52 protein-coding genes and 2 riboswitches (1 of these 54 cut by a window edge) are annotated in these 57,671 nt (G+C 48.9%); of the genes, 10 read left to right on the top strand and 42 right to left on the bottom strand.

Going from position 1 to position 57,671, the window contains the following annotated elements; genetic code table 11:
* Nucleotides 1-49 precede the first annotated feature (49 nt).
* The 5 genes from ACSR9A_RS29760 to ACSR9A_RS29780 form a co-directional block, all read right to left on the bottom strand.
* Complete coding sequence (locus ACSR9A_RS29760) at nt 50-940, bottom strand: transglutaminase family protein (RefSeq protein WP_473762066.1); 891 nt, start codon at nt 938-940, stop codon at nt 50-52.
* Nucleotides 937-1,941, bottom strand: coding sequence for an alpha-E domain-containing protein (locus tag ACSR9A_RS29765; protein WP_341281614.1), 1,005 nt, complete (start codon nt 1,939-1,941; stop codon nt 937-939). The genes ACSR9A_RS29760 and ACSR9A_RS29765 overlap by 4 nt, the downstream gene beginning before the upstream one ends.
* Nucleotides 1,942-2,038: 97 nt before the next feature.
* Nucleotides 2,039-3,496: a circularly permuted type 2 ATP-grasp protein gene (locus tag ACSR9A_RS29770; protein ID WP_341281613.1), complete on the bottom strand. Its 1,458-nt coding sequence runs from the start codon at nt 3,494-3,496 to the stop codon at nt 2,039-2,041.
* 248 nt (nt 3,497-3,744) lie between these two features.
* Nucleotides 3,745-4,755 carry a protoglobin domain-containing protein gene (locus tag ACSR9A_RS29775; protein WP_473762069.1) on the bottom strand — a complete coding sequence of 337 codons (1,011 nt, stop codon included), beginning with the start codon at nt 4,753-4,755 and terminating at the stop codon, nt 3,745-3,747.
* A 270-nt stretch (nt 4,756-5,025) separates the two neighbouring features.
* Nucleotides 5,026-6,921, bottom strand: coding sequence for a PrkA family serine protein kinase (locus ACSR9A_RS29780; RefSeq protein WP_473762071.1), 1,896 nt, complete (start codon nt 6,919-6,921; stop codon nt 5,026-5,028).
* 374 nt (nt 6,922-7,295) lie between these two features.
* On the opposite strand from ACSR9A_RS29780, the gene ACSR9A_RS29785 reads away from it, so the two are divergent.
* Nucleotides 7,296-8,039 carry a DUF2161 family putative PD-(D/E)XK-type phosphodiesterase gene (locus tag ACSR9A_RS29785; RefSeq protein ID WP_473762074.1) on the top strand — a complete coding sequence of 248 codons (744 nt, stop codon included), beginning with the start codon at nt 7,296-7,298 and terminating at the stop codon, nt 8,037-8,039.
* Here the strand turns inward: ACSR9A_RS29785 and ACSR9A_RS29790 are convergent.
* The 3 genes from ACSR9A_RS29790 to trmL all read right to left on the bottom strand — a co-directional run bounded on the left by ACSR9A_RS29790 (nt 8,023) and on the right by trmL (nt 10,494).
* Nucleotides 8,023-9,222 (bottom strand): aminotransferase-like domain-containing protein, encoded by a 1,200-nt coding sequence (locus tag ACSR9A_RS29790; protein WP_473762076.1) that lies wholly within the window; start codon nt 9,220-9,222, stop codon nt 8,023-8,025. The genes ACSR9A_RS29785 and ACSR9A_RS29790 overlap by 17 nt on opposite strands.
* A gap of 355 nt (nt 9,223-9,577) precedes the next feature.
* On the bottom strand, nt 9,578-9,826 hold the full coding sequence (locus ACSR9A_RS29795) for an AbrB/MazE/SpoVT family DNA-binding domain-containing protein (protein WP_046228684.1): 249 nt from the start codon (nt 9,824-9,826) through the stop codon (nt 9,578-9,580).
* Between the two features lie 203 nt (nt 9,827-10,029).
* A complete protein-coding gene (gene trmL, locus ACSR9A_RS29800; RefSeq protein WP_338555108.1) occupies nt 10,030-10,494 on the bottom strand; it encodes a tRNA (uridine(34)/cytosine(34)/5-carboxymethylaminomethyluridine(34)-2'-O)-methyltransferase TrmL in 465 nt (154 codons plus the stop codon).
* A 177-nt stretch (nt 10,495-10,671) separates the two neighbouring features.
* On the opposite strand from trmL, the gene ACSR9A_RS29805 reads away from it, so the two are divergent.
* Entirely contained in the window at nt 10,672-11,391 is a 720-nt protein-coding gene (locus ACSR9A_RS29805) for a response regulator (RefSeq protein ID WP_338555107.1), read from the top strand.
* A gap of 81 nt (nt 11,392-11,472) precedes the next feature.
* Here ACSR9A_RS29805 and serC read toward each other — a convergent pair whose 3' ends face one another.
* From serC to liaF, 11 genes are all read right to left on the bottom strand, one after another.
* Nucleotides 11,473-12,558 (bottom strand): 3-phosphoserine/phosphohydroxythreonine transaminase, encoded by a 1,086-nt coding sequence (gene serC, locus ACSR9A_RS29810; RefSeq protein WP_341281608.1) that lies wholly within the window; start codon nt 12,556-12,558, stop codon nt 11,473-11,475.
* Nucleotides 12,559-12,829: 271 nt separating this feature from the next.
* Entirely contained in the window at nt 12,830-14,254 is a 1,425-nt protein-coding gene (glnA, locus tag ACSR9A_RS29815; RefSeq protein WP_473762079.1) for a type I glutamate--ammonia ligase, read from the bottom strand.
* 246 nt (nt 14,255-14,500) lie between these two features.
* A complete protein-coding gene (gene aroF / locus ACSR9A_RS29820; protein WP_341281606.1) occupies nt 14,501-15,562 on the bottom strand; it encodes a 3-deoxy-7-phosphoheptulonate synthase in 1,062 nt (353 codons plus the stop codon).
* A 139-nt stretch (nt 15,563-15,701) separates the two neighbouring features.
* Nucleotides 15,702-16,679, bottom strand: a complete 978-nt coding sequence (locus ACSR9A_RS29825) for a 4-hydroxy-3-methylbut-2-enyl diphosphate reductase (protein ID WP_473762082.1) — start codon at nt 16,677-16,679, stop codon at nt 15,702-15,704.
* 31 nt (nt 16,680-16,710) lie between these two features.
* The gene (locus ACSR9A_RS29830) at nt 16,711-18,234 is read right to left on the bottom strand and encodes a sensor histidine kinase (protein WP_473762084.1); all 1,524 of its coding nucleotides are present in this window, start codon (nt 18,232-18,234) and stop codon (nt 16,711-16,713) included.
* A 6-nt stretch (nt 18,235-18,240) separates the two neighbouring features.
* Nucleotides 18,241-18,930: a response regulator transcription factor gene (locus ACSR9A_RS29835; protein ID WP_341281603.1), complete on the bottom strand. Its 690-nt coding sequence runs from the start codon at nt 18,928-18,930 to the stop codon at nt 18,241-18,243.
* 111 nt (nt 18,931-19,041) lie between these two features.
* Nucleotides 19,042-20,667, bottom strand: a complete 1,626-nt coding sequence (locus ACSR9A_RS29840; protein ID WP_473762087.1) for a S1C family serine protease — start codon at nt 20,665-20,667, stop codon at nt 19,042-19,044.
* Nucleotides 20,668-20,868: 201 nt separating this feature from the next.
* Nucleotides 20,869-21,279: a YugN family protein gene (locus ACSR9A_RS29845; RefSeq protein WP_341281601.1), complete on the bottom strand. Its 411-nt coding sequence runs from the start codon at nt 21,277-21,279 to the stop codon at nt 20,869-20,871.
* A gap of 126 nt (nt 21,280-21,405) precedes the next feature.
* Entirely contained in the window at nt 21,406-22,071 is a 666-nt protein-coding gene (locus ACSR9A_RS29850) for a response regulator (RefSeq protein WP_473762089.1), read from the bottom strand.
* Nucleotides 22,068-23,102: a sensor histidine kinase gene (locus ACSR9A_RS29855; RefSeq protein ID WP_473762091.1), complete on the bottom strand. Its 1,035-nt coding sequence runs from the start codon at nt 23,100-23,102 to the stop codon at nt 22,068-22,070. The genes ACSR9A_RS29850 and ACSR9A_RS29855 overlap by 4 nt, the downstream gene beginning before the upstream one ends.
* 6 nt (nt 23,103-23,108) lie before the next feature.
* Nucleotides 23,109-24,203 (bottom strand): cell wall-active antibiotics response protein LiaF, encoded by a 1,095-nt coding sequence (liaF, locus tag ACSR9A_RS29860; protein WP_473762093.1) that lies wholly within the window; start codon nt 24,201-24,203, stop codon nt 23,109-23,111.
* A gap of 267 nt (nt 24,204-24,470) precedes the next feature.
* On the opposite strand from liaF, the gene ACSR9A_RS29865 reads away from it, so the two are divergent.
* Nucleotides 24,471-25,766 carry an ammonium transporter gene (locus ACSR9A_RS29865; RefSeq protein ID WP_473762095.1) on the top strand — a complete coding sequence of 432 codons (1,296 nt, stop codon included), beginning with the start codon at nt 24,471-24,473 and terminating at the stop codon, nt 25,764-25,766.
* Between the two features lie 117 nt (nt 25,767-25,883).
* Here ACSR9A_RS29865 and ACSR9A_RS29870 read toward each other — a convergent pair whose 3' ends face one another.
* The 12 genes from ACSR9A_RS29870 to ACSR9A_RS29925 all read right to left on the bottom strand — a co-directional run bounded on the left by ACSR9A_RS29870 (nt 25,884) and on the right by ACSR9A_RS29925 (nt 39,606).
* Nucleotides 25,884-26,261, bottom strand: coding sequence for a hypothetical protein (locus ACSR9A_RS29870; protein WP_341281596.1), 378 nt, complete (start codon nt 26,259-26,261; stop codon nt 25,884-25,886).
* 168 nt (nt 26,262-26,429) lie between these two features.
* The gene (locus ACSR9A_RS29875; RefSeq protein ID WP_341281595.1) at nt 26,430-26,561 is read right to left on the bottom strand and encodes a hypothetical protein; all 132 of its coding nucleotides are present in this window, start codon (nt 26,559-26,561) and stop codon (nt 26,430-26,432) included.
* A gap of 65 nt (nt 26,562-26,626) precedes the next feature.
* Nucleotides 26,627-27,232: a 3D domain-containing protein gene (locus ACSR9A_RS29880; protein ID WP_473762097.1), complete on the bottom strand. Its 606-nt coding sequence runs from the start codon at nt 27,230-27,232 to the stop codon at nt 26,627-26,629.
* 75 nt (nt 27,233-27,307) lie between these two features.
* Nucleotides 27,308-29,245, bottom strand: coding sequence for a threonine--tRNA ligase (gene thrS, locus ACSR9A_RS29885; RefSeq protein ID WP_341282895.1), 1,938 nt, complete (start codon nt 29,243-29,245; stop codon nt 27,308-27,310).
* A gap of 435 nt (nt 29,246-29,680) precedes the next feature.
* Nucleotides 29,681-29,884 carry a hypothetical protein gene (locus tag ACSR9A_RS29890; protein WP_473762099.1) on the bottom strand — a complete coding sequence of 68 codons (204 nt, stop codon included), beginning with the start codon at nt 29,882-29,884 and terminating at the stop codon, nt 29,681-29,683.
* Between the two features lie 19 nt (nt 29,885-29,903).
* Nucleotides 29,904-33,128 (bottom strand): efflux RND transporter permease subunit, encoded by a 3,225-nt coding sequence (locus ACSR9A_RS29895; RefSeq protein ID WP_473762101.1) that lies wholly within the window; start codon nt 33,126-33,128, stop codon nt 29,904-29,906.
* 77 nt (nt 33,129-33,205) lie between these two features.
* Nucleotides 33,206-34,588: a sensor histidine kinase gene (locus ACSR9A_RS29900; protein WP_473762103.1), complete on the bottom strand. Its 1,383-nt coding sequence runs from the start codon at nt 34,586-34,588 to the stop codon at nt 33,206-33,208.
* Nucleotides 34,581-35,264, bottom strand: a complete 684-nt coding sequence (locus tag ACSR9A_RS29905; protein WP_473762106.1) for a response regulator transcription factor — start codon at nt 35,262-35,264, stop codon at nt 34,581-34,583. Before ACSR9A_RS29905 ends, ACSR9A_RS29900 begins: the two co-directional genes overlap by 8 nt.
* Before the next feature lie 170 nt (nt 35,265-35,434).
* Nucleotides 35,435-36,376 carry a putative sporulation protein YtxC gene (locus ACSR9A_RS29910; RefSeq protein ID WP_473762108.1) on the bottom strand — a complete coding sequence of 314 codons (942 nt, stop codon included), beginning with the start codon at nt 36,374-36,376 and terminating at the stop codon, nt 35,435-35,437.
* Nucleotides 36,377-36,480: 104 nt separating this feature from the next.
* On the bottom strand, nt 36,481-37,470 hold the full coding sequence (locus tag ACSR9A_RS29915) for a DMT family transporter (RefSeq protein WP_473762110.1): 990 nt from the start codon (nt 37,468-37,470) through the stop codon (nt 36,481-36,483).
* A gap of 131 nt (nt 37,471-37,601) precedes the next feature.
* Nucleotides 37,602-37,750: riboswitch (FMN riboswitch) on the bottom strand.
* A gap of 146 nt (nt 37,751-37,896) precedes the next feature.
* Nucleotides 37,897-38,052: a hypothetical protein gene (locus ACSR9A_RS29920; RefSeq protein WP_473762113.1), complete on the bottom strand. Its 156-nt coding sequence runs from the start codon at nt 38,050-38,052 to the stop codon at nt 37,897-37,899.
* Nucleotides 38,053-38,106: 54 nt separating this feature from the next.
* On the bottom strand, nt 38,107-39,606 hold the full coding sequence (locus tag ACSR9A_RS29925; protein WP_473762115.1) for an MFS transporter: 1,500 nt from the start codon (nt 39,604-39,606) through the stop codon (nt 38,107-38,109).
* A 131-nt stretch (nt 39,607-39,737) separates the two neighbouring features.
* Here ACSR9A_RS29925 and ACSR9A_RS29930 point away from each other — a divergent pair, with 131 nt between their 5' ends.
* The gene (locus ACSR9A_RS29930; protein ID WP_473762117.1) at nt 39,738-40,562 is read left to right on the top strand and encodes a MerR family transcriptional regulator; all 825 of its coding nucleotides are present in this window, start codon (nt 39,738-39,740) and stop codon (nt 40,560-40,562) included.
* 128 nt (nt 40,563-40,690) lie between these two features.
* Here the strand turns inward: ACSR9A_RS29930 and mqnC are convergent, their stop codons facing one another.
* The 4 genes from mqnC to metA form a co-directional block, all read right to left on the bottom strand.
* Complete coding sequence (gene mqnC, locus ACSR9A_RS29935; RefSeq protein WP_473762119.1) at nt 40,691-41,827, bottom strand: cyclic dehypoxanthinyl futalosine synthase; 1,137 nt, start codon at nt 41,825-41,827, stop codon at nt 40,691-40,693.
* 194 nt (nt 41,828-42,021) lie between these two features.
* Nucleotides 42,022-43,194: a trans-sulfuration enzyme family protein gene (locus ACSR9A_RS29940; protein ID WP_473762121.1), complete on the bottom strand. Its 1,173-nt coding sequence runs from the start codon at nt 43,192-43,194 to the stop codon at nt 42,022-42,024.
* A 4-nt stretch (nt 43,195-43,198) separates the two neighbouring features.
* Nucleotides 43,199-44,362, bottom strand: coding sequence for an aminotransferase class I/II-fold pyridoxal phosphate-dependent enzyme (locus tag ACSR9A_RS29945; protein ID WP_473762123.1), 1,164 nt, complete (start codon nt 44,360-44,362; stop codon nt 43,199-43,201).
* Between the two features lie 26 nt (nt 44,363-44,388).
* Nucleotides 44,389-45,306 (bottom strand): homoserine O-acetyltransferase MetA, encoded by a 918-nt coding sequence (metA, locus tag ACSR9A_RS29950; RefSeq protein WP_473762127.1) that lies wholly within the window; start codon nt 45,304-45,306, stop codon nt 44,389-44,391.
* Between the two features lie 101 nt (nt 45,307-45,407).
* Nucleotides 45,408-45,514, bottom strand: a riboswitch (SAM riboswitch).
* A gap of 387 nt (nt 45,515-45,901) precedes the next feature.
* Here metA and corA point away from each other — a divergent pair.
* The gene (gene corA, locus ACSR9A_RS29955; protein WP_341281584.1) at nt 45,902-46,837 is read left to right on the top strand and encodes a magnesium/cobalt transporter CorA; all 936 of its coding nucleotides are present in this window, start codon (nt 45,902-45,904) and stop codon (nt 46,835-46,837) included.
* Between the two features lie 171 nt (nt 46,838-47,008).
* Here the strand turns inward: corA and ACSR9A_RS29960 are convergent, their stop codons facing one another.
* The 3 genes from ACSR9A_RS29960 to ACSR9A_RS29970 form a co-directional block, all read right to left on the bottom strand.
* Complete coding sequence (locus ACSR9A_RS29960) at nt 47,009-47,407, bottom strand: hypothetical protein (RefSeq protein WP_473762129.1); 399 nt, start codon at nt 47,405-47,407, stop codon at nt 47,009-47,011.
* A 297-nt stretch (nt 47,408-47,704) separates the two neighbouring features.
* On the bottom strand, nt 47,705-48,958 hold the full coding sequence (locus ACSR9A_RS29965; RefSeq protein ID WP_473762132.1) for an MFS transporter: 1,254 nt from the start codon (nt 48,956-48,958) through the stop codon (nt 47,705-47,707).
* A 96-nt stretch (nt 48,959-49,054) separates the two neighbouring features.
* Nucleotides 49,055-49,222: a hypothetical protein gene (locus ACSR9A_RS29970; protein ID WP_473762134.1), complete on the bottom strand. Its 168-nt coding sequence runs from the start codon at nt 49,220-49,222 to the stop codon at nt 49,055-49,057.
* Here ACSR9A_RS29970 and ACSR9A_RS29975 point away from each other — a divergent pair.
* From ACSR9A_RS29975 to ACSR9A_RS29985, 3 genes are all read left to right on the top strand, one after another.
* Nucleotides 49,208-50,110 carry a LysR family transcriptional regulator gene (locus ACSR9A_RS29975; RefSeq protein WP_099516592.1) on the top strand — a complete coding sequence of 301 codons (903 nt, stop codon included), beginning with the start codon at nt 49,208-49,210 and terminating at the stop codon, nt 50,108-50,110. The two genes, ACSR9A_RS29970 and ACSR9A_RS29975, sit on opposite strands and share 15 nt — an antisense overlap.
* Before the next feature lie 37 nt (nt 50,111-50,147).
* Nucleotides 50,148-50,957 carry a histidinol-phosphatase gene (locus ACSR9A_RS29980; RefSeq protein ID WP_473762137.1) on the top strand — a complete coding sequence of 270 codons (810 nt, stop codon included), beginning with the start codon at nt 50,148-50,150 and terminating at the stop codon, nt 50,955-50,957.
* Between the two features lie 272 nt (nt 50,958-51,229).
* Complete coding sequence (locus tag ACSR9A_RS29985; protein ID WP_473762140.1) at nt 51,230-52,084, top strand: EamA family transporter; 855 nt, start codon at nt 51,230-51,232, stop codon at nt 52,082-52,084.
* Between the two features lie 143 nt (nt 52,085-52,227).
* Here ACSR9A_RS29985 and ACSR9A_RS29990 read toward each other — a convergent pair whose 3' ends face one another.
* Nucleotides 52,228-52,626, bottom strand: a complete 399-nt coding sequence (locus tag ACSR9A_RS29990) for a DoxX family protein (protein ID WP_341281579.1) — start codon at nt 52,624-52,626, stop codon at nt 52,228-52,230.
* Nucleotides 52,627-52,829: 203 nt separating this feature from the next.
* Here ACSR9A_RS29990 and ACSR9A_RS29995 point away from each other — a divergent pair, with 203 nt between their 5' ends.
* Nucleotides 52,830-53,138 carry a winged helix-turn-helix transcriptional regulator gene (locus ACSR9A_RS29995; RefSeq protein WP_056040108.1) on the top strand — a complete coding sequence of 103 codons (309 nt, stop codon included), beginning with the start codon at nt 52,830-52,832 and terminating at the stop codon, nt 53,136-53,138.
* A gap of 304 nt (nt 53,139-53,442) precedes the next feature.
* Here the strand turns inward: ACSR9A_RS29995 and sdhB are convergent, their stop codons facing one another.
* Genes sdhB through ACSR9A_RS30010 form a run of 3 tightly spaced genes read right to left on the bottom strand, consistent with a single transcriptional unit; the run spans nt 53,443 to nt 56,663 of the window.
* The gene (gene sdhB, locus ACSR9A_RS30000; RefSeq protein ID WP_430154860.1) at nt 53,443-54,207 is read right to left on the bottom strand and encodes a succinate dehydrogenase iron-sulfur subunit; all 765 of its coding nucleotides are present in this window, start codon (nt 54,205-54,207) and stop codon (nt 53,443-53,445) included.
* 2 nt (nt 54,208-54,209) lie between these two features.
* Nucleotides 54,210-55,967, bottom strand: a complete 1,758-nt coding sequence (gene sdhA / locus ACSR9A_RS30005) for a succinate dehydrogenase flavoprotein subunit (protein WP_341281577.1) — start codon at nt 55,965-55,967, stop codon at nt 54,210-54,212.
* 24 nt (nt 55,968-55,991) lie between these two features.
* Nucleotides 55,992-56,663, bottom strand: coding sequence for a succinate dehydrogenase cytochrome b558 subunit (locus ACSR9A_RS30010; RefSeq protein ID WP_473762143.1), 672 nt, complete (start codon nt 56,661-56,663; stop codon nt 55,992-55,994).
* Nucleotides 56,664-56,880: 217 nt separating this feature from the next.
* On the opposite strand from ACSR9A_RS30010, the gene ACSR9A_RS30015 reads away from it, so the two are divergent.
* Nucleotides 56,881-57,671, top strand: partial view of a LysR family transcriptional regulator gene (locus ACSR9A_RS30015; protein ID WP_473762146.1) — the 5' portion only. Its footprint extends 100 nt past the window's final position; the window shows 791 of its 891 coding nt (coding positions 1-791); the start codon lies at nt 56,881-56,883; its stop codon lies beyond the right edge, outside the window.

Genomic DNA, 57,671 nt, shown 5'->3' on the forward strand with positions numbered 1-57,671 from the left:
AAGCAGCAACAGCCATGCGCCCATAGGGCTTTTCTCAAATTTCCCCGCTTCATTCCTCTACATTGCGCACATCCACCGTCACCTTAAGCATCTGCTGCCCGCTTCCGCGATAAACGCCTTTTACCGGAACGATATCTTTATAATCGCGTCCATGGCCCAGCTTTACGTAACGCTCGCCAACAGGAGCTTCATTCGTCGGATCGAAGCTGCACCAGCCGAGCGACGGTACATATGCTTCCACCCATGCATGGGATGCCTGCTCGAAATCTGCTGTTCCGCCTTGCAAATCGCCAACGAAATGATAGCCGCTCACATAGCGGGCGGGAACCTGTTGAGAGCGGGAGCAGGCAATCATCAGATGGGCAAAATCCTGGCATACGCCCCTCCTGCGTTCAAACATGTCGCTCGCCTTCGTCTCCACAGTAGTAGCATCTGAATCATAGACGAACTCGGCGTGAATTTTTTGGGAGAGCGCCAGCAGCCAGCCATATACGCTCAGCCCATTATTTTTCCGATCCTCTACGCCCACTGCATACATCTCGACTTCCGGACTCAGCGCTGTATAGGCGGTAGGCAGCAGAAACTCCACGAAACGATTGCCCGCATCCTCTGACTGCAGCCACTCCCAAGCGACTTCGGCTGCTCCGCCGCCGTTCAGAGCTGCGGCCTGCTGCTCCGGTGTAAGTGCCTCCTTCGTCACAACGGTCATTTGCGAGCGAATCGTCAGCTTGCGGTGCGAGCCGTTCACCGAAAACGAATGAACCCGATTGCCGAAAAAATCCTCATAGCTGAACAGCGGCGCATTCGGCTCAATCGCAATGGACTGCTGATAGCAAGACTGGCGTTCATCCGTGCTCGGCGTCAGCCGAATTTCATTGACACTGTCCGTAACCGGCGTGCCATAATCGTATTGCGTCACATGCGAAATATTCAGCTTCATGCACTGGCCTCCCCCATGCGAAAAAAGGTTTTGGCGAAGGTGCCGCCCAGCGTCTGGCAAGCATCCAGCAAATGGCCGACGATTGCCCCGTCACGGTCCAGCGCAACATCTTCCCGATCCAGGCAGGCCAGATCCGCCTTCACCTTGCTTACCTGACGAATAACCTTGTCATGCGCCGAACGCAGCTGCATATCCTGAAAACGTATATCCCGCATATGCTCATCCAGCGTATGCAGCGCAAAATGCACCGACCTCGGGAACACTTCATTCAAGATGACAAAATCGACTATCGATTCCACCGACATGCCATCGGCATAATAACGCCGGAACACCTGATAGCCGCTCAGCGATCGCAGCATGGCCTGCAAGTATGAATATGCGCCTGTCGCATTGCTCCAGCTCTCTCCGCTCGCCATGACCGTATTATAAGCTGCTTTAATAATGCGCAGCGTGTTTTCAGCCCGCTCCAGATAGCGGCCGCATTCGATAAAATGCCACTCATTCTCACGTGGCATGACAGACTGGCTGATGCCTTGGAACAACGCCGTCCATTCCTTGATTTTGCCGAAAAATAAATGCGGCGATTCTGAAATTAAATCCTCTGGCTGCTTCTCCCTCAGCCACAAATAAAAGCCGTTGACCGCATCCCACATCTCGCTCGGCACCTTCTCGCGCAGCGTACGCAGATTGCCCCGGGCATGGCTGACGCAGGACACAAGTGAATTCGAATTGTCGCGGTCAAGTGTCATATACCGCAGCACATCCTGCTCGCTGTAGCTGCCGTATTGCTGGACATAGGACTCCCTGCTGCCCAGCGCATCCACGATGCGCGACCATTTGCAGGTCGGAGCAGCAGCTCCCTGCCCTTGAACCACCGCCTCCGAATCTGCACCATCCTCTGCCTGCAAATGATAGTGGACATCGATTAAACGCGCATGGTTTTCCGCCCGTTCCATGTAGCGTCCAATCCAAAATAATGCCTCAGCATTCCGATTAAGCATAGCCATCCCTCCGATTATTGGGCTTCCCGCCTCATTGTTCCCTGCCGGCTCACCGGCTTAGCAGCATTACCGCTTCGAGGTTTCGAAGTATTCAGGCTTAGCGGCTGAGTACCCATGTATCCTTAACCCCGCCGCCTTGCGATGAATTGACGACGAGCGAGCCTTCCGTCATTGCGACACGTGTCAGCCCGCCAGGTATGACATGCGTTTCCTCGCCCATTAGCGCAAAAGCTCTTAAATCAATATGGCGCGGTGCCATGACGCCATCCATCATTACCGGCGCTCGCGAAAGCTTCATCGTCGTCTGGGCGATATACCGCTCTGGATCGAGCTTAATCGCTTCAGCAAATGCTTTGATTTCAGCTGCTGTCGCGCTTGGGCCAATTAGCATGCCATAGCCGCCGGAAAGCGAGGTTTCCTTGACGACCAGCTCCGAGAGATGATCCAGCACATATTCCCGCTCTTCCTTGCGCGACAAAATATAGGTTGGCACATTATGCAAAATCGGCTCTTCGCCCAAATAATAGCGAATCATATCCGGCACATACGCATACACAGCCTTATCGTCGGCAACCCCAGTGCCTGGAGCGTTGGCAATCGCCACATTGCCTGCACGATACGCATTCATCAGCCCAGGAACGCCTAGCAGCGAATCCGGTTGAAAAGCAAGCGGATCTATAAACTCATCATCGATCCGCCGATAAATAACATCCACCTTGCGAAGCCCGCGCAAATCCCGCAAATAAATGTTGTGATCCTTATAAACGAGATCACGACCCTCCACAAGATGAATGCCAAGCTGCTGAGCGAGGAAAGTATGCTCATAATAGGCCGAGTTGTAGGAGCCCGGCGTAAGCAGCACAATAAGCGGATCGCGCTTGCCGCTCGGGGCAAGCGCGCGAAGCGAGCTGAGGAAGCAGTTGAGGCTGCGCTCGATGCTCTGGACAGACGAGGACAAATACAGGTCATGAAACAGCTCGCTCATCAGCGTTCTGCCTTTGAACAAGTAAGAGAAGCCGGAAGGAGAACGCAAATTGTCCTCCAGCACGAAATAACGTCCCTTCTCATCTCGGATCAAATCGATGCCCGAGGCTGTAATGTACACGCCTGACGGCACATCCAGTCCAACCATTTCCGGGCGGAAATAAGTATTGGACACGATCATTTTGCGGGGGATAACGCCATCTTTTACAATGTGCTGCTGATGGTAGATGTCATGGGTGAAGGCGTTAAGCGCGCGAATGCGCTGACGCACGCCGCGGTCAATATTGTCCCACTCATGCCGGGGAATGACACGGGGAATATAGTCGAACGGAATCGTCCGCTCCAGAGGCTCATTTTGATTGCTGCTGTACAGCGTGAAGGTAATGCCTTCCTCCATCATTCGCTGATTAAGGGCATGCTGACGAATGTTCAGCTCAGAAGGCTTAATTTTCCCGAACAAGCGATGAACACTTTCATAGTGGGGACGAACCGAAAAATCCTTCTCAAACATTTCGTCATAAAATGATTGTGAATCATAATAATGCGACTGCGACTGTCTGGCCGTCGACATGCCAACCGCCTCCTCCAAGATGGCTCAACCTTACATCTAAATCCTGTAACAATAATGATCGTTTTTGATTCAACGGCATATCAATGTTAGTTTTTATGACGTTAAATTTCATAAAACCGTCCATTTCTGTAGCTCAATCATACTAAAACCGAATATTCATGTCAACTTATATGTCATATAAAAAAGCCGAAAACCTCGTGCTTGAGGATTTCGGCTTTTTTATAAGGTTATCTTCTACAAAATACGGTCTATTCGGATGCTGCATTAAGCTTGCTCAAATCTTTGGCGACGTCATCGACCATTTTCACAAAAGCAGCAAGCTCCTGCGATTTTGCCGCTTGATTACGCGCTTCTGCCGACGTCTGATCGGACTCCTTGCGGACCGAATTCACCTTTTTCTCAATTTCACTAAGCTTGTTTTGAATCGTTTCCTGGGCTCCGCGTGACGACGCGGCCAGCTTGCGCACCTCATTGGCAACAACCTCGAAGCCTCGGCCATGATCCCCGGCTCTTGCCGCTTCAATGGCGGCATTTAGCCCCAGCAAATGCGTCTGATCGGCTATTTCCCGAATCATCGTCCCCATCTCCGTAATGCCGTCCAGCTCACCCTGCAGCTCGCCAAGCAAAGAATGCGCTTTCTCTTGTGAATCCGAAGTAGACAGCGCTGTTGCAGCAATCGACTGGGCGCCCTCTTCCAGCTCGACCATGAGGCCTGCGAGCTGCTGCACCGCTTCCGTTACCGTTGTCAGCATAATTGCACGCTCATCCGCAAGCTCCTGCACCTTCGTCTGCTCTGCGCGGTTATAGGCTTCAAGCACGAATTGCGAGTCCAGATTAAACATCTTGGACAGCGAGTGAATAACCGGCTTCCATCCATCTGGCAGCACACGTTCAAATACATCCGTTGCAATGTTCAAGTAAGTCATATATGTACCTAGATACCAGTCGGTTGTCAGGCCGATTCGAGAATGCACGAGCCCGATTTTAATTCGGTTTTCTATAAACGCTTCATCAATTACACCGTCTGCAAGGGACAGCCAGTATTCACGCTGCGTTCCTTTCAAACGATCCACATTGCTGAATTTCTTCATTAAAGCTACCATTTCGGGATAGAGTCCCACATTATCGTAAAAGCGATCAACAACCTCATTGACTACCTGCTTAAAAATAGGCTTGCACTCGGAAAGTAGCTGTAAATCCTGTTCCTTGATTCCTGTATAATCCAGCTGTCGCTTACGTTCTACTGTGACATTAATCATTGAAAAACCCCCTGTCTCTAAATAAATAACAACTGCTATATTAAGTATATCGGCATTCAGCTTCATATAGGTAGACATTTCTTTAATAATTCAAGAGAATTTGTCTAGATCTCTACAAAAATCGAATAAAAAGCTGAATCTATAGTCCCATTTTTCCAGTCCTATCAACCTATTATAGCTCATTCACAACGATTCCTCATCTAGGCAACGCCAAGAAGTTCGGTGGGCAGCTGCTCCACCGAACTTCCTGATACACTCCTATTGGGTTCGTTAGCGATTAAGCAGACTGCCTACATAACGCAGCAGCTCATTGGCGCATACCGGGCAATAGCCGTGCTCATCTATTAACCGCTTCGTCACTTCATTAATCCGCTTGAGCTGGATTTCATCCGGCGTCTTCGTGGAGGTCGTAATTTTCACGATGTCCTTCAGATCGGTGAACAGCTTCTTCTCCACCGCTTCACGCAGCCGCTCGTGGCTGGTGAAATCGAATTTTTTCCCTTTGCGGGAATAAGAAGAGATGCGAATCAAAATTTCTTCGCGGAACGCTTTTTTCGCATTTTCAGAAACGCCGATCTGCTCCTCAATAGAACGCATCAGGCGCTCATCCGGATCAAGCTCCTCGCCAGTGAGCGGGTCTTTGATTTTAGCCCAGTTGCAATAAGCCTCGATGTTGTCGAGGTAGTTTTCAAACAGCGTGCGCGCCGACTCCTCATAGGAATAAACGAAGGCCTTCTGAATTTCTTTTTTGGCCAGGCCATCGTATTCCTTGCGGGCAACCGAAATAAAGTTCAAATAACGCTCCCGCTCCTCCTTCGTGATGGATGGATGCTGGTCGAGGCCATCCTTCAAGCCGCGCAGCACATCTAGCGCATTAATGCACTGCATATCCTGCTTGATCAGCGCGCTCGAAATCCGGTTGATGACATAGCGGGGATCGATGCCAGACATGCCTTCCTCGTTATATTCGGTCTGCATCTCCTTAAGATCGGCATCCTTAAAGCCTTCAATTTCTTCGCCGTCGTACATCCGCATCTTCTTCACCAAATCCATGCCCTGCTTTTTCGTCTCCTTCAGACGGGTAAGGATGGAGAAAATAGCAGCAGCCCGCAAAGCATGCGGCGCAATGTGAATATGCTTCATGTCGCTCTGGCCGATGAGCTTCGTATAAATTTTTTCTTCCTCGGATACCTTCAGGTTATACGGAATCGGCATGACGATCATCCGCGACTGGAGCGCTTCATTTTTCTTATTGCTAATGAAGGATTTGTACTCCGTCTCGTTCGTGTGGGCAATAATTAATTCATCAGCGGAAATGAGCGCAAACCGTCCCGCTTTAAAATTGCCCTCCTGCGTCAAGGACAGCAGGTTCCACAAAAACTTTTCATCGCATTTCAGCATCTCTTGAAACTCCATAAGTCCCCGGTTCGCCTTGTTCAGCTCGCCGTCAAAGCGATAAGCCCGCGGATCGGATTCCGAGCCAAATTCCGTAATTGTGGAAAAATCAATGCTGCCGGTGAGATCGGCAATGTCCTGCGATTTTGGATCAGACGGACTAAAGGTTCCGATACCAACACGGTTATCCTCAGAGATGAATACGCGCTCCACCTGAACATTTTGAATATCGCCGCCATATTCGGTTTGCAGCCTCATCTGGCAGGAAGGGCATAGATTGCCTTCGATCCTAACTCCAATCTCCTGCTCAATCTCGCCTCTAAGCTCATGCGGAATGAGATGCAGCGGCTCTTCATGCATCGGGCAGCCTTTAATCGCATAGACGGCGCCGCGTTTCGTTCTGGAATATTTCTCAAGCCCCTTTTTGAGCATCGTAACCAGCGTCGATTTTCCTCCGCTGACAGGGCCCATGAGAAGCAAAATCCGTTTGCGCACATCAAGCCTTCGCGCCGAGGAGTGGAAATATTCCTCCACAAGCTTTTCAACAGAGCGGTCCAGCCCATAAATTTCTTGCTCGAAAAATTTGTACCGCTTCTTCCCATCCCTCTCCTCGACTCCATAGGATTCAATCATTTCATAGACACGCGCGTGCGCCGTCATGGCCGGGGATGGATCCTGTCTCAGCAGTTCGATATACTCCTTGAAAGATCCAATCCAGGCCAGCTTCTCACTCTCTGCTTGGTACTCCGATATTCGCTTGAAAATGTCCATGCCGTGCCTCCTCCCATCGCTTCCGCAATACGCAATTTTTTCTCTTCGCTCGGCATTTGCTTGTAAGAACCTTTGCGAGTGGAACAAACTTTATTGAAGTATTACATGTCTATGCGTATTCCGCGTGGAAATTGACCACTATTTTAGGCGGTAATCATGCATATTGCGACAAGTACGCTTGCAGCGCGGGTTTGCTTGAAATATAAGCATTTATAAGTTTTACCCTTATAAATGGGCTTATATTTCTCGGACTGAAACGCGCCTCGCCGCCAGAGGACGGCTTTCGGCCGTTTCACCTTGGACAAATCCATTCGATCTGCCCGCGCTCCCTATCCTTTTGTTATAATAGTTTAGAAGAAAGTGGGGGAATGCACGTGGCAGTAGGTAAGGAAGAGGAGCTTTACAAGCCGATAAAAGCTTATTATGAGGCGCGCGGCTTCGTCGTCAAAAGCGAGGTGCTGCACTGCGATCTCGTTGCCAGGCACGCCGATACCGAAGAAACCATTATCGTTGAAATGAAAAAGACGTTCAATCTCGCCCTGCTGCTGCAGGGGATTGAACGCCTTCGTATAAATGATCAAGTTGTGCTCGCAGTCGAGCGCAATCGTAAAAAAAGCGGCGCACACAACCAGCGCTTCGGTGAAATTACCGAGCTGTGCCGCATGCTCGGCATTGGCCTGATGACCGTCACCTTCTTCAAGACGAAGGCGCCTGTCATTGATGTGCTGTGCGAGTCTGGCGAGGCGCCGCAGCGCGGAACCCGCCGCAAGAAGCAGGCTAGGCTGCTTCTTGAATTTCGCGAGCGCAGCGGCGATTATAATGTAGGCGGCAGTACCGGCCGCAAGCTGGTGACCGCCTATCGCGAGAAGGCGCTGCGCTGCGCCTACGCGCTCCAGCAGCTGGGGGAGGCGCAATCGCCTAGCCAGGTTGCTGCACTGACGAGCTTCCCGCGCAGCGGCGCTGTGCTGCGCGACAATCACTACGGCTGGTTCGAGCGCGAGCAGCGCGGAAAATACCGGCTGCTACCCGCTGGAGCAGCCGCCTTGATCGAATACGCTGAAGTCATCGCCGATTGGGTCGCCGCTTTGCCAAGCAATCAGGTTAGGAGCGGGCCGTAAACTCGCGGACCGCTTCAGCGAAGCGCTCTACGCCGAGCGCCGTTTTGGCTCCAATGTTATAAGTAAAGTTGAGCCGCGCCGTATTGCGCTGCGGGTCATAAGCGTAGAAGGAGCTTCCGGGTACGAAAGCAACGCCCTTCTGCACGGAGGCCCTAAGCAGCGCCTCTGCATCAAGACCTTCTGGCAGCTCCAGCCATAAGAACATGCCGCCCTTCGGCTCAATCCAGCGCAAGCCTTCAATATGCTGCTGTGCCAGCAGCCCTTGCATTTCGCGCATCCGCTCACCGTATGAAGCAGAGATAACTTTAATATGCTCATCCAGCGGGAAGCTATCCAGCAGCTCGCTGACAATTTGCTGATCTATCGCACTGGAATGCAAATCGGCCGCCTGCTTCGCTTTAGCCATCATCGCAATAACCTCCGCTGGTCCCATTGCCCAACCTGTGCGCAGCCCTGGCGCAACCGTCTTAGAGAACGTGCTCGTATAAATAACCGAGCCCGAACCGCCAGCTTGCTGATCAAGCGCAAACAATGTCGGATAAACCGCATTTACATCATATTTTATTTCTCCGTATGGATCATCTTCCAATATCGGCACACCATAAGAGCTGCAAAGCGCGAGCAGCTGTTGTCTGCGCTCTGTGCTCCAGACGCGTCCCGTCGGATTGCCGAAGGTAGGCACGGCGTACACAAGCTTTGGACGATGCTCGCGAATAAGCCGCTCCGCATCCTCGGCTACAATGCCATGCTCATCGCTTTCCGCTGCAATGACATTTAAGCCATTCATCTCAAATACCTGCAAGCAAGCGAGATAAGTCGGCCTTTCTACCAATATCGTATCGCCTGGCTCGGTCAGCACTTCAATAATGAGGCTGATCGCCTGCTGGGAGCCTGTCGTTAGCAGCATTTCGTCAGGGCGAACATTCATGCCCTTGTGCCCCATACGCTCGCACAGCTGCTCACGCAGCGGCAAGAAGCCCTCGGTCAAACCGTATTGCATAGCACTTGCGCCCTTCGTAAACACCCGATCGGCCGCTTCGCGAATGGCCTGCACGGGGAACAGCTCCTCGGCCGGCAGCCCGCCAGCGAATGAAATCATATCCTTGCCCTGCGTCAGCTTAAGTATATCTCTTACGACCGATGATTTGAGAGCGGTCACTCGTGATGAAAAACGGTAATCCATGGTTCGACTCCTCCTAAGATGCAAGCTTTAACGCTTATAGCTCTATGTTATCAAGGTACAGCCCATATTTAAAGTTTTCTTTTTCGGGCAGGTTGGGTATAATGAAAACAGTTGCATGAGGATTTTGGAGGTGCCATTAATGTCCATCACATTCATTATTGTAATGACTGTATTCGTCTTGTTTCTGACGGCTATGTTCACGTCTTCTTACAACGATGACAAAACCAAAGGCCTGTAAGCCGAACCATCAGCTTACACCAAAAGAAGCTTCTCCGAAGGAACGCAGCCTGAGCTGCTCCATGGGGAAGCTTCTTTTGGTTCTTACCTATTTACTACCTATTAAGCATGTATGAGGTTAGCGGGCGAGCTGGCTCATTTCAGCCACACAAACGCCGCATAAAAAACGTTCTTTAAACTCGCGTACTTCTTCCATTGAACCACAGAACACACATTTCGGACGGTAACGCTCCAAAATAATATGGTCGCCCTGCACTAAAATTTCAACCGGATCTCCCTCATTCATCTGGTAACGTTTACGCAACGATTTTGGAAGAACGATACGTCCGAGTTGATCTACTTTTCTTACTACACCTGCTGGTTTCATCGTTGTTCACCTCTCCTGTGTCTAGTTTGCAAGCCATTTTCGTGAAACACCGACAGTTCATTGCCTTAACGCTCTGCCTCTGTTTCCCCATTGTTGCTTCTCTCTTTAAGTAATCCGTTAAAAAAATCCTTAAGTAAATTCTTCACCTTGCCAACAAATTTTGAATCTGCAAGAACTAAAATGATTCGCAAGCCGCCTCTATTTTAAGACAGTCCGGGAAAATCGTTCTGTCTAAGCGCTTCGTACACGACGATCGCCGCCGAATTGGATAAATTAAGCGATCTAACCTTATCCGTCATTGGCATCCGAATGCATGTACTTAAATTCGCCTCAATCAGCTCTTGGGGCAGACCTTTCGTTTCCTTGCCGAATACGAAAAAATCCCCATCCTGGTACTGAAACTCATTATAGGCTTTGACCGCTCGCGTACTGGCATAGAAATACCGCCCATCAGCATACTGCTCCTGCAGCTCCTGAAAGGAATCATGGTACTCGACATGAACCGCATGCCAATAATCCAGGCCCGCCCGCTTCAGCGTCTTGTCATCCGTTTGAAAGCCCAGCGGACGCACCAGATGCAGATGCGCACCTGTTGCCGCACATGTCCGCGCAATATTGCCCGTGTTAGCGGGTATTTCCGGTTCTACTAACACAATATGAAATGCCATCTTCTTGTTGTCACCCCTTGTCCCTTGCCTATTATACATGAATTACTATTTTATTTGAAATAGGAATGAAATTTTACATCCCGTTAACGTACTCTTAATCCCCGCTTGAACGTCTATCTTCATAATGTAGTTATGAGCAAAGACATGTTTAGGATAAGGGAGGCTTAATAAGACAACATGTTGAAAAAGAAAATTCTCGTCGTCGATGACGAGCCCTCCATCTCCATGCTGATTGAATTCAACCTGAAGCTAGCCGGATACGACGTCAGATGCGTAGATGACGGAGAAGCCGTGTTTGATATGCTGCGCCCCTTTCGACCAGATCTCATCGTTCTCGATTTAATGCTGCCGAAAATGGATGGCATTCAAGTATGCCGCGAGCTGCGCAAGCAAAACAACGCCGTTCCCATCGTCATGCTGACCGCCCTGCAGGATGTTACCGATAAAATTGCCGGCCTCGATAATGGCGCTGACGATTATATGACCAAGCCCTTCAGCCCGCAGGAGCTGATTTCGCGCATTCAAGCGATTTTCCGCAGACTGCAATCGCTGCCTGGAGCCGTACCATCAAGTGCCATTGACATTGGCCGCATGTCGGTTCGCCCAGATGAGCGGGAAGTGCTGATTGACGGCAAGCTGATCGAGCTGACGCCGAAGGAATTCGAGCTGCTCGTCTTCCTCTGCAAGCATAAAGGCAAGGTGCTGAGCCGCCAGCAGCTGCTTCATGGCGTATGGGACTATCACTTCCTCGGCGATACCCGTATCGTAGACGTCCATATTAGCCATCTCCGTGATAAAATCGAAAAAAATGCCCGAACCCCCGAATATATCATGACCGTTCGCAACGTAGGCTACAAGCTGCATGGCCCAAGCGCTTTGGAGCAAACCCTTGCCTAATTACACGAAAGAACCGCCCGTTCCTTTCATTTGTGAAAGGGGCGGGCGGTTTTTCTATCCTTTTAGCACTGGGAGCTGCGATTAACCGTTGTTTTTTTGGAATTCAGCCATAAATTCAGCAAGCGCCTTGCAGCTTTCCAGTGGAACCGCATTATAAGTCGAAGCGCGAAGCCCGCCAACATCACGGTGTCCTTTCAGGCCAACAAAACCTTCTGCTTCCGATTGCTTAATAAATTTCTTCTCAAGCTCTGCATCCTGCAGACGGAATGTAATGTTCATGAGCGAACGGCTTTCCGGAGCTGCAAAGCCATAATAGAAGCCGCCACTTTGATCAATCGTATTGTAAATGAGGTTTGTTTTGTCGCGATTATATTGATTGATTTGGGCAACTCCGCCTCTTGCTTTAATCCATTTCAGCACCAGATTGACCATATAAACCGAGAAGGAAGGCGGCGTGTTGTACAGCGAGCCTGCTTTCACATGGGTATCATAGCGGAAAATAGCTGGAATCGTCTTAGGGCTTTCTTTGACGAGATCATCACGAACGATGACAACCGTCACGCCCGAAGGACCAAGGTTTTTCTGAGCTCCTGCATAAATCAGTCCGAACTGACTGACATCGACCGGACGGCTCAAAATATCACTCGACATGTCGGCAATTAGCGGTACATTGCCGGTTTGCGGGAATTCAGCAAATTGCGTACCGCCAATCGTCTCATTTGTCGTAATGTGCAAATAAGCGGCTTGATCAGGCAGCTGAATGTCGGAAAGTGCCGGAATGCGGTTGAACTTGTGAGCCTCTGAAGTAGCAGCTATCGCTGTCTCGCCAACAAGCTTCGCTTCCTTGATTGCTTTCTCTGCCCATGCGCCAGTCATCACATAAGCGCCAACTTTGCCTGGGGTGAGAAAATTCATTGGAATGGTTGCAAATTGCGTGCTTGCGCCGCCTTGCAGCAGCAGAACATGATAATTGTCAGGAATGCCGTAAATTTCGCGAAAAAGAGCCTGCGTCTCATTGTTAACTTGCTCATACAGCTCGCTGCGGTGCGACATTTCCATAATGGACATGCCCGCGCCTTGATACTCTACGAATTGCTGCTGAGCCTGCTCAAGTACTTCAAGCGGTAAAGCGGCTGGTCCTGCATTAAAATTGAATGCTCTCTTCATCTTCGGATAACCACCTTTAGTTATTAACATGATACCGCTATAATAGCAATTTTAGAGGCCCGCATCAAGTAGTATCCCGTCTTTTCGTGACAAAAGTCGAACACTTTATTATTGATTTCTTGTTAATATTCGGTTTTTCAACAAATATGTATACAAAAGATCATCGATTTCCGCTATCGGCTTGCCAATGCTTCTTTTAAAGGATGCTTTTCACTCCAGCGACTAGGTAGAAAAAAAAGAGCCCCCATAGGAGGCTCCTTCAACGTTCATTCTAGCAATCGAAGTACAGGCTGTACTCGTGCGGATGAACACGGATCGAAACAGTTTTCGCTTCGTTGCGTTTGAATGCAACGTAGTTAGCGATAAAGTCTTCGGAGAATACGCCGCCTTCAGTCAAGAATTCGGAATCTGCTTCCAAAGCGCTCAGCGCTTCGTCAAGCGTACCAGGTACGCTGCGGATGTCTTTCTTCTCTTCTTCTGGCAATTCGTAAATGTTTTTGTCGAAAGGACCATAGCCCAAAGCAATTGGATCAAGCTTGCGCTTAATACCGTCAAGACCTGCAAGCAGCATTGCTGCAAACGCAAGGTAAGGGTTAGCTGTGGAGTCAGGCGTACGGAACTCGATACGACAGCCTTTAGGTGTAACGGAAGCGATTGGAATACGGATCGCAGCCGAACGGTTACCTTTGGAGAACACCAAGTTAACTGGAGCTTCGTAGCCAGGAACCAGACGTTTGAACGAGTTAGTGCTCGGGTTAGTGAGCGCGATCAAAGCTGGAGCATGGTGCAAAATTCCGCCGATGTAGTTCATAGCCAGCGGGCTCAGGTTGCCGTAAGCACCTTTTTCAAAGAACAAAGGCGTGTCGCCATCAAAGATGGAGGAGTGAACGTGCATACCGCTACCATTATCGCCAAACAGCGGTTTAGGCATGAAAGTTGCAACTTTTCCATATTGGCGAGCTGTGTTGTGAACAATATATTTGTATTTCAATAGGTTGTCAGCTGTTTTAGTCAACGTATCAAAACGGAAGTTGATTTCTGCTTGACCAGCAGTTGCTACTTCGTGGTGATGACGCTCAACGCGAAGACCAGCTTCCTGCATCAGGCGAACCATTTCGCTGCGGATGTCTTGTTGGGAGTCAACCGGAGCTACTGGAACGTAACCGCCTTTAACTGGAACTTTAAAGCCAAGGTTTCCGCCTTCTTCTTTGCGAGCTGTGTTCCAGCCAGCTTCTTCGGAATCAACCGAATAGAAGGAAGTGTTCATCGAGCTTTCGTAGCGAACATCGTCGAAAATGAAAAATTCGGATTCAGGAGCGAAAAATGCTGTCGTGCCTACACCGGATTTTTGCAGAAACTCTTCCGCTTTTTGAGCGATGCTGCGCGGATCGCGCTCGTAGCGTTCGCCATCAGGCGTATGAATGTTAGACATTACATTTAGAGTTGGGTGATCAGTGAAAGGATCGATAAATACCGATTCAGGATCTGGCATCATAACCATATCCGACTCTTCGATTCCACGGAAACCCGGGATCGAGGAACCGTCAAAAGCTACACCATTTACGAAAGTATCGGCGTCAACTTCTGTCGAAGGAAGGGTAATGTGGTGCGCATGACCAAAAAGATCCACGAACCGGAAATCTACAAACTGAATGTTGTTTTCTTTAATTGTGTCCAAAACATTTTGAACTGACATCAGATATTTCCTCCATTTCCGAACATTTGCTTAGTATTGAACGGGTAACGTTCTCCTATCGTTCCAAACCATGACGTTATTATAAAACTACGATATTATCATCGTCAATAGTTATGTGAGGTATTTTTTATTCGCATGTTAGCTATACTTACAGGTTTACACATTTGTTCACAATTCCTCCTACACGGCAAAAGGAAAAGCCGTAATCCCTTTATTTTCATAGGAATTAACGGCTTTATAGGTCGATTATATTTTCCACTCTTTGAAAGCTTCTGCTGGCGCCTTCTCCGTGTTAAATTCTTTTCCAACAATTGGTGCGAGCTTTTCTAAATCCTTTAATAAATTAGCGAACTGGTCAGGAAACAGCGATTGTACCCCATCCCCAGTCATCGAATTATCTGGATCTGTATGCATTTCGACGATCAGCCCATTCGCTCCAGCAGCTACGGATGCCTTCGACATTGGCTCTACAAGCTCGCGGCGGCCCGTGCCATGACTCGGGTCAGAGATCACTGGCAAATGGCTGAGGCTTTGCAATACTGGAATAGCTGACAAGTCAAGTGTATTTCTTGTGTAGGTCTCGAATGTTCGGATTCCGCGCTCACACAGCATAACGTTCGGATTGCCTCCGGCAAGAATATATTCCGCTGCATTGAGGAATTCGTCGTACGTTGAGCTGAAGCCCCTTTTCAGCAATACAGGGGTTTGAATCGTTCCCAGCTTGCGGAGCAGGTCGAAATTTTGCATATTGCGCGTGCCGACTTGGAGAATATCCGCATATTCGGCGCATACATCTACGTATTCCGGCGTCATCACTTCGGTAATCGTTAGCAAGCCATGCTTGCGTCCCGCTTCTGCCATCATGACTAAGCCTTCAACACCCACGCCTTGGAAGCTGTATGGGCCTGTGCGAGGCTTAAAGGCTCCACCGCGAAGCACCTGCCCGCCTGCCGCTTTAACCAGTCGAGCAATTTCATCGATTTGCTCTGGTGTTTCAACTGCACATGGTCCGCCCATAATAACTAAATTATTTCCACCAATTTTAACGCCTTTAATGTCAATAATGGTATCATCTGGGTGGAAATCACGACTTGCAAGCTTGTAGGATTTGGAAATTTTAATCACATTTTCAACGCCCTTGAGCTGGCGAAGATGCTCGGCTAGTGTAGGTGTCGCGCTCCCTATAATACCAATTACGGTCCGATCTGTTCCTCTTGATACATGGGCTTGAACACCTGCTGCTTCAATATGGGTAACAATTTCAGCAATTCTTGCTTCTTCAATATGCGGGTTAGTAATAACGATCATTTTAATCTCTCCTTTTTCACTTAAACGCTTGTTCGCTTCGACGCTTCTATGCTTTGCGGCTTTTATGCTTTTACTTGTTAAAGTGATTATATAAGAAGCGGCACTTCCCGTCAAGGGTAAAAGACAGAAAAAAGACGCCTTACGGCGTCTCTGGCACTTCCGGGCGCGCAACAACTGACTTTTTGCGGGCATTGGGAAGCAGCTTCTCCATATTGACAGTACGTACGATTTCCCATGTTGCAGGGTCGTCGTCATTGTATTGCTCCAAATACGTAATAACTTCCTTCGTAAGCGGCGTAGGGGTCGAAGCGCCCGAAGTAACGGCTACACGCTCAATGCCAATGAGCCATTCCCGTTTAATTTCCGACACATCCGCCACACGATAAGCGGTAACGCCTGCAATTTCCTCCGACACCTGTGCCAGGCGGTTGGAGTTGTTGCTGCGCGGATCACCCACGACGAGACATAGCTGGGCTTCCCCTGCCTGTCCTGCTACGGCCTCCTGGCGAACCTGCGTAGCCAGGCAAATTTCATTGTGGACTTCCGCCGTGGGAAACTTTTCAATCAGCTTGCTGATAATATGGCGAATGTCCCATTGCGACATCGTTGTCTGATTCGTAATGACGATATTGCCTTCCGGCACTTCCAGCAAATCGATATCCTCAACACGTTCGATAAGATGTACCCGGTCTGGGGCTACGCCAATGGCACCCTCTGGCTCCGGGTGATTTTTTTTGCCAATATAAATAATGTGGTAGTCCTCGGCCATCTTCTCGCGAATCAGATCATGCGTCCGCGTTACGTCAGGGCAGGTTGCATCCACAACCGTCAATCCCTTGTCCTTGGCCCGCCTGCGAACTTCTGGGGAAACGCCGTGTGCGGTGAATATGACCGTTCCCTTTTCAACCTGCTCCAAAATTTCCAGACGGTTCTCCCCATCCAGCGTAATAACGCCTTCCTGCTCGAACGCTTCCGTCACATGCGCATTGTGCACAATCATTCCCAAAATATATATTGGCCGCGGCAGCTCAAGGTTTCTAGCCGTTTGCAGTGCGAGTACCATAGCGTCAACGACGCCGTAGCAATAGCCCCGCGGTGAAATTTTAACAATTTGCATGTTGGTGCACCTGCTTTCTGAACCGTGGGCATTAGCCCAAAGTTCGATCCGTTCCTTCTATTATAGACGAATCTGTCGTCTCAGAAAAGACTATGGGCAGCCAGATCGTAAACTCCGACCCTTCGCCTGTGCGCGTCAGCACTTCAATGGAGCCGCGATGCTCATCAATTATCCATTTTGCAATGGATAATCCAAGCCCCGTTCCAACCGTTTTGCCACGCGATTCGTCCACGCGATAGAAACGATCGAATATATGCGGCACTTCCTCAGGATCCATCCCCATGCCCGTATCGCTGACCGTAATCCCGACTTGATTGTCCTTGCTGCGCACGCTAAGCTCAATATGGCCTTCTACTGTATATTTGAAAGCATTCTCAATAAAAATAAACAGCAGCTGCTGCAAATAATCCTGATTGCCTCTGACCTCAATGCCGCTGAGCGGAGACAGGTCGCCTACGCGCCACTCAGCAGTACGCGGGAGCAGCTGGGCACGGCGTGCAACCTCCTCGACAAGCGGCTGCATCGATACAACCGTCTTCTCCATTTCATAGCCGGCATCCGCACGGGCGAGCGCCAGCAAATCATTAACAAGCGTCGACATACGGCGGGATTCTGCTGCAATATCCTGCATGGCCTCAACCGTAAGGCCGAAGCGCTGGTTATCAAGCGCCAGCACGATGCCATCCAATGCATCCGGGTCCTTCGTTTTTTCCCACATTCGCTGAAGCAGCTCAATATTGCCTCGAATCGTCGTCAGCGGCGTCCGCAGCTCATGCGACGCATCCGAGACGAATCTGCGCTGCGCTTTGTAGGATTCATCAAGCTCATTGTAGGCCGTCTCCAAACGGGCCAGCATGACGTTGAGATTATAGACAAGCCGTCCGACTTCGTCATTAGGGCCACTCATTGGAATGCGCACACTAAGATCAGAACCGCTTTGAATTTTCTCAGTTGATTTAATGACGCGTTCAATTGGCCACAGCACCTGTCGAGCCAGCAGCAAGCCAACTGTAAAGGCTATCAAGACGGCGATAACCGATGCGGTAAACAAAATCGTCTTTAAAGCCTTCAAATAACTTTCCTCGCTAGTAACGATGGCACCAACCTGTATAAGACCAACCAGGTCCGTCTGGGAATCATCACTGTAAATGGGACGCTGATAAATTAAAAACGTTACATTCGCTTCATTTACCTTAATGTTAGCCTTTATAAAGCCTGCCTGCACATTATCCTTCACGTCAGGAATCGGATATTTTATGCCTGAGCTGAGCAGCTCCTTGCTCGCATTAATAATGCCCTCTTTATATCTGACAATTTGCAAATAAAAGGAACGCTCATAAAACCGCCCTTGCGATGGGGCAATCAATAGGTTGAGCTCATTGGATTCCGTTTCCCGCACAAATACATTGTAGCTGTCCGCTTCGCCCTTCAGCTGATCTTTCATCTGCCCATAAGTATTAAAATTAACAAATATATAGATGGCAAAACCAAATATCAGCAGCGTCATCGCAAGCAAAGCTGAATACCACAAAGTTAAACGCAGCCGTATGGTCATCGCTGATCAGCCCTCTCCCCGCAGCACATAGCCTGTACCACGAACGGTTTGAATCATGCGCTTGCCGCCGCCCTCCTCCATTTTCTGGCGCAGCATCGCAATATAAACTTCAAGCACATTCGACTCTCCGCTGAAGTCGTAGCCCCATATTTTTTCCATAATGACATCACGGGTCAATACGCGGCGCGGATTCTGAATAAAGAGCAGCAGCAGATCATATTCCTTGGCTGTCAGCTCAATACGCCGTCCATTTCGAATCGCTTCGCGGGCATCTTGATCAAGTGCCAGATCCTCGTAGACGATTTTGCTGCCCGTATCCTCAATCTTGTCCGACTTGCGTCGCAGCAGCGCCCGAACTCTGGCAAGCAGCTCTTCGAGTGCAAACGGCTTCACCAGATAATCATCAGCTCCTGTATCCAGCCCTTTCACCCGATCGGTAATATCATCCTTCGCTGTCAGCATCAAAATCGGAACCGTGCTTCCGCCTTCGCGTACTCTACGGCATACTTCCCAGCCGTCTACATGCGGCATCATAACGTCGAGTATAAGCAGCTGCGGCTCCGCTGTCATTAACAGCTTCAGCCCCTCTAAGCCATTGCTTGCAGTCGTCACTTCATATCCTTCAAAAATCAGGCTCCGTCTTAATAAAGAGGTGATTTTCTCATCATCGTCCACAACTATAATTTGTGTTCTCATCCGTACGCCCCCATATTCTTTAAGCTTCATAAAAACAGACGCAGAGAGATTGTTCGCCTCTGCGCCTGATTAACCATTCAGCACCGGCTGCACCGATATGCTGCTTGCTTATTATTCTGCGTTGAACTTGTTGCGGTCGCCAATGGTGACCGTCAAATCCATTTTCGCACCTTTGCGGATAATATTCAACTGCACTTCATCGCCAACCGCTCTCTTCTTAATCGCCGCGATTAAGTCCTGCGTGTTGTTGTACACTTTGCCGTCAATGCCGATAATAACGTCAAATTGTTTCAAATCGCCCAAGTAGGCAGGAGAGTTATAATACACATTGCTGACAATGGAGCCTTCCGCTTTATCCATGCCTAGCTGCTTCGCCATAGCATCCGTTACATCAGCCAGCTCTGCTCCGATGAACGGTACTGGATCTTTCGGAACTTCAACGTTATTTTTCAAATTCTCCAATACGCCTTGGATCGTGCTTGTTGGAATCGCAAATCCGATTCCTTGCGCCTGGGAGCTTACAGCCGTGTTAATGCCGATTACTTCGCCATTTACGTTAAGCAGCGGTCCGCCAGAGTTGCCTGGGTTAATCGAGGCATCCGTTTGCAGCAAATGCTCGTAGTTGCGTGTTCCTTGCTCATCCGGAATGGAAATTGGACGCTCCTTCGCACTCAGCACGCCAACGGTAATCGTATGGTCGAAGCCATATGGATTGCCGATCGCCGCGACCCAATCGCCGATTTTAATGCTGTCGGAGCTGCCCAGCTTCAAAGTAGGAAAAGCTTTTGTGTCCGTTACTTTAAGCACAGCCAAATCCAAATTATAATCAGAGCCCAGCAGTTGCGCTGTTAGCGGCTTGTCATAGCCTTGCACCGTGACTTCGATTTTCTCTGCACCGCCAACAACATGCTGGTTCGTCAGAATGTAACCGGAGGCGTCGAAAAAGAATCCGGTACCGCTGCCCGTTGCCTGCAATCCATTGCTGTTGTTGTTTTGCTCCTGGTTGCCTGCTCCCGGATAATCTTGACCGAAAAACTGCTCAAAGAAAGAATCAGCCGATGAACCGCCATTGCTTCTTGCAGGCGAAGCAAAGGTCTCAATTTTCACAACAGCCGGGCTTGATGCCTCGAACAGCTTAGCAATGTCGTCCGGTCTGTCGGATGCTGCTGTAAGCCCGCTGTTTTGGCCCGTCGCTGTAGCGGTTCCCTGCTGGGATACGGTCACTTCCGCCGGCTTGCTAAACCAATTGTTCACATCCGCCGCATACATTAAAGAGCCTACTACTAAAACCCCAGCTATAAACGAAGAAAACATCGCTTTGAATGACGTTCTGCGCTGCGGCTCCTTCACCTGCCAGCCGCCTCTTGCGGATGACTGCGATGAACTGAACGGCCTTACTGGGGCAGGAGGCATAGAATCAACAAAGCTTGCCTGATCCCCCTGCTGCTGGCTGTACGGCTGGGATGCCGCAGCAGATTCCTGGCTGGATGCCTGTGCTGGAGTTGAAATAGGCTGATTGCCTGCTCCTGACCCATCAGTTAGCACATTATTATCGGGCGCGCCCGACTTAAACGGTCCGTAAGAATAGTAGTAGGAAGGCTTGCTTGCCTGTTCAGAAGAATCAGCAGATGCTTCATCAGCTTGGACTGGCTGAACGTTGTCCTCCTGCTTCGGCTGCCCGTCCTCACGATTTTGGAAAAAATCATCAAAGCCGTTCTTTTTATTCTGATCGTCCATTCCCGTTTCCTCCTCATCGGTATACAATGAAGCAATTCAGTCTCTAGAGGCTGCTTGCTGGTTAATTGTTGTACTCCTATCATGCACATTCTACCTTAAAACAATCTTAAAAGACATTTAAACATACATAAAAAAAACTCCCAATCACCAATGAGAGGGAGTTTTTCATGCTAATTTTATGATTCAAATGTCAGCTCAAGCTCAGGACAATGCCCGCTCTACCTGCTGCAAAATGTCCTTGGCCCGCTCGACCCATTCGCTTTCAATGTCAGCATCTGGATCAATCGGCGATTGAAATTGATCGAATAAGGCGCCTACCAGCCGCACCGAGGCTTCCTCGTCATTGCCTTCATTATATAAATGCTTAAGCACATAAGGCGTTCCCAGCTTAATACTTGCATCCGTATCCGAAGAGCTATTATCGATGGTGCCATCCGTCACTTCAAAAGGAATCCGCAGCCATACTTTATGAGCTTCATCCAATGGGCGATCGAACGAACCAGCAGCATAATCCCAATTGCCGCCTAAAGCGAACGTATGCTGCGTCAGCATATCGCGGGTTTCAATAAAGGATTGATGGCTGGCTTCCAGCTCCGATGACAGCAAAATCATAGCAAGACGCTCCTTTTATGTACGCTTTAGTGCGGCTCAGCTCGCCGCTGTACATCATTAGTATAGCCCGCCTTTTGCTGCATTATGTGATAGATAAAAACGATATGGTTTATTTTTGAATACTGATTATTGGCTTTTGGCCCAGCCCTTGCGATGAGCGAGCACCGCGAGCTGTGTCCGATCGTCCAGCTCGCATTTCATTAATAGATTGCTGACATGCGTCTTGACCGTCTTAATGCTAATGTGCAGCTCTTCGCCAATTTCTTTGTTAGAACGTCCCTCGGCAATTAGCAGCAGCACTTCCTTCTCCCGCTCCGTCAGTCCTTCATCACCTGATTGCGCTGTACGCTGCCGGAGGCCACGCGTCAAAGCCTGAGATACATCAGCGGTCATTACTGGCATGCCTTTCGAAGCGCCATTTAGCGCATAAATAAGCTCTTCGGCCGAAACCGTCTTCAGCACATAGCTGACCGCCCCTGCCTCAATAGCAGCATACACTTTATCATCCTCCAAAAAGCTCGTCAGCATGACGATTTTCACATCCGGATATTTCGCCATGACCCGTCTCGTCGTTTCAATGCCATCCATTTCAGGCATCATTAAGTCCATCAGCATGACATCAGGCATCCCTTTCGGAATGCCGGCATCAAGCTTATCAAGCGCAGCCTGCCCGCTGCCAGCCTCTGCAACGACTTCAAATTTTGGCTCCAGCATTAAATACGTGCGCAGCCCTGTTCGAACCATATCATGGTCATCAATAATCATGATTTTCAACTTTTCCTGGCTGTTCATTTTTTATCGCTCCCCCGCCATATTTTTGGAATAGACACCTTGACCCTCGTCCCGCTGCCTGGCTTGCTTATAATTTCTGCCGTCCCACCAAGCTTCTGGGCACGCTCGTGCATCGTTGACAGCCCATAAGACCCCCGTTTGACCTCATCTACCCGAAAGCCCGCTCCATCATCCTGCAAGCTCAGCACAATTTGCCGTTCATTTTCAGATAGCGTTAGCGAGCAGCCTACGGCTTTCGCATGCTTTACGATATTGGCTAGCCCCTCCTGCACGATGAGAAAAAGCTGATGCTCCTTCGCTTCCGAGAGCGGCTCAGTCAGACGCCAATCCAGCTCGCCTTGCAGATGGTTTTGCCGGCAATAATCAGGAAACCACTTGTCCAGCGCTTGGCGCAGCGTACGGCCTTCAAGCTCCATCGGACGAAGCTGGGCGATAAAGGTGCGCATTTGCTTCTGGGCAAGCGTTGACATCTCGATTAACTGGCCCAGCACCTCAGCCGCGCGTTCGCTATCCACCTGCTGAAGCTTTGGCAGCGAAGAGGCGCACATATGCATCGCAAACAACTGCTGGCTTACCGTATCATGCAAGTCACGGGCAAGCCTTTTACGCTCCTCCAGCACCGCCGCTTCATTAGAGGCAGCCTCGGCCATAACCTGCTCCTCGCCTGTGCGCTGGATGTAAGTCATCCGCTCCTCCATTTGCCTCGCAAGCACATTAAATTCCTCATAAAGCTCGGTGAAGGACAAGCCGCCCCGCTCGGCAATCCGAATTTCAAAATTGCCGTTAACAGCCTGCTTCATCGCAAGCTGAAGCGTATCCACTCTGCGCTGTATGCGCCTCCCGGCCCAATAACCGCAAGACGCAGCAACAAGCAGGAAGACGGCTGAGGCTGTCAGCCCCAGCTCCCATCTTCCTGCATTTGGCATGAGTCCATAAGCGATCATCGCCGCCGCTCCATAAGCCAGAGCAGCAGCGAGCACAAACATGGATATCAATTCCCATTTTCCACTGCGAAGCAACCGAACCATCATAAACGCTTATCCCACCCTCGTGACACGCACATCGCCAATAAACGAGCTAACGACCAGCCTTATTTTTTTATCCGTCTCCGCATAGGAAGGCGATGCCATATCCATTGACTTGAACATGCCTTGCTCCTTTTTGCCAAGAAACTTCACATCGCCAATGAAGACGCTGCTCTGCACGTGAATACCCACTTCATAATCGTTAGGGACGTATACTTTCACATCGCCGATAAAAGAGGATACCGTGATCTTCGTTTCCCCGTAAGCAATTTGTGCTTTCGTTAAATCAATAACGGTGTCGCCGATAAAATGCGAAATGTTGATTGGCTGCAGCTCCCAATGATCATGGCCGATATGAATATCGCCAATGAAATTAGAGCGGGTCTGTGTATTCGGATCATTGTTCCACCACTCGCTTTTACCGCTGTAGTGATTTTTTTCATTTTTCCACTCTTTGCGCTGTTCCCGATACTGCTGCTTCCATTCTTTACGCTGATCGCGGTAATGCTGCTTGGCCTGCTCTTTCCACACGCTGCCAATCGGCTGTTCCTTCTCTAAATTTATTTTAGATTTACCACCTTCAAAGCCATTTTGCTGAAATGGTGCTCCATTAACGGAACCAGCTTGTTTTTGCTCCTGCTCAGGAGAAAAAGGATCGGTTGGGCCCGGATGCAGCGGCGGTGCCGGAGGTACATCGCCGTCCCCATAACCATCATAAGATTTCCAGTCATCGGAAGGAGGCACATCCTGCTTCCGTCTTTTCCTGCTCGGCTTGCGAAGCATATTAATGCCGACCAAAATAATAATAATCGGCCAAATATACGGAATAATATCGCCTATGGCCCAATCCGACCAGCCCATGTTACGGGCAAGAAACACGACGCCAATAATAATCATCACCCAGAAGCCGCCGCCATGCTTATGGGAATCTTTCGAAAATACCCCTTTTAGCCCAATGACGATTAAAATAAGCGGCCAGAAGTTGGAGATCATTTCTCCAATACTGAGCTGGGTGGAAATGATACCCGTTTGATTAAGAAAAAAGACAACACCTATCGCAATAACGATACCAGCTGTTATAAATCGATTGAAAAAGCTGCCATTCATAAGGTAATCAACTCCTGCCTTCAATTGGTTCATTACTTGATACGTCTAAGTATAACGGACTCTCCAAACACAAGAAAGGGACGGCCGATTGAAATCCAGCTCGGTCTCTAGACCGAGACAAAGGAATATTACACCAGCCAAACCTGACATGCGTCACGAAACATTACATAAAAGCGTTGACATTGTTAACTCTGACTCATTATAATGATCAACGAATTAGAAAAGTAACATCATTTTATATCCGATAATAAGGGGTTGGCCTACGCAATGGAGTTGTCAGAACTGTCGAGAGGTCTCGATACAATCTGGGTTGTCTTGACAGCGGCTATGATTTTGCTGATGGAGGGCGGCTTCGCTCTACTGGAGGCAGGTTTCGTCCGTCAAAAGAATGCCGTCAGCATCATTATGAAGGTATTCGTTGATATTGCTTTTGGAGCGCTCGTTTTTTATTTTTTCGGCTTCGCTATTATGTACGGCAAAGACGTAAGCGGCCTGTTTGGCTCCAGCGGCTTCCTGCTGAGCGGCGATCTTTCTCATATTGTACTTAATATTTCCAATGAAACGTATTGGCTGTTCCAATGCGCCTTCGTTATAGCGGTCATCTCTATCGTATCCGGAGCCGTGGCTGAACGCATCCACTTCCGTGCCTACATTTTGCTGACGATCGCCATGACCGGACTCATTTACCCGCTCGCGGGCCACTGGGTATGGTCAACGGGCGGCTGGCTTGGCAAGCTCGGCATGATTGACTTTGCCGGTTCAGCTGTTATCCATGCCCTTGGCGGATTTGCCGCTCTTGCTGCTGCCATTTTCGTCGGGCCTCGTATTGGCAAGTTCAGCCCGGATGGCAAGGTGAATATTGTTTCGCCCTCCAATTTGCCGCTCGCATCCGTTGGCGCATTCATCCTTTGGTTCGGCTGGTTCGGCTTTAATGCCGGAAGTACATTAAGCGCGACGAACACCTCCATCGGGCATATCGCCGTAACGACGATGCTGTCCGCTGCAGCGGGTGGAGCCACCTGCATATTGTTTACGATGTTTCGTTATAAAAAAGCCGATCCCCCGATGGTTATTAACGGCTCGCTTGCCGGGCTTGTCGGCATTACCGCTGGCTGCGCATTCGTCTCTGACGGCGCTGCCATCTTCATCGGCTCGATTTGCGGCATTATGATGGTGCTCGCGACGGAATACATGGAAAGCAAAAAAATCGATGATCCTGTCGGCGCCTTCGCGGTACACGGCATTAGCGGCAGCATTGGTACGCTGGCACTCGGGTTATTCGCTAAGCCAGAGCTCGCAAGCGAAGTTGGACAAGGCTATTACGGCTTATTTTATGGGGGCGGCTTGAAGCTGCTAGGTGTACAAGCACTTGGCCTCGTCACCGTATCTGTATGGGGTTTCGTATTCACTTGGGGCGTATTATGGCTTATCCGCAAAATCATGCCGGTTCGCGTCTCCAAAGACGAGGAGCTAATCGGTCTGGACGTTGGTATTCACGGCGTTCCCGCTTACAGCTACGATACGGATTTTCTTGATGTAGACCGCCATAAAAGCAGCAATTGACAGCGGTATAAGTTTACAAAAAACCTCCACAACCCCAGCGATGCCAAGCATCCGGGAAAGTGGAGGTTTTGTTTTATTGAAAAGGATTGAAAATTCTCTTCTATGTCCTATAGCAAATTATAGTAAATCATTCGCCAGCTCAAAGGGAACCGTGACCATATCAGTTGGAGCCGAGCTGCTTTGAATGATGCGTACTTTTTCAATTTCAAGTCTTAGCGCACGAACCTTCTCCATCGGCTTGCGCACGAAATGGATATGCTCTACCGCCAAATGATGATCCGGCTTCTTTCCCGACAACATGCGTCTGAAAGCAGACATCGATTGATAAGCCCTCTCTTCCTTGAGACGGCGATTCTCGTAACGCTCGACCATTTGCTCGATCTCGATAATTTCCTGTTCCTTCTTGGCGATATAAGCGTCAATGAATGGAAGCACCTCAGCAGCTCTGCGATGCTCTGAAGCCGAATAGTTTGTGAATGTTATAGGATCAGTCATGAGAGTTCACCTGTCTTATCATGTGATTATTCGTTACACCGTAATCATACAATAAAACAGGTTCGTTTGAAAACTGTTTTTTATCTCCTCATTTCAATACCCATTCGCCAGGTTAGAGAAAAGGAGCCATAGCGGCTCCTTTTCTCGCTTATTTATTGGGGCAGCGAGTTATTTCTGCTTTTTTTGAGTCGATTTAGCGGCTGTATTGCTCGTTTCATTGTTTTGCACAAATTCTTGTGCAAACTCGGTATTCAGCTTTTGGTTCGATTGAGCTGCTTTATTGTTTTTGTTCTTGGCCATGTTGGTTTTTCACCTCCCCGTCCATGTTAGTATGGCGGGTTATGGCTCTAATATGCATGCTTTTGTTACGATTCAAGGTAAGCCTCGGGCAAGCCTTTTCCAGCTTCAGCAGCCTTGTTTACCTTATTGAGCCAAGCCTGAGACAGCTTGCCGGTGCCTTTGCGAATGACCTCTACCTCCACTGTACGCTTGCCCCATTGCTTGAACACATCAGCCGTCGTCTCGAAATATAAATCGATTCGGCTGCCCTTAATAGCTGATCCCGTATCGGCGACAACGCCATACCCGTATCCGGGAATATAGAGCAGGGAGCCAATCGGGAACAGCCTCGGATCAGCCGCAATCGTGGAAACCATATCCCTGCGAACCTTCACGCCCGAATAAGTAATTCCATAGCTCGGATGGCCGGGCCGCTTTCCTGTCGATTCAACTCCGGCGGTGTAGCCCGTTGCGACGACCTTCACTTTATCGTATGCCGATTTTTGCGGCGCTAACTGCTGCTTGACGGTTTGAAGCGGGAGCGCCTCTGGAGCGACTATTGCCGGCATATGCTGCGTCAATGCCGCCTGATCGGGCTTCTTGTCTGGAAATGTCGTTATACAAATCGAAAGCAGTACGAGCGCCGCAATTGCGAGCAGCATTTTTTTATATTGAAAAAAGCTTGTAACCATTTGGGCACTTCCTCCTCTGAAGAAGATTACCCAAGTGGCACAAGCTTTATGCAGACGAGCTGCTGCTAGCTGCTCTTATATTGCCTTTGTTTTGATTTCTTGCTCCAGCAATTCAGCTGTTTCGGCAATCGATTTTGCACCGATATCGCCTTCGCCGCGCTTGCGAATCGAGACCGAGCCAGCTTGCATTTCGTTCTCGCCGACAACGAGCATATACGGCACTTTCTCAATTTGCGCCTCGCGAATTTTGTAGCCAAGCTTCTCATTGCGAAGATCGCTTTCTACGCGAATGCCCGCTTCCTGCAGCTTCTCAGCCACTTCACGCGCATATTCCTCATAAACGGTGGAAACCGGAATAACCTTCGCTTGAATCGGCGACAGCCACAGCGGCAGCGCGCCAGCAAAATTCTCAAGCAGGAATGCCGTCATGCGCTCCATTGTGCTGATGATGCCGCGGTGAATAACGACTGGACGGTGCTTCTTGCCGTCTTCTCCGATGTATTCCAGCTCGAAACGCTCTGGAAGAAGGAAGTCCAGCTGTGCTGTGGACAGCGTTTCTTCTTTGCCCAGCGCGGTTTTGATCTGAACGTCCAGCTTCGGACCGTAGAAAGCCGCTTCGCCTTCTGCCTCGAAAAATGGCAGATCCAGCTCCTCGACAACTTCGCGAAGCATACGCTGCGACATTTCCCACATTTCATCATTTTGGAAATATTTCTCGGTATCCTGTGGATCACGGTACGATAGACGGAACCGATATTCCTTAATGCCGAAATCCTCGTATACCTTGCGAATGAGGTTGACAACACGGGCAAACTCTTCCTTGATTTGGTCCGGACGACAGAAAATATGCGCGTCATTCAGCGTCATCGCGCGAACGCGGTGCAAGCCAGTCAGGGCACCGGACATTTCATAACGGTGCATCGTTCCCATCTCTGCAATACGCACCGGCAAGTCGCGGTAGCTTCTCATATCGCTTTTGAAAACCATCATATGATGCGGGCAGTTCATTGGACGAAGAACAAGCTCTTCGTTATCCAGCACCATTTTCGGGAACATATCCTCGCTGTAGTGCTCCCAGTGGCCGGATGTCTTGTAAAGCTCAACGTTAGCCAGTACAGGCGTATATACATGCTCATAGCCAAGACGCTCTTCCATATCCACGATGTAGCGCTCCAATGTACGGCGAACTTTCGCGCCATTCGGCAGCCAGAGCGGCAAGCCTTGGCCAACCTCGCGCGAGAACGTGAACATTTTCAGCTCGCGTCCAAGCTTGCGGTGATCGCGTTTTTTCGCTTCCTCAAGGAAGTGCAAATGCTCATCCAGTTGTGCTTTCTTAGGGAACGCTGTTCCGTAAATACGCTGCAGCATTTTGTTTTTGGAATCTCCGCGCCAGTAAGCGCCTGCTACGCTGAGCAGCTTGAAGGCTTTAATCCGTCCAGTAGACGGAAGGTGAGGCCCACGGCATAGGTCGAAAAATTCGCCCTGATCATAAATCGTAATTTCCGATTCCACAGGAAGATCGCGGATGAGCTCCAGCTTAAGCGTGTCGCCAATATCGGTAAATACGGCAATCGCTTCATCACGGCTGACGACGCGGCGGCGGATATCGAGATTTTGCTGAACAATTTTATCCATTTCCTTCTCGATTTTCACCAAATCTTCCGGAGTAATCGACTGCTCCATATCGATATCATAGTAGAAGCCATCCTCAATAACGGGCCCAATACCGAGCTTAAGATCAACATCGGCATATATGCGCTTGATCGCCTGTGCCATCAAATGCGCTGTGCTGTGACGGTATACTTCCAGTCCATCGGCCGAATCCAAGGTTACGATTTCAACCTTTGCATCTTCGCTAATAGGTGTGTAAACATCAACGGTTTTCCCGTCAATTTTACCGGCAATTGCATTTTTGCGCAGTCCGCTGCTGATTGAGCCAGCCACCTCTTCAATTGTTGTTCCTGCAACATATTCCCTTATTGCGCCATCCGGCAAAGTTACTTTAATCGCCATCGTTATCATCCTTTCTTTCGCTAAGCTTCCAAGCTGCTGCGTTCTGAACGCAAAAAAAGCACGCATCCCGCGAAGGGACGAGTGCTTGTAAGCTCGTGGTTCCACCCTAATTCGATTGCTCGCCTAACGCTTATCAGCGTATTTCATCCCGGCTGCAGCCAATCCTTAATTCATCTGGTAACGGAGATTTCCGGTACAGCTTAATGGCGCTTCACTAGTTGAAGCACGTTCGGCTATACAGCTACAAAGGGGTATATTTACATTGATCTGGAAGGAAATTTCAGCCTTGTTTCCTCTCTCTGAACCAGTTGAATGTGTAAATACATGTCTTTATCAATGCCTTTTCATCTTATATCAGCATAATTATAGTCCTGAATAGCAAGCAGGTCAAGCGTTAGGGCGTAGTTTGCCTTAAGCACCTTTAGTTGGAGAGGCTTACGACAAGCCTTTTCCTTTATAGATGCTGCGGCGGCGTACGCGAACGATCCGGTATACGCTGATCGTAAGCAAAATGAGGAAGAGCGGCATCAGTGCTACCTCGCTACCCTGCCGTGTGGGCACCTCAGCAAAAGCAGCTCCAAGCATCAGTACAGCAAACACGCCAAACACCATGAATCTTCTTCCTTTACGTCCATTCATTGCTCTCACTCCCTCTTCCTCATGCATAGTCATTAAACGTATCCGCTGCATTAACCTTGTGTTTTTTCCACACCATTTCATATATGACCGGCATAACGATCAATGTGAGCAGCGTCGAGCTGAATAAGCCGCCAATAACCGCTATCGCAAGGCCTCCCGAAATGAGGCTCGTCGAGGAGCCGGATAAGGCAAGGGGAACAAGCGCAAGCATCGTCGCAAAAGCCGTCATTAAAATCGGTCTAAGCCTTGTTCTTGCCGCCTCTACGATCGCTTCTGTAATCGGTATGCCCGCTTTGCGATTTTTCTCCACCCGATCAAACAGTACGACCGCATTGGTGACGACGATGCCGACCAGCATCAGCATGCCAATCATGCCGCTCATAGACAATGACTGCCCTGTCAGAAGCAAGGCGCTCAGCGAGCCAACCGGAATAAACACCAGCGAGGCTATAATAATAAGCGGCGTCCGCAAGCCTCCGAACGTCATGCTCATAATAATAAATACGAGGCCAATCGCTGCCGCCATGGCGATACCGAGGCTTGAGAAGCCGTCATTGATCATTTGCAGCCCGCCGCCGACCTTAAGCTCCACACCGGAAGGCAGCGTCAGACTATCAATATCCGCCTGCACCAGCTTTGTAACGGCCGATACGGCACTGGCGTCCTTCACCGTTCCACTAACGAGAGCGTACATTTTCCCATCATCATGGCTGACCTTGATCCAAGCATTCTGCTCCGTTATTTCCGCGATGTCCTTCAGCTTCTTCATGCCCGATGCAGTAGGAATCTGTATATTTTCCAGCTCTTGCTTTGTAGCAATTTGCTGTTCATACGACAAAGTTATGGCTTGCTCCTTGTTATCGATTTTGTAGGTGCCAGCATCGACTGGTCGCAGCTGCTCGCCGGTCAATTGCATAATCAGAAAAGGGCTAATATTAGCATCCATTCCGCTTTGATTAAGGGAAACGACCCATTTTGGTGTTACCTCATCCATATTGTTCGTAATATCCTTTAAATCGCTGCTTTCCTTCATTAGCTTTTCTATTTGAAGGGCCGTTTGCGCCAGCTTGTCCGCACTGTCCGAATAAATGCTGACATCAATATTGTTGCCCGAAGGCGGCCCCTGCTGTTCGCCCGCTTTAATATTGAGCGTTGTGCCTGCCTGCTTCGCAGTGACTACAGCCAGCAGCTCAGTCTGCAGCTTCGAAGTCAACTGCGCCATATCGCTTCCTTCGGTGAATTGAACCGTGATCGTCGCTTTATTATTGCCGCCGCTAGCGAGCAGCGGGTTAGCGCCTGCACCCCCAACGGAAACCTCGTAGCTCTCTACGTTTTCCAGCCTACTTAAATAGGCCTCCACCTCGCCGCTGACATCGTCCGTCTGCTTCAGACTGCTTTGCGCTGGCAGGGCAACATCAATAGCTAAGCTCGGTGCCGCACTAGTCGGCAGAAAAGCAACGCCGATTAAAGGAATTAGCCCCAGCGAGCCTGCTAAAAGCACGACAGCTGAACCTAATACGAGCGCTTTGCGCTTTAGCGCGCTGCGGATCACTTTTTCAAAACCATTCGAAAGTCTGCTTTCCTTCGTATGCGGCTTCACGCTTCTGAAAAAGCGACTGCCCAGCACAGGTATCAGCATCACCGATACTAACAGCGAAATCGATATGGAGAGGACGACAGCAATCGAAAACGGACGGAAAAACTGTCCAATGATCCCGCTGACAAAAGCGAGCGGTGCAAAGACGACAATCGTCGCCGCCGTAGATGAGGCCACAGCCCCGATCACTTCGCGGGTCGCTTGGTAGGCCAGCTCCTTGCCGCTCATTTTCTCGCCTTTTTCCTGCCGCCATCTATATATATTTTCAATAACGACGATGCTGTCATCGACGATCCGTCCGACGGACACGGCGATGCCGCCCAGCGTCATAATGTTAAGCGTATAGCCCATTTGATCCATAATCGCAATCGTTGCAAAAATAGAAATCGGCAGCGACAAAATCGAAATAATCGTCGCTCTTACATTGCGCAAAAACAAGAAAATAATGAGTACGCAAAACAATGTGCCATACAGGCCTTCACGAACGAGGCCGGATACGGATTCCTTAATATCCTGCCCTTGGTCAACGATGACATGATAGTTCAGCTCGCCTTTTTCTTGATAAGTGCTGAGCAGCTCTTTCACACTGTCAGACACATCTGCCGTGTTGGCATCCTGCGTCTTCTGAATCGAAATTACAAAACTCGGCTCGCCATTAAAGCGGGTAATTTCATTTTGCTCAGCCACCGTCTTAATGTCGGCAATATCACCCAGCGTGATAGCAGCTGAGGTGACCGCACCGGCTGAAACTCCAGAACCAATTGATGCTGCGCCTGACCCGGCAACGTTTCCTAATGCAGAACCTGCGGCACTGCCAGGAGCAGCTTGATTAGCCGCATTGCCCTGCATACCGCCAGCACCCGCTCCACTAGCGCTGCCTGTCGCTGAGCCTGCGGCGCCGCCGCCAGCCGTTGCCGCCAGCTTCAGCTCTTCAAGCTGCTTCAAGGTATCGAGGCTGCCGGTCAACCGGATTGGTATTACCGTCTCTTCCTGCGACACCGAGCCCAGTGGCAGGGCGTAGTCTAGCGCCTGAAGCGCCGTGCGGATGGAGCTGAGCGTAATGCCATGCTGCGCCGCTTTATTTTTATCTACAACAATGCTTAGCTCATTCGTCGTACCGCCCTTTAGCGTAACGCTTCCTACTCCAGCTAGCTTTTTCAGCTCAGGCACGATGCTGTTTTGCAGCTCATCAGCTAGCTTTGCCGAATCTCCTTCGGCAGCGAATACAGCCGCTTGATAAATAGGCTGGCTATTTGCCGACAAGCGCTGCACCGTTACACTGGCATTATCGGCAAGCTTCAGCTTGCTGAGCTCAGCTTTAACTTCGCTGTATTTTTTATCCATGTCAGTACCAAATGGGAACTGGATAAAAATACTGGCTGCATTTTCAGCAGAGGTGCTCGTTAACGACTCATAGCCCTGCACACGCTTCAAATGGTCTTCAATCGGCTTTGCAACCTCCGACTCGATCTCCTCCGTAGAGGCGCCAGGCTGAATCGCCTGTACGAACACGGCCGGGAAATCCAAATCCGGAAACGTCTGCTGCTTAATTTGCGTGGAGGCATACAAGCCATACCCCAGCACCAAAACGCATAATAAAATGACAGCAACACTATTTTTCAAGCTAAATTTAGTCAACCGATTCAATGTATATCTCTCCTCTCGTTGTATAACCTCCTTTATCATAACCAGTAATTTTGTACTAATTATGTATTAGACCCCTGTCAGACCTTATTGTATTTATTTGGAGGGACGAGCGGCAGTATGACTGTCATCATCGTACCTTTTCCCACTGCACTCTCTACCCTGATTTCCCCTGCATGGAGCTCGACAATTCGTTTGACGATCGAGAGGCCAATGCCATTTCCGCCAACCACACGCTCGCGGGACTGATCTATTTTATAAAAAGATTTAAAAATATGCTGAAGCTCCTCCTCTGCAATACCTACTCCGCTATCGGCAACCGAAGCAGTCACGCTATGTTGGCTTGCCACCAGGTTAATCGAAACAACACCATCAACTCCTGTGAATTTAATCGCATTGCTCAGCAGATTCGTCCAGAGCTGGCTCAGCTTATCTTCATCTGCCGAAATCACTATAGGCTCCAGATTCAGTTCTAGCTTAATGTTTTTGGCAGACCAAAGCGGCTCACTGGCAATCATGACATCCTTAAGCTGCTCATCCAAACGATATTGGCTCATATTCGGCTGGATTTGGTCATGCTCAAGCGCGGAAAGCTTGAGCAAATCCTGCGTTAGCCGGGAAAGCCGATCGCTTTCCTCCTCAATAATGGTGAGCAGGCGAAGACGGCTTTCCTCATCCAACTTTTTCTGCTTAAGCGCCATAGTGAAGCCTTTAATTGAAGTAAGCGGCGATTGAATTTCATGGGAGACGTCCGAGACAAATTGCCTTCTCACCCGCTCCAACGAATCGAGCTCCTGGGCCATCTGATTAAAGCTTGCTGTCAGCTCTCCGATCTCATCCTTGCGTTTCGTAGCCAGCCTGATGCTGAAATCGCCTTTTGCCATATTGCGCGTAGCCAAGGTTAAATGCTTCAAAGGCCGTACCATATAACGGGAGGTGATGATCACGAGAAGCGTTCCAATGAACATAACGAGAATAAGCTGCATACGGAAATAGCCGAAAGCGAGGTCGGCAACGTTATTCGTTTCGGGCTTTATAAACAAGGCGTAAGCATGTCCTTCCATTTGAAAAGGGAGCCCCACGACGAGCCGATCATATTCTTTGTCCATTCCACCACGGTATATGCCGCCGTTCAGCACGCTGCGCAGATTTTTTTCATCCACGTGCAGCTCATGTTTGGCAACTTTGTCGGTTTCGTGAAGCGGTCTGCCTTGCTCGTCATAAACGATAATGGTGAAAATAGGCAGAGCGGTTATCCCCTCCATTAAAGCATCCAAATTGTTGGGGTACGAATGCTTGTAGGATTCAATTATCGTTTTGCCGCTGATGATTAAATTGTCCTGTACGTAGGCGCGAAGCTTGTGGCTAAACAGAAAATGGGTCATGAAAAAGCTTAAAATGACGCTCGCTATAACCGATGCAACAAACATAAGAATGAAGCGGACATACAGCGATTTAATCACGATATACCTCCAGCCGGTAGCCTAGCCCCCAGATCGTCACGATTTTGAAATCCTGCTCATACGCGGCAAAACGCTCTCTCAGTCGCTTAACATGCGTATCCACAGCCCGCTCGTCGCCCTCGTAATCGTAGCCCCATATTTGCTCAATTAATGAATCACGCTTGAATAGCTTGCCCGGATAGCTCGCCAGCAAAAATAGCAGTTCAAATTCCTTGAGCGGAATCGACTCGTTTGAGCCTGAGTCCTTGTAACGAATTTGATAGCTCGTTTTATCAAGGGTTACTTGTCCTAAACGAACAATTTGTGAGATTGAAATGCGATACCGCTTCAGCAGCGCCTTCACCCGCATCACCAGCTCCATCGGGTCAAAAGGCTTTACCATATAATCGTCGGTGCCCAGCCGAAAGCCTTTAATTCGCTCTGGTGCCTCCCCTTTGGCGGTAATCATCATAATCGGCTTATCCCCCGCTTCACGCACCCTTCTGCACAGCTCCCAGCCGTCCATCTGCGGCATCATAATGTCGAGAATAATAAGATCAACCGGTTGATTGCTATAGTAGTTCCAAGCGTCTACACCATTGCTTTGCTCTATAATGTCCATTCCTTCATCTTCCAAAAACAAACGGAGCAGCTGCCGGATATGCGGATCGTCATCCACTACGAGTACGGTCGTCATGCGTGTTCCTTCTTCCCAATTTAAAGTTACAGTCCTATGTCATAGTGTAATACACAATTTTGTATTATTTATGTATTTCTTTCATTTGAAAAAAACTCGCCGAATATCGGCGAGCCTGCAGCTAGTTTATTTGGCTAGTTCATCATGCTGATTCATATTACTTACTTATTTTAAGGCTGAGTAACACCATCATTCCATTCCCCCATTGCGTGGGAGCACAACACACAATCACTGCACACCGATACCCGGTTGTCAAAAATCGTTTCAATCGTCCGAATGACCTGCATATCGACATGCTGCGTATGAACGACAATTTGCTTAGGAGACGCGGCAATCAGCGAGCTGATAACCATATCCTCGATGTTCATTTCCGTTTCCAGCATTTCGGCCACCAGGCGGTCGGAATGCGGCTTCGGCTCGAACAATTGAAATTTGTCATTATACAGCATAAAATCATGGTTGCCTTTATGAACCAAATGGACCATGGCGACCTTCGATTGCTGCAGCCCAACAAAATATTTGAGCAGCGAAATAAACTCCTGATATTGCTTATCGAGCACATATTCATCCAGAGCGTATTCCACAATGTCGCCTAGCTCGTGACGATACCCATGAAGCCTGAAGGTAGCGATGCCGCCAAGGTCAAGTCGTGTATTTTCATTCAAATACAGTTCGATTTCTTCGGCTACCTTGAGCTTGCGTCGCTTTCTATCCGCATCCAGAAACTTGGCGTTCAAGCCATCCAGATCGGTATCCTGCATCAGCTGGCTGCAATATTTTTCGATAACGGAGACGTCAGTGGAATGGCCGCCCTGATATTTTTTCTTAATGATGCTAATGAGCATTTCCGATTCCAAATTGGTTACAACATATTCAGCGAGCGCTTTGGCAGCGCGGTGGTACAGTATTTCTCCATGCTTATTCAGTTGAAAATAAGGCGTTGCCGACTGGCACATAATGGTGCCCTCGGACTCCAAATCGAACTGCACCAACTGACTCTGGGGTGCTGCTTCAATATGTAAATCCTCATTCGTATATTGTGCCATTAAGGCCGCTAAGCCAGCTGCCGTTGATTGAAGCTTGGAAGGCAGCGTAACGGTAAACAGTTCCATAAACAAGCCAACCCCTTTCATTCCCCTCATACAGTATATGGCGCATGCAGCAGCGATATACGATGAAGACATTGGGAATGAAGGGGTTGTGAATAAGCCTCAGTTTAAGCAGCAGCTTGTGGTTGCTGAGCTGCCTGTTCATTGCTGCTTCGACTCATGAGCCATAGCGTCAGCCAGATAAGCAGGAAGCCGCTAAGCTGCCCTAATGTAAGCGACTGACCAAATACGAGCCAGTTAATCAATACGCCAACGGCAGGGAAGGAAAGCTCAGCAAGCGTCGCGTATACAGCTTTAGTTGAGGAAAGCCCTTTGTAATACAGCAGCATGCTGATTAAGCCTGGGAAAAACGCTTGAAACAATAAATTGACGGCAATGAGCGACAGCTGACTGCCTTGTGCGTTCAGGCTCCATGCGTCGCCGCTTGCGAGCAAAATGACGCTGAGCAGCGGCAGAGCAAGCAGAAACCTAAGGGACGTCACTATGGAAAAGGACAATTTCTTTTGCAGCAAATATTTGCCCATAACGGTCGAGCCGCCCCATAATGCCGCCGCGATTATCGAGAAGAGGCAGCTGAGCAAAGCAAGATCATGCAGGCCCACAGTCGGAGATCCAAAGCCAAAGGTCAACAAATACGTGCCTGCCAGCGCCGCCAGCAAAAAGACGAAAAATTTCTGTGGCAGCTTTTCCTTCAGCAAAACTCTGGCGAGCAATATGGCAAATAACGGCTGGAGCTTCTGAAGCAGCAGCACCGCATTGGCGCTCCCATGAGAAAAGGCAGCGGTGAATAATACGGTAGCTACTGCCGAGCCGCCCCAAGAAATAAATAGCAGCGCGCCAATGACACCAATCGACAGCTTGCCGACTAATGTGCGGCGGAATTTAAACAATACAGGCACTGCGTAAAAAGCGAGCAAAATATGCTCAATAAATACAATTTGCGCCGAGGTGAAGCTTTTGAGCAATAAAATACGGAACAGCGGGTCAAGCCCCCAAAGTGTCGCCCCAAGCGCCACATACCATATACCGTTTATGCCCGCAATTCGTGATGTTCGCCAGCCCGCTTTCTCGCCAGCCAGCTCTAATGTGTTCTGCAATTCAAAAACCTCCTGAGAAAGTTTTGAATTGAACCTTCTTTTATTATGAAAAAGAAACAATGCCCCTGTCAGCAATCTGACAAGGGCATCATCAACAAACTTGTTAAATGATTGTCATTTAACAAGCTGGTTCTGATCTTCTCCCGTCCGGACTATACCGTCGGCTCTGGATTCTCACCAGATCAGTCCCGGCTGCAAGCAGCCAGGAGTCGCGGGCTCTGGATGCTCCGAACGCATCCTTACCGCCGGTAGGGAATTGCACCCTGCCCTGAAGATTCATATTCGATTAAATCGTATTGTAACACAGAAGATTACAGTTTGAATAGTCTATTTGTGTGGAAAATTGGCATTTGGAATAATATTTTATTTTTCCGATCTATTTTCTTGGATTTTATCTATTCCTCAGCCAAATTTCTAACCAATCTTCTAGCTAACCTTCAGCCTTATCTCTTCCTTTTGCTTTAACTTTTCAAGCAGCAAATCATGCTGAATGCTGTCTTCTTTAATGATGTTTCTACCTGCGAGAATGAAATAGGTGATCCCGGCTACCATGCATGCAATCACTATCAATTGATGAATCATTTACAAACCATCCCCTCACGGAAAATGTTAACCTTACTTGGCTATTTAACTCGATTAAGACTGGGCGGCGCTTCTTTTCTTTGAACGAGCTCCCGTCAAACCAACGATGATCGAGGCTGCCACCAAAAATACGGTTACCCCCGCAATAATCGCGAAAAAGGACTGATCAAAAGCCGCACGACCTGCTTCTTTTAACGCCTCGGCAGCCTGTGCGGGCAATCCTTCTGCAGCCAGAAGCGCTTCATCCAGGCTGTCTTTCACATTACCCGGAACCTGGAGTCCGGCAGGAATTTTCATAGCCAAGGTGTATACGAGGCCTGACATACTTCCGATGATCGCAATGCCTGACGCTCCCCCCATCTCATAGGCCACTTCCTCAATGGATGCCGCCATCCCCGCATTCTCAGGGGGAGCATAGCTCATAATTGAATGCGATGCTGCTGTCATCCCTGCTCCTAAGCCTGCACCAAGGAGAGCGAGTCCAAGTATCTGCTCAGCAATGCCCGAATCGAATTGCATCAGATACACCCCCATTCCCAGAGCCGCAAGCAGAAGGGCTGCGCTTTTAATACGGATCACATCATAGCGATGCAGGATCGCTCCAGTCAGCGGACCCGCAATGAGCGCTGCTAACGGTATGCTTATCGTATACAGCCCCGCTAGGAGTGGACTTAGGCCTTCCACTAATTGAAGACGCTGAGTCACAATATACTGAACCCCCATCTGTGCAAATGTGCCTGCCAAAGCCGTGATAAATGCAGCCGAAAAACCATTTATTTTAAATAACGAAAGATCAATAAGTGGATTTTCGCTGCTATTTTGCCTACGAATAAAGATGATTAAAGCCACAATGCCAATAACAGCTCCTATAACAGCTAAAGTAAGCGACCCTTCACGCCTAGCAAACTCTTTAATGGAATAGATGATTGCCACCATCGCAATCATGATCTGAATCGAACTAATTAAATCCCACTTCTTTTCTTTATTGCCCGGATGATTTGGCACATAGATCAGTGTCAATACGAGCGCAACAATGGCGATCGGAAGATTAATTAAAAACACCGATCCCCACCAAAAATGCTCCAGAAGCAGACCGCCTACGATGGGACCGAGACCTGCTCCTCCAGAAGCAACAGAGCCCCAAATGCCAATCGCCAATCCTAACTCGCGTCCATTTGTAAAGGTGATTCTGATGATGGACAATGTGGCCGGCATCATCATAGATGCACCGACGGCAAGCAGAACCCGTCCCGCCACTAGCACATAAGGATTGGGAGAAAAAGCGGCAAGCAGTGACGCTGCCGTAAAGACGAGCAAGCCGAGGGAGAAGATTTTTTTATGACCCCATCGGTCTCCGAGCGTTCCCATTGCTGGAAGCAGACCCGCCATGACGAGCGAGTAGCCATTCAATATCCACAATTTTTCCGATGCTGACGCACCGAGATCGTGGGTTAAGCTGGGCAATGCCGTATACAGGATGGTCATATCCATCACAATAAGTAAAAGTGCGCTTGATACGATAACCAGAACCAACCAACGTTTGAATTTAGACATGTTACTCCTCCAAGTATGCAAGTTAACTTGTTTCAAACTTTAAAGTATCGGGTTACCCTATAGTCAAGCTTTAATTGATAGGCTACAATAGGGTTGATTATTTTTGATAGCTTGTAACGGAGGAATGAACGATGTCCGACAGCCGCAGCCTATATTTTACGACCAGTGAATTTGCCAAGACTTGCGGGGTTACCAAACATACCCTGTTTCATTATGATGAGATCGGACTTTTGAAACCAGAATTTATAAACTCAAAAGGTTATCGTTATTACTCCATTCAGCAATGCTACGTACTGGATATTATTAATGTATTGAAAAAAGCGGGGAGCTCCCTGCATGAAATTAAAGGGTTTATTCAGAATCAGAACAACCCACTGCTCATAGAACTGCTCAAACAAAAGCTGCATGACCTAGAGATGGAACAGATTAGAATACAACGAATGCAAAGACTTTTGAAAGGCGCCATTGAAATGTCGGAGCAAGCTGCGGGAACGCTTCAAGATGGTCCGTTCATAGCGGAATGTGACGAGGAATATTTCATTGCCACTCAACTGGAACAGGGCGATGGTGACAAGGAGTTTGCTCACAAATTAAATGAACATCGAACCTACTGCGAAAATCATTTGATTGAAAACGAGTTTCCTATCTGGACCATTTTATGTAAGGATCATTTTGAATCAGGCGATTATTACGGGGATTTCATTGCCAATAAGCTAAAAGCTCCCATACTAGGGGAGAGAATGCTTACCAAGCCTAAAGGTATCTATGTTGTCATGAATCATCGAGGCTCTTATGAAACGATGTCTGAAACGTACGCTATCATAAAAACATATATGAAAAGTAACGGATTGGCCCTATGCGGGAAAGCGTACGCGGTTGAGGTGCTCAGCTACATTTCGGTAAAAAATCCGAACGACTATATTATACAACTATCGGTCGAGGTGTCTAAAGTGTGAAATGCTGCTTTTAGAGGCACTAACAAAAAACGCTTGTCTCCTATCTATCCTTTAACGAAAAAGATAGGAGACAAGCGTTATTATCTTTAATGATCGAAAACAGTTGCGAATTAGCCAGTCGCTACAGCCTAATTTTGCATCACAAAATCCTGCTCAGCCTTATCGCTTTCATTGTACATCCGCAAAATTTCATAGCGCGTATTGCGCTGCGCCGGAACTTTACCCGCTTCACGAATAAGCTTCAATATCAGCTCAATGTTGACCTTGTGCGTCGTGCCCGCAGCGGACACTACATTTTCTTCAATCATCGTGCTGCCGAAGTCATTGCAGCCATAGGCCAGCGAAAGTTTACCCATGTCAGGTCCCATCGTTACCCAAGACGATTGCAGATTATCAATATTATCGAGGAAAATACGGCTGACCGCCACAATTTTCAAATACTCCTCCGGCTTCGCTTTCTCCATCGGCATCCTCGTATTGTCTGGCTGGAACGGCCAGGAAATGAAGGCCGTAAACCCTTCGGAGTCGTAGCCATTCGCTTTACACTCATCTTGAACGTCACGAATGCGCAGCAGGTGCAAGGCGCGCTCCTCCATCGTTTCTCCAAAGCCATATACCATCGTAGCCGTTGTATTCATGCCATGGCGATGGGCCGATTTCATAACATCGATCCAGTCCGTATAGGAGCCCTTCTTGCGACTGATTTTACGGCGAGTACGATCATCAAGAATTTCCGCGCCGCCGCCCGGCAGCGAATCCAGTCCCGCTTCATGCAGCTGGCGAACAACCTCATCGAGCGACAGGCCTTCCGAAACTTCCTTCATCTTCTGAATTTCCGCTGGCGAGAAGGAGTGCATCGTAATGTCCGGGAAGCGCTGTTTGATTTCCTTCAGCAAGTCCGTGTAATAAGTAAAAGGCAGATCCGGATTCGTTCCGCCCTGCATCAAAATTTCCGTGCCATTCACGTCAATCGTTTCTTGAATTTTGTTCATAATCGTCTCGTTATCGAGCACATAACCCTCTTTGGAGCCCGGGGCACGGTAAAAGGCACAGAACCTGCAATAAACGTCGCACACATTCGTGTAGTTGACGTTTCTTCCCACAACGAATGTCGTTATAGGCTCGGGATGCTTGCGCAGCATAATTTCATTTGCAACTTTACCCATTTTCTCAATCTCGTCGGATTCGAACATAATAATACATTCTTCCAAGCTTATTCGCTCACCCCGCAGGGCCTTATCCAATATCTGGTCCAACGTTGCCATTACGCAAGACCTCCTTATCTATCGCTGTAGTTTTGATGTTGCGCTTTTTTTCACAAACTAATTAAGTATAGGCTAATTTTATCATACTAAGCTCTAATTCGTCATCTTTCGTTTACAGCCAATACAGCCGCTAAAAAGGAAAAACACGGCTTGTCAGTAATGACAGCCGTCTTTTCCTCCACTTTACGCAGCCGTTAGCCGCGCAAAGCCTGATCCAAATCTGCTAGCAAATCTTCAATATGCTCAAGGCCTACGGAATAGCGTACGAGGCCGTCCGTAATACCGCGCTCATGGCGTACTTCCTTCGGCATTGCCGCATGCGACATCATCGCCGGATACGATAGGATGCTTTCTACGCCGCCAAGGCTGACCGCTACAAGCGGGATCTTCACGCGGCCAAGCATCGCCTTCGCCCGTTCTCCGCTGCCCACGTCAAAGGATACCACCGCGCCATAGGCGGAGCATTGCTGCTCATGCACCTCACGGCCCGGATGATCCGCAAGGCCAGGATAATAAACCTTCGTCACTTCCGGATGTTCATTCAGCCACTCCGCCAGCTTGCGCGCGCTGCGCTCGCTATGCTCCATACGCGCTTGCAGCGTCTTAATGCCGCGCATAAGCAGCCAGCATTCATGGGCGCTCAGCACGGCGCCGAGTCCATTTTGCAGCTGATACAGCCTGCGTCCCAGCTCTTCATCCGCCGTGACAGCAAGACCAGCGAGCACGTCGCTGTGACCGCTCAGAAACTTCGTCGCGCTATGCACAACAATGTCTACACCAAGCTCAAGCGGACGCTGATAATATGGCGTCATAAACGTATTGTCCAAAATCGTCAGCAGGTTATGCTCCTTCGCCCACGATGCCACCTGCGAAATATTGGTGATTTTCAGCGTCGGGTTGGAAGGCGTCTCGATAAATACCGCCTTCGTATTCTCTTTATATGCAGCTTTAACGGCTTCAAAATCCGTCATATCAACGAACGTCGTCTCCATGCCAAGACGATTAAGCACCGTCGTCAGCAGGCGGTATGTACCTCCATACACATCCTCAGTCACAATAACATGGTCGCCCGCCGACAGCAGCAGGAACGTCGTTGAAATGGCCGCCATGCCGGATGCAAAGGCAAAGCCCCGCGTACCGCCCTCCAGCAGCGCAATTTGGTCCTCCAGCGCCTGCCTTGTCGGATTGCCGGAGCGGCTGTAATCATAAGGCGGATTTTGGGACAAATCGCTTTGATGGAACGTAGATGCCTGAAAAACCGGCGTGCTGGATGCACCCGTCTGCTCATCAAATGATCCTTCGAAATGAAGCAATTTCGTTGCAAAATGACGCTTGGCATATTCCTCTTTGTTATGTCTGTCGCTCATGCTGCTATACCTCCCCAATCTCTTGCTTAGCTGCGGCAAGTGCCTGCTCCAAATCGGCAATCAGGTCATCTGCATGCTCAATGCCAACGGAGAAGCGAAGCAATTTATCATCAACGCCGACTGCAAGGCGAATTTCTTCTGGAATATCGGCATGCGTCTGTACGGCCGGATAGGTCATCAGCGATTCAACGCCGCCCAAGCTCTCAGCAAAAGCAATCAATTGAATATGGCGCAGAATCGGCTCAATGTAGCGGGCATCCTTCACGCGGAAGGAGAAAATGCCGGTATTGCCCGACGATTGGCGGTTTTGCACCTCATGACCTGGATGATGCGGCAAGGCTGGATAATAAACCTCTTCAATAGAAGGATGCTCAAGCAAGTAGCCCGCAATTTTTGTTGCATTATACTCATGACGCTCCATCCGCAGCGCCAATGTTTTCATGCCGCGCATTAACAGCCATGAATCCTGCGGCCCAAGTACCGCTCCAATGGAGTTATGCAAAAACGCCATTTCCTGCGACAGCTCTTGTCCCTTCGTCACAATAAGGCCAGCGAGCACATCATTGTGACCGCCCAAATATTTAGTCGCACTGTGGACAACGACATCTGCCCCCAGCTCAATTGGACGCTGGAAAAACGGCGTCAGCAGTGTATTGTCTACAATCGTCAGCAGCCCTTTGGACTTCGCCCATGAAGCGACACGCTCGATGTCAGTAATCATCATTAGCGGATTGGTTGGCGTCTCGATCAGTACCGCCTTCGTATTCGGTGAACACAGCTCGCTCATCGCATCAATATCGTTCGTATCCACGTAGGATGCTGTAACCCCATATCTCGACATAATCCGCTCCAGCAGGCGATAAGTGCCGCCATACAGATCAAGCGACACGATTAAATGGTCGCCTTGGTGAAACAGGCCGAATACCGTTTGCAAAGCCGCCATGCCAGAGCTGCAGGCGAAGCCAGCATCGCCAGACTCAAGCTTGGCAGCCGCCTCTTCCAATACGGCGCGGGTAGGGCTTTTTGTACGAGCGTAGTCAAATCCTGTGCTTTGTCCGAGCTTCGGATGGCGGAAAGCCGTTGCCTGATAAACGGGGAAGCTTACGGCACCGGTTTCCGTATCCTTTTGCGAACCAATTTGCGCTAATTCACTTTCGATTTTCAACATGGGCTATTGCTCCTTCTATTATATAGTTAGATGTTTGCTCCCAAATCAAATGGCGTCTGCTGGTACACGTAATAGTTGAGCCAATTCGAGAATAGCAGATTAGCATGCGCCCTCCACGAGGAGTACGGCACTGCTTCCGGGTTATCACCCGGGAAATAGTTTTTCGGCAATGCAATGTCGAGCCCTTTCGCCTTGTCGCGGTCATACTCGTTTTTCAATGAGAATGGATCGTATTCCGAATGCCCGCTGACGAAAATTTGACGGCCATCCTTGGAAGCGACAATGTAAACGCCCGATTCGGCCGATTCCGACAAAATTTCCAGATGATCAACCTTCTCAATATCTTCGCGACGCACTTCCGTATGACGGGATTGCGGCACGAGGAACGCTTCATCGAAGCCGCGAAGCAGCTTGACGTTCTGCTTCTCAATCGTATGGTGGAACACGCCGAAAATTTTATCATCCAATTCATATTTGGGAACACCATAATGATGGTAAAGTCCTGCCTGCGAGGCCCAACATATATGGAAGGTCGAAGTGACGCGCCGTGCGCTCCAATCCATAATGTCCTTCAGTTCCTCCCAATAATTCACGTTCTCAAAATCCAGATGCTCTACAGGAGCACCTGTAATAATTAAGCCATCGTAAAATTCATGGGCAATTTCGTCAAACGTTTTGTAAAAAGCATGCAGATGCTCGTACGACGTGTTTTTCGACGTATGCGTCTTCGGACGAAGCAGCACAACCTCCACCTGCAGCGGCGTATTGCCGATCAAGCGAAGCAGCTGGGTCTCCGTCGTTTCTTTCTCAGGCATTAAGTTCAAAATCGCGATACGCAGCGGACGAATGTCCTGATGATAAGCAACGCTTTCGTCCATGACGAAAATGTTCTCACTATTTAATATTTCTTTGGCTGGCAAATGATCGGGAACTTTAATTGGCATGCAGAATCACTCCTTTGATGAGATTATCAGCATTCCCAAATATAAAAAGACCCTTTCTGTCGAGAGAAAAGGTCGTTTGCTCAAAAAATAAGCGTTCGCCTCTCTCATCTCTCAGAAACATCGAAATGTCTCCGCAAGAATTAGCACCGTGCTTACGCCGGTTGCCGGGCTTCATCGGGCTAGTCCCTCCGCCTGCTCTTGATAAGAAAGTAGTTCTATTCAATTATGGAATTGCTGCTTATAAGCATACTTTAATGGATTCAGGCAGGCGCGTCAACCCTGTGGACTGCATATACTATCGAAGGCTGATCTTTCGGCATCATTTACGGTTTTTTCGCTTGAATGTAAAGCTGCTGCGGGAGTATACTAGACAAGGATTGAAACGCTAAGCGAAAAAACGGGTGTTTTTCATCCAAAAATTCACATGATAAAGGAGTGCATACGGACATGGAAGGCGACCGACCAAGGCCTGAACACAACCGAATATGGCGGCTGCCCAGCCACTGCGTATTGCGCCCTGTTTTTCTATAATTAACAGTGCTCTGTGCAAGCGGCGAAGGCGGCCTCCTGTCCATTTCAGAGAGGAGATGCACAGATGAAAATCCGTCTGGTCAACAACGGCTTGTTTACCCCTATTGAAGATATTGCTGATACACTCATTCCATCGCCGGAGGGCTTCTACTGGATTGATGCCGATGTGGAGGATTTGGCTGTATTGCAGCCGCTTTTCCACATGCATGACCTCGCGGTAGAGGATTGCCTTACCGAGGAGGAGCAGCGCCCTAAGATTGAAATTTATGAAAGCCATTATTTTATTGTTATTAATAGCATTCGCTTTGATGATGAGGAAATTTTCCTGCGCGCGCTGAATATTTTTCTCGGCCGCCATTATATTATTACCGTTACGAAGCAAAAAATTAATGAGCTGCGTTCCCTGAAGCCTGTCCTGTGGGAGCAGGAAGTCAGCCGCCCCGATTATTTTTTATACAATCTCGTCGATATTGTCGTCGATAACTACTTCCTCGTAGCCGATCGAATTGATACGCGGATCGAAACGCTTGAAGAAGATATATTAATGCATACGAAAAAATCGCATCTGAACGAAATAATCGGTTTGCGCGGTGAAATTTTGTGGCTCAAGAAGGTGCTTGGCCCGCAGAAGGACGTTATCGCTACGCTGAACAAACGCGATCTCAAGCTGATTGATGATCAGCTGCAAAAATATTTCAGCGATATTTATGAAAATGCCGTCAAAATCGCCGAGACATTTGATACGTTCCGCGAGCTGATGGGCAACTTGCGAGAAGCTTACCAGTCCAGTATTTCGGCTCGCGCCAATGAAATTATGCGCGTGTTTACAGCAATGACGACGATATTCATGCCGCTGACCTTCATAACCGGTATTTATGGGATGAACTTCGACTTTATACCCGGCCTGCATATGCGAGGCGGTTCGTATATTTTGCTCGGCATTATGCTTGTGCTGGGCTTTGGGATGTTTTTTATTTTCCGCAAAAAGGAATGGTTGTGACCGTAGGGCACAACCAAATAAATGCTATTAAGACCTTGTCGTAGAAGCCTGATGGAAAAGATTCGTCGCTGCGCAAAAGGTTTGGATTCCGGTCGCCTTTTCCATCAGGCTTCTACTTTTTTTACGGCTTAAAAGCTTTTATTTGCTTTTGTGCCGGTGATTTATGGAAATCTAACCGAAAAGCAGTATTGGAATGAGCAAAAATGCTTTTGTCGATTTGTTCTTCGACATCCTGATCCATAACAGCCTGTCTATACAGCCATATGCGAGAGCCGCAGCCATTCCGTATATGGCTAAGCCTGTATATGGGAAAACGACTTCAATGAGCAAGCCAATCACCCCATGCAGCAATACATAAAGCCAGCCCTGCGATTTGAACCATTTATCGCGTGCTCCTTCAAGCGCTAACGAAACGGCATTACCAAAAATAAACACAATTACGCCCACATAAAGGGAATACATGCAAAACCAGACGAAAAATTGATGGACTAGCCCATTTAGCGGTCCAAGCTCCATTCCTGCTATAACGTAATGCCCAGCCATGTAAATAGACGTTAAAGCAGTAGTCAAAAAAGCAGCCATCAGCTTTCGTAAAAAATAGATATTATCTTCTTGTCCATCCTCTATCCCCGCCTCATGTACTCCATTCAGAAAATGAATTTCATCGATGTTTTTTATTTATTATAAGGGATAATGCAGCAGGGCAGAGGTTCTAACTTTTATGGTCCCTTGATCATTGGTTTGGCATTGGAAAGAAGAGCACTCTATCCACAAAAAAGCAAAATGCCCAGCCACTCTTTCCTGGTAACAGGAGAGCCGCCGGGCATTCTTTTTTTACCTTGAAAGGTTTCAGAACTTAAGCGCTTCCTACACTGGATTCACAGAGTCATCCCCGGCCAGCGCCTCTTCTCTGCCCTTCGTCAAATTGACAAACATAAGCAGCACAATGCCGATGACGAATAACCCTATAAGCGAGAGGATAGCGATACGGGTAGAGCCTGAAACCGTCGCGACTACCGAAAACAGCAGCGGTCCTACAACGGAGGAAAACTTGCTGGAAAGCGAGAGAAAGCCAAAAAATTCACCCGATCTGGACGGCGGCACCATACCCGAATAAATCGAGCGCGAAATCGCCTGGCTGCCTCCCTGCACGACGCCAACCATAATCGCGAGCAAATAAAAATGCAGCGATGACGTCATAAAATAACCTAAAATGACAATAACGACGTAGAACCATAACGACACATATAACAGCCTTTTCGAACCAAAACGCGCTGCAAGTCTGCCGAATACAATCGTACATGGGAAACCCACAAACTGCGTAATGAGCAGCGCCGTAATCATATCATCCGTATTAATGCCGATCCCCTGGCCATATATGGTTGCCATCACAACAACCGTATTAATGCCATCGTTGAAAAATAAAAACGAAGCCATATATTTCAGCAGCTCCGGATATCGCTTAAGTGTTCGCAGCGTTCCGCGCAATCGCGTGAAGCCTTTGCCAAGGGCGGTGCCAAAGCCTACTTTAACATTTTTCACAGGCTCCTTCACCGAACGCAGCAGCGGCAGCGAGAACACAAACCACCATATGCCTACCGTTATAAACACCATTTGGGTCGCAAAGGTTTTGGTAGGGAATCCGAGCAGCTCGAAATTTTGAATCATCAAAATATTAACGAGCAGCAGCAGCCCGCCGCCTATATAGCCATAAGCGTAGCCCTGCGCGCTCACGACATCCCTGCGCTCCATTGGCACGCCATCCGCCAGCAGCGCATCATAGAAAGTGTTGCCTCCAGCAAAGCCCATCGTTCCTATAATAAGCAGTATAGAAGCTAGCAGCCAGTCCCCTTCGCCAACAAACGCCATTGCGGCACAGGATGCGGCTCCCATAAGCATAAACATCGTCAGAAATTTGATTTTAGAGCCCATGTAATCGGCTACCGCTCCCAATATCGGCGACAGCACCGCTACGAACAGCATCGCAATGCTTTGGGTGTATCCCCAATAAGCTTCCGCCTTCGTCCCCGACAGATTAGACGCTGCCACACCCGAATAAAATATGGGCATCACAGTCGCCATCATCGTCGTCGCAAATGCCGAATTGGCCCAGTCGTACATAAGCCAGCCTCTTATTGCTTTCCTGTCCAGTCGTAACGCCTCCTCAAATAAGTACCTTCGTCCAACTCACTTCGACAACACCACCCTATATCCTCTTTAAATAATACGTAAAGCTTCTCCTGCTTTTTGCCGTCTTGCCGGATTTGCTTTATAATAGTAAGCAACGCTATCACGATGAAAGGCAATTGCGCCTGCAAGCCGATTTTTATAAGCGTGTAATCGCTTCACTAAACCTGGAGGGGGATTGTAGTGAATATTAGCCAACTTGAAACACTCCTCACCATTTCCAAAACGATGAGCTTCCGCAAGGCGGGTGAGCTGCTTAATTTGACCCAGCCTGCTGTATCCGCACAAGTCAAAACGCTTGAAGAGGAATTCAAGACGGTTCTGATTGACCGCAATCAGCCTGTGACCCTCACCGACCATGGACAAGTTTTTCTAGAGCATGCCGAGAAAATTTTGCTTATTGTCGAAGAGCTTAAGGCTAAGCTTTCAGACCTCAACACGACGCCTCAAGGCCATATTTTGCTAGGGACGACTTCTTCCATTGCGATTCAAATTTTGCCGCGGGTATTATCCTACTTTCAAGATCAGTTTCCGCTGATCAAAACAACGATTCATACGATGCCATCCTCGCAGGTGACCGCCAGCGTCGAAAATGGCACCATTGACATTGGTATTTCTTACTTATTCGAGAAAAATCCAAACCTGCACTCGTCCACTCTTTATTACGATACGTTTGAGCTTGTTGTATCTCCGGAGCATCCCCTGAGCGATTTGAAGCATACTACCGTAGAGGCACTCAAGGATATTCCTATGATCATGCTTGCTCCCGACACACTGGGACGGCGCTTCGTAGACAAGATTTTTCGCCAGTACAATATTCAGCCGAACATTATGATGGAGCTTTCGAGCAGCGAAGAGGTGAAGCGCATGGTTGAAATTAATCTCGGCGCCGCTGTCGTCTCCAAGCTGTCCATTGCCGAGGAGCTGCGGCGGGGCTCGCTCAAGATGATTAAAGTGAATGAGCTTGAAATCAGCCATCCGGTCGGCGTCGTCTACAAGTCCGGCAGATATTTAAACACGGCGATGCAGCAGTTTTTAAGCGATCTCAAGGGCATGCCGGAGCATCAATTCATAAGCAGCGAATAAGCTGCCAGCGCATTTTCAACTCAAGGAGGAAACAGCAATGAAATTTGATCTGCACACCCACCACGAGCGTTGCGGCCACGCCGACGGAACGATTGAAGACTACATTACTGCCGCATTGGACGCAGGTTTGCAGGCCATTGGCATTTCTGACCATTCGCCTTATTTCGGCCATAAGGACGACCGCCCTTTTCCTGGCATCGCCATGGCCCAATCCGAATTTGACAACTACATAAAGGAAGTACTTGAGCTTAAGGCAAAATATGAGGGACGTATTGAAGTGCTGCTCGGTATGGAATCTGACTTTTTCCCTGAACGTCTTCCCGCTTATCGCGACGCCTTTGAAGGCGTACCGTTCGACTACATTATCGGATCCGTCCATCAGGTAAGCGGAGTGAGTATTTTTAATCGCAATCGCTGGAAAGGGCTGACCGAGAAGCAGCAATTTGAGGAAAAGCGCCGTTATTATGACCTGATCAGCCAATCGGCGCGCAGCGGCATGTTCAATGTGCTGGGGCATATTGATGCAATGAAAGGCTATTACCCTGCTTTCTCCGACATTAAAGCCGATGCCGAAATCGATGATACGCTTCGCATTATTGCGGAAAACGATGTGTCGATTGAAATTAATACCTCCGGCAGCACAAAATATGTAGGCGGCTGGTATCCATCCGATGACATTTTGGAGCGTGCCCATCATTTCGGCGTCAATGTGACCTTCGGCTCCGATGCCCACGTTCCAGCAAGGGTCGGCGACGATTGGGATCGCGTCAGCAAACGCCTTAAGGAAATTGGCTTTAAAAAATGGGTCTTCTACCGCCAGCGCAAGCAGATCATCGTACCGCTGTAGACCGTCTGCTTAATGAATTTCGTAAAATGATGCTGCTTTGCTGTTTATCAGCAGAGCAGTCTCTTTTTTATGTAGAATGCGCAAGCGGCAAGCTGCCTACGAACATCTGGACAAAAAAAGTGGACCTGCACCGAGTGCAGGTCCGAATTCGATATATTAAAAGGGGGTCTTGTTTATTATAATAACCGAGTATTGTAATAGGGGTATAACAGAATCATTTCATTTGTGTAACAAATTCAGCCTTACCGTAAACAATCAGGGAGTTGAACATCATGTGGCTAACCGTTGCCATCTCTAGCGCCATTTTATTCGGATTAGCCGGCTGGTGGATGAAAAGAAGCCAGATGAGCGGCGGCGCAACCTCAGCGCTGCTGCTTGGGCTTTACGCCTCAGGCACAGCTGGGTTTGGCATTCATGCCGCGTTTGAGGGCTCGCTCGCTTCGTTAGCCGATTACCGGATCTGGATTGCAGGTGCGATCATTGGAGCAGGCTCGGCCATCGGCAACACGGTCTTTATGAAGGCGCTGGACTATGGTCCGGCAAGCCTGACCTCTCCACTGACGAATATGAACATCGTGCTTGTCGTTGCATTGGGCACACTTGTCTATAAGGAACCGCTCCAGCTCGCGCAAGCTAGCGGCATTTTACTGCTGCTGCTGTCCGTTGTGCTCATTTCTTATAAAAAACAGGTACAAGCCATCCCTGCCCAGAGACAATGGTTTTACTACGCTTCCGCCGCGGTCATCTTCTTTACCTTTCGCAATGGCGGGCTGAAGGTAACGGAGGAATGGGGATTTTCCAGCGCGCCGATTTTATTCGTGGGCTATTTGCTGTCCTTTCTATGGTTCACCTTGCTAAGCAAAGATAAAAAAGGCAGCACCCGCAAATCTGCCTATCGGACCGGCTTGCTTTACGGACTGCTCGCTGGCCTTTTCTCCTACGCTGGCCTCCAGCTTTATGCAACCGCGCTGGCGACAGGGCCTGCTAATCTAGCCGCGCCGATCTTTGCGACGAACAGCCTTGTGGTCGCTGCAGGCGCCATCCTGATTTACAAGGAAAAACTAAATGCCGCCCAGTGGGCGGCATTCGCATGCATGATGATTGGGCTTGTTGTCATCCGCTTATAGCGGCTGGAAGCAGGCTTTTTTTAAATATAGGAAAGTTTATGATTGCGCCATCCTTTCTCTATATTTCTCGGTCTGAAACGCGCTACGCCGCCAAAAGACGGCTTTCGGCCGTTTCACCTTACGATACAAAACCTCTAATTCCCTTATTTAAGCAAAGCGTCGATTGACAGCTCTCCTGCACCGGTCAAAGCAATACCGACAAATACAGCAATCAGCACCAGATTATATTCGTAGCCGTTCTGCGTTGACCACAGGCCGTTAGCGCCATGTACCTTCACGATCGCCATAATCATTGGGATGATTAACAGCACCGCGCCAAGCCATGTCCACAAGCCTGCAGCAAACAGCAAGCCGCCTACCACTTCGCTTAGCCCTGCTGCCAGTGCCATCAGTACACCCGGTTTAACACCAATTGAATCCAGCCAGCCTCCCGTGCCCTTCAATCCGTAACCACCGAACCAGCCAAACAGCTTCTGCGCCCCATGACCAACCATCAACAAACCCAATACTACCCGAATAATCAATAATCCTGTGTCCAACATTTTAACCTCACCCTTCGTCTTTTGTTTGGTTTCGCAGCTGCATCACTTGCTCGCTGCGTTTCATGAACCTATCTTAATATATAAACTAACTTTTGTAAAGTAAATATTTAAAATAAAGTAAAATGGCGATATGGTGTTTATATGCACTTACTTTTCCAAAGTAGATATGTTATAATGGGTTAAGAAGAAACGGGGTGATCAGGTTGGATTATTCAACAATGTGCCCAAAGTATGAAGCAGCGGCCGAAATTTTAGGCAAGAAATGGACCGGTCTCATCATTCGGGTGCTACTAGCTGGACCAAAGAGGTTCAAGGAGATCAAGGAGCAAATTCCGGATATGAGCGACAAGATGCTTACCGACCGGATGAAGGAACTTGAACAACTTTCCATTATTAAACGAACGGTGTATCCAGAGATGCCTGTTCGCATTGAATACGAATTAAGTGACAAAGGCCATCATTTAGAGCCTGTCATTGAATCGATTCAAAAGTGGGGCGAAGAGTGGCTGTAACAAGCCAGCTTTAAGAGCTATTAGTAGGAAATGCATAAACAGAGCAAAAAAGAACCGTGAGAGCGGTTCTTTTTTGCTCTGTTTATATTGTATTCACGGCTGAACATTGACAAGCGGCATAATCTCTTTTATTATTGATACTGATTATCATTATTATACAAGGTGAAACGGCTGTCTCCGTCCTTTGGCGGTGCGGCGCGTTTCAGTCCGAGAAATATAGAAAAGGATCGCAAAATCATATTCTTTCCTATATTTTAAGAAAAAAGAAAAAAGCCTTCCACCGCTCAGGTGGAAGACCTTATATTTAAAATCCAAGCCATTTTTTGAACAGATGCTTCGTTGTATCTTTGTTGATTGCCGCAATCGACGTCGTAAGCGGAATGCCTTTCGGACAAGAACGAACACAGTTTTGCGAGTTTCCGCAGCCCTCGATGCCGCCATCCTCCATCAATGCTTCCAGACGCTCTTCCTTGTTCATTTCTCCCGTAGGATGAACGTTGAACAAGCGAACCTGAGAAATGGCCGCTGGGCCAACAAAGCTATTGCGATCGTTGACGTTCGGGCAAGCTTCAAGACATACGCCGCACGTCATGCACTTGGACAGCTCGTAAGCCCATTGGCGCTTCGATTCTGCCAAGCGCGGGCCAGGACCGAGATCATAAGTGCCATCAATCGGAATCCATGCCTTAACGCGCTTGAGGGCGTTAAACATGCGCTCGCGATTGATTACAAGGTCACGGACGACCGGGAAAGTGCGCATCGGCTCCAGACGTACCGGCTGCTCCAACTGATCGATCAGTGCGCTGCACGCTTGGCGCGGCTTGCCATTAATGACCATGGAGCAGGCGCCGCAAACTTCTTCCAGACAGTTGGATTCCCAGCATACTGGAGCTGTATTGCCGCCATCTGCCATCGTCGGATTACGCTGAATTTCCATAAGTCCGCTGATAACGTTCATATTCGGGCGATACGGAATTTCAAATTCCTCTTTGTAAGGCGCAGACTCCGGTCCATCCTGACGGGTAATGATGAATTTAACGGTTTTTGTAGCAGTAGTCGTATCAGCCATCTTTATTCTCCTTTCTTCTTGTTCGCTGTGTAGTCGCGTTTACGCGGTGTAATAAGGGAAACATCGATGTCCTCATACGAAATTTGCGGGCCTTCCTTCGTCCAAGTCGCAATCGTTGACTTCATGAACTTCTCGTCATTGCGCTCTGTGAAATCCGGCTTGTAATGCGCGCCGCGGCTTTCGTCACGGAGCAGGGCACCGAGGGTCATAGCTTCGGACAGCTCGATCATGTTCCACAGCTGACGAGTGAAGGCAACGCTTGAGTTGTTCCATTTCATCGAGTCATTGATGTTGATATTGTTATAACGCTGCTTAAGCTCTTTGATTTTGCTGATCGTTGCTTCGAGCTTGTCATTGAAACGAACAACCGTCATATTGTTAGTCATCCATTCGCCAAGCTCCTTGTGCAGAACGTAAGCATTTTCTGTACCGTTCATGGCAAGAATGCTTTCGTATTTATCCGTTTGGCGTTTTTGCTCACGGTCGAATACGGAGGAAGCCACGTCAGCGGAAGCTTTTTTCATGCCTTTAATGTACTCTACCGCTTTCGGTCCTGCGACCATACCGCCGTAAATCGCCGACAGCAGCGAGTTCGCACCGAGACGGTTCGCACCATGGTATTGATACTCGCATTCGCCTGCTGCAAACAAACCAGGAATGTTCGTCATTTGGTTGTAATCCACCCACATGCCGCCCATCGAATAGTGAACTGCAGGGAAAATTTTCATTGGCAGCTTCCGTGGATCATCGCCCATGAATTTCTCATAAATTTCGATGATGCCGCCGAGCTTAACATCAAGCTCCTTCGGATCTTTATGGGAAAGATCAAGGTAAACCATGTTTTCGCCATTGATGCCGAGCTTCTGATCGACACAGACGCTGAAAATTTCACGGGTCGCAATATCACGCGGCACAAGATTGCCGTATGCCGGATATTTTTCCTCAAGGAAGTACCAAGGCTTGCCGTCTTTGTAAGTCCATACGCGTCCGCCTTCGCCACGAGCCGATTCGGACATCAAGCGCAGCTTGTCATCGCCCGGAATCGCGGTTGGGTGAATTTGAATAAATTCGCCGTTCGCATAATTAACGCCTTGCTGATACACCGCACTTGCTGCTGTACCTGTATTAATAACCGAGTTCGTTGTTTTTCCGAAAATAATGCCAGGGCCGCCCGATGCCAATATAACCGCATCGCCTATGAACGTTTTCACTTCCATCGAACGCAAATCCTGTGCAGATACCCCGCGGCAAATGCCTTCATCATCCAGAACGGCGCCAAGGAACTCCCAGTGCTCGTATTTCGTTACGAGGCCGGCTGCTTCCCAGCGGCGAACTTGCTCATCCAAAGCGTATAGCAATTGCTGTCCTGTTGTAGCACCTGCAAACGCTGTACGGTGATACTGTGTGCCTCCGAAACGGCGGAAATCGAGCAAGCCCTCCGGCGTACGGCTGAACATAACGCCCATCCGGTCCATTAAGTGGATAATGCCTGGTGCTGCTTCACACATGGCTTTAACAGGAGGCTGGTTAGCGAGGAAGTCTCCCCCGTATACCGTATCGTCAAAATGCTCCCAAGGCGAGTCGCCTTCACCTTTTGTATTTACCGCTCCATTAATGCCGCCCTGTGCGCAGACGGAATGGGAACGCTTCACCGGCACGATCGAGAACAGATCAACGTGCATGCCAGCTTCTGCTGCTTTTATCGTAGCCATAAGACCGGCAAGGCCGCCGCCTACGACGATTATTTTATTGTTAGCCATCACGCTTCACTCCTTGTCTTCAAACTATCCGATATTATTCCAAGCCAATGCAAGATCGGCTGCTTCCTTGAATTCGTCGCCGCGGAATGCAACAAGCGAAAGAATAAACAATGCCGCTACGACTACAAAAACACCCATGCATATGATGGATGAAATCCGTTGTGCACGAGGCCCAACTGTGATGCCCCAGCTGATCAAAAATGCCCAAAGCCCATTAGCAAAGTGGAACGTAGCTGCCAGTACTCCGACCACATAAAATACAAAATAAAGCGGGTTAGTCGCAATATTGTGCATCGTGGAGCCTAGCTCTTCATGTGTGATATGGCCCATGTACACCTGAAAACGAGTTTGGTATACGTGCCAGAACACAAAGATAAACGTAATAACACCCGTTATACGCTGCGCTGTAAACGCCCAGTTGCGGCCGTACTTGAAGCGCCCCAGGTTGCTGTCCGATTGATAGGCTACATATAAGCCGTACACGCCATGGAAAAGCAGCGGGAGATATATACCGAAAATTTCAGCAATCGGCAGCAATGGCAAGCTGTTAATGAGCTTTACTCCGCTGCTGAACCCCTCTGCCCCCCTCTCGAACGATTGATAGTTCGTAAGCGCATGCACAACGATAAACATTCCGAGCGGAATGATACCAAGCAGCGAGTGAAGCTTACGGGAAAAATAGGAATTTCCTTTCATGCCTTTGTGTCTCCTTTCCAGACTGTGGTTACGCTTTCCTCAAAATGCTTGTCTACAAATCAATCTACATTTTACTCTTCGGTTCTTTCTCCGTCAACAAAAGTTGACACAGTTTAGTCACACTTCTCATCGTACTCCTTTTCAGCTTATAATGGAATTGCTTATTTTTTATAATTTGTTATAACATTTTGACATAAGCAGACTGGAGCTGGCTATATTGATTGAAGAAATGCATATGTTTGCCGCCATCGTCGAGCAGTCCAGCATGAACAAGGCTGCGGCGCTGCTCAATTTGTCCCAGCCTGCCCTCTCCCGTAAAATTGTCAAGCTAGAGCAGGATATCGGCACGCAGCTGTTCCATCGGATCGGCAAGCGGCTGGAGCTGACGCCTATCGGCCAGATGACCTATGAATACGCACTGGAGCTTCGGCAACTGCACCGGCGGTACCTGCAGAAGGTTGCCGATTATGAGTCGGCAGGGCGAACCTCCATTACGATTGGCGCGAGCCTGACGACGCTGCAAACGACACTGCCCGATTTTATTAAAGCGCTCAATAGCAGCCATCCTGAATTCGATATTAAGGCGGTCACGGGCAAAACCCATGAGATCGTTACTTATGTAAGGGAAGGAAAAGCGGATATCGGCATTGTCGCCTCGCGTATTGAAGACGCCCAGTTGCACTGCGTCCCGCTGTTTGAGGATCATCTGCTGCTCGTTCTGCCGAAAAGCATGGTTGTGACCGATAAAGGCATGCTCGGCATTCAAGACCTCAACGGCTTGCCGATTCTGCTATTCTCCAAAGGAACCTGGTACCGCATGCTGACCGACGAGCTGTTTGCCAAATACAATCTCCAGCCGGATGTGCGCATGGAGATCGACTCCTTCGAGGCCATCGTCCGGCTTCAGCACACGTGCCGGGCAGCGACACTGCTGCCCCAATCGTATGTGCGCGAACAGCTGCTGGCTGACAACGACCTCACCGTCATTCCGATCAGAGAGCTGGCGGA

This window comes from Paenibacillus sp. R-74696 (assembly GCF_055814915.1).

Coding starts and splice junctions, on each gene's coding strand:
- ACSR9A_RS29835 (WP_341281603.1), bottom strand. CDS start 18,930: ATGAGAACACAAATTATAGTTGTGGACGATGATGAGAAAATCACCTCT.
- ACSR9A_RS29840 (WP_473762087.1), bottom strand. CDS start 20,667: ATGGACGATCAGAATAAAAAGAACGGCTTTGATGATTTTTTCCAAAAT.
- liaF (WP_473762093.1), bottom strand. CDS start 24,203: ATGAATGGCAGCTTTTTCAATCGATTTATAACAGCTGGTATCGTTATT.
- ACSR9A_RS29855 (WP_473762091.1), bottom strand. CDS start 23,102: ATGATGGTTCGGTTGCTTCGCAGTGGAAAATGGGAATTGATATCCATG.
- trmL (WP_338555108.1), bottom strand. CDS start 10,494: ATGGCATTTCATATTGTGTTAGTAGAACCGGAAATACCCGCTAACACG.
- ACSR9A_RS30010 (WP_473762143.1), bottom strand. CDS start 56,663: ATGAAAGGAAATTCCTATTTTTCCCGTAAGCTTCACTCGCTGCTTGGT.
- ACSR9A_RS29865 (WP_473762095.1), top strand. CDS start 24,471: ATGGAGTTGTCAGAACTGTCGAGAGGTCTCGATACAATCTGGGTTGTC.
- ACSR9A_RS29990 (WP_341281579.1), bottom strand. CDS start 52,626: ATGTTGGACACAGGATTATTGATTATTCGGGTAGTATTGGGTTTGTTG.
- ACSR9A_RS29965 (WP_473762132.1), bottom strand. CDS start 48,958: ATGTACGACTGGGCCAATTCGGCATTTGCGACGACGATGATGGCGACT.
- ACSR9A_RS29830 (WP_473762084.1), bottom strand. CDS start 18,234: ATGACCATACGGCTGCGTTTAACTTTGTGGTATTCAGCTTTGCTTGCG.
- ACSR9A_RS29880 (WP_473762097.1), bottom strand. CDS start 27,232: ATGGTTACAAGCTTTTTTCAATATAAAAAAATGCTGCTCGCAATTGCG.
- ACSR9A_RS29805 (WP_338555107.1), top strand. CDS start 10,672: ATGTTGAAAAAGAAAATTCTCGTCGTCGATGACGAGCCCTCCATCTCC.
- ACSR9A_RS29920 (WP_473762113.1), bottom strand. CDS start 38,052: ATGATTCATCAATTGATAGTGATTGCATGCATGGTAGCCGGGATCACC.
- ACSR9A_RS29905 (WP_473762106.1), bottom strand. CDS start 35,264: ATGACGACCGTACTCGTAGTGGATGACGATCCGCATATCCGGCAGCTG.
- ACSR9A_RS29940 (WP_473762121.1), bottom strand. CDS start 43,194: ATGAGCGACAGACATAACAAAGAGGAATATGCCAAGCGTCATTTTGCA.
- ACSR9A_RS29780 (WP_473762071.1), bottom strand. CDS start 6,921: ATGGACATTTTCAAGCGAATATCGGAGTACCAAGCAGAGAGTGAGAAG.
- ACSR9A_RS29770 (WP_341281613.1), bottom strand. CDS start 3,496: ATGTCGACGGCCAGACAGTCGCAGTCGCATTATTATGATTCACAATCA.
- ACSR9A_RS29825 (WP_473762082.1), bottom strand. CDS start 16,679: ATGCAAATTGTTAAAATTTCACCGCGGGGCTATTGCTACGGCGTCGTT.
- corA (WP_341281584.1), top strand. CDS start 45,902: ATGAAAATCCGTCTGGTCAACAACGGCTTGTTTACCCCTATTGAAGAT.
- ACSR9A_RS29925 (WP_473762115.1), bottom strand. CDS start 39,606: ATGTCTAAATTCAAACGTTGGTTGGTTCTGGTTATCGTATCAAGCGCA.
- sdhB (WP_430154860.1), bottom strand. CDS start 54,207: ATGGCTGATACGACTACTGCTACAAAAACCGTTAAATTCATCATTACC.
- ACSR9A_RS29875 (WP_341281595.1), bottom strand. CDS start 26,561: ATGGCCAAGAACAAAAACAATAAAGCAGCTCAATCGAACCAAAAGCTG.
- glnA (WP_473762079.1), bottom strand. CDS start 14,254: ATGTCAGTTCAAAATGTTTTGGACACAATTAAAGAAAACAACATTCAG.
- ACSR9A_RS29910 (WP_473762108.1), bottom strand. CDS start 36,376: ATGGAACTGTTTACCGTTACGCTGCCTTCCAAGCTTCAATCAACGGCA.
- ACSR9A_RS29985 (WP_473762140.1), top strand. CDS start 51,230: ATGTGGCTAACCGTTGCCATCTCTAGCGCCATTTTATTCGGATTAGCC.
- ACSR9A_RS29890 (WP_473762099.1), bottom strand. CDS start 29,884: ATGAATGGACGTAAAGGAAGAAGATTCATGGTGTTTGGCGTGTTTGCT.
- ACSR9A_RS29765 (WP_341281614.1), bottom strand. CDS start 1,941: ATGCTTAATCGGAATGCTGAGGCATTATTTTGGATTGGACGCTACATG.
- thrS (WP_341282895.1), bottom strand. CDS start 29,245: ATGGCGATTAAAGTAACTTTGCCGGATGGCGCAATAAGGGAATATGTT.
- ACSR9A_RS29845 (WP_341281601.1), bottom strand. CDS start 21,279: ATGATTTTGCTGTCATCGGAGCTGGAAGCCAGCCATCAATCCTTTATT.
- ACSR9A_RS29795 (WP_046228684.1), bottom strand. CDS start 9,826: ATGAAACCAGCAGGTGTAGTAAGAAAAGTAGATCAACTCGGACGTATC.
- ACSR9A_RS29850 (WP_473762089.1), bottom strand. CDS start 22,071: ATGAACAGCCAGGAAAAGTTGAAAATCATGATTATTGATGACCATGAT.
- ACSR9A_RS29870 (WP_341281596.1), bottom strand. CDS start 26,261: ATGACTGATCCTATAACATTCACAAACTATTCGGCTTCAGAGCATCGC.
- mqnC (WP_473762119.1), bottom strand. CDS start 41,827: ATGGCAACGTTGGACCAGATATTGGATAAGGCCCTGCGGGGTGAGCGA.
- sdhA (WP_341281577.1), bottom strand. CDS start 55,967: ATGGCTAACAATAAAATAATCGTCGTAGGCGGCGGCCTTGCCGGTCTT.
- ACSR9A_RS29980 (WP_473762137.1), top strand. CDS start 50,148: ATGAAATTTGATCTGCACACCCACCACGAGCGTTGCGGCCACGCCGAC.
- ACSR9A_RS29930 (WP_473762117.1), top strand. CDS start 39,738: ATGTCCGACAGCCGCAGCCTATATTTTACGACCAGTGAATTTGCCAAG.
- ACSR9A_RS29945 (WP_473762123.1), bottom strand. CDS start 44,362: ATGTTGAAAATCGAAAGTGAATTAGCGCAAATTGGTTCGCAAAAGGAT.
- ACSR9A_RS29775 (WP_473762069.1), bottom strand. CDS start 4,755: ATGATTAATGTCACAGTAGAACGTAAGCGACAGCTGGATTATACAGGA.
- ACSR9A_RS29760 (WP_473762066.1), bottom strand. CDS start 940: ATGAAGCTGAATATTTCGCATGTGACGCAATACGATTATGGCACGCCG.
- metA (WP_473762127.1), bottom strand. CDS start 45,306: ATGCCAATTAAAGTTCCCGATCATTTGCCAGCCAAAGAAATATTAAAT.
- ACSR9A_RS29790 (WP_473762076.1), bottom strand. CDS start 9,222: ATGGATTACCGTTTTTCATCACGAGTGACCGCTCTCAAATCATCGGTC.
- aroF (WP_341281606.1), bottom strand. CDS start 15,562: ATGATCGTTATTACTAACCCGCATATTGAAGAAGCAAGAATTGCTGAA.
- serC (WP_341281608.1), bottom strand. CDS start 12,558: ATGAAGAGAGCATTCAATTTTAATGCAGGACCAGCCGCTTTACCGCTT.